Raw genomic sequence first — 57,671 nt, 5'->3', positions numbered from 1 at the left:
CTTCTTTCGTTCATAACACTCCCTCCTTTTCGTTCAAACTCTACTAATAAAATATGATTTTGATTTTAAGAAAGGAAGGGCTTTTACCAAGGAAACCTTTGAGACTATTAAAAAAGAATTGAAAAGTCTGATAAGTATTTGGTTAGTTACTCAAAAAATAGGAGCATTGACATTTGGATTTTTGTATGACTATGGTGTAAAATTTTTAAGCAGCAATGGCTACTAATAATAGGGTTGCAAGGAGAAGTGTATATGAAAAGTATTTTACGAAATTTTATCAATGGAATTTTAACGATTGTTCCAATTATTTTAGTTGTGTATGTCGTTTTTAAAGTATTTTTGTTTTTAGACGGGATTTTGGGGAAGTTCCTGAAGCCTTATTTAAGAGAGGATTATATTCCCGGAATTGGATTATTGCTTACGTTAGTTGTCATTACCATCTTAGGATGGTTATCAACGAGAGTATTTGCTGGAACTATTTTTCGTTTGATTGACAGATTATTAGAGAGAATCCCGTTAATCAAAACTCTCTACTCCGTTATTAAAGATACTTTTAATTCATTTCTGGGTGAAAAGAAATCTTTTTCAAAAGTTGCACTTGTAACAATTCCTGGAACAGATGTAAAAGCAATAGGGTTTATCACGACCGAAGATGTAGAAAGCTTTTATGATCCATTGAAAGACTACGTAGCTGTTTATATTCAGCAAACCTTTCAAATCGCAGGCTTCACATTCCTTATTCCCAAGGATGAAGTGGAAATTATCGACGTCAAGCCTGAGGATGCAATGAAATTTGTTGTTTCGGGTGGCATGACATCGAAGTAAAAACCTCCCCCACCTATAAATTTAAAAATTTTATGGACCAAAACAGATTTTAAACATATATTATCACGTAAATAATTGGGGTCTTATTAAGTTATGAGGTGATATGAATGTATGTTGTTCATTACTATGAAAATAAAAATCTGTTATTAACACAACTAGTGCAAAATGTGCCTTCTGTTGATGAAGCAATCAAAATAAAAGGACGAAAAGGCAAGGTCACCAACGTTACCGATATTGATGAAAGAAATATCCAGGTCCAGGTAGTATTAGATCGCATTGTAAAAAAGAACGCAGTTAGCGATCTTAAAAAGAAAAAACGATAGGAAACAGAACGCACAAAAGATGCGTTCTGATTCTTTAAATGTATATACAAATATAATAAAGGCCTGTTTCTAATCTTTAGAAACAGACTTAATACTATTTCCACCATTCATCGAACATGCTCGCAGGCATATGTCTCTTATGTTTGGAAATTTGATATCGTTTTTCTATTTTTTCGGCTTCTTGTTCTGGTACTTCTTTTCCTTCCAAATAATCATCAAGAAGTTCATAGCTGATACCAAGTTCAGTTTCATCAGCCTGCAATGGTTTTACATCTAATAAATCTGCTGTGGGAACCTTTAAATAAAGACGTTCCTCTGCACCTAATTCCTTTAAAAGGGCACGGCCCTGTCGTTTGGTTAACCCTGTTAACGGCAGTATGTCGGCTCCCCCGTCCCCATATTTCGTGAAGAAACCGGTGACTGCTTCAGCAGCATGATCTGTTCCTACCACTAATAAATTATGCATACCGCCAATTGCGTATTGAGCGATCATTCTTTCTCTTGCTTTTACATTTCCTTTATTAAAATCACTGATCTCTTCTGAAGTCGATTTCTTATAGTCTGCTACAAATGCATCAACTGTTGCGCCAATATCAAGGATGATCGCACGGTCAGGCTTAATAAATGACAATGCTGCTTGAGCATCATCTTCATCTTTTTGAAAACGATATGGTAAACGGACAGCTACAAATGTTGCATAATGCCCTTCGTTTCGAAGTTCCTGGGCGGCCATTTGACAAAGCTTTCCGGCTAATGTGGAATCTTGACCACCGCTAATTCCTAATACAAATCCATTTGTTTTACTTTTTAGTACATATTCCTTTAAAAAATTCACCCTAAGATTAATTTCTTCTTTTGGATCAATAGAAGGTTTTACATGTAATTCTTTCATAATCTGTTGTTGCATAATCATAAAAGTTCCCTCCAATAAAGATGGTTGTTTTCGCAACAAACTTTTATTATTTCTTTTCAATCATTTCTTCAATACTGACCTTTACTTCTTCAATCCGTTGCATTTTATTATTCCAACATTCCTGGCTTAGGTCGACCGGGTATTCCTCTGGCATTGTAGTTCGCTTATACTCGTCCCAAAGGAGTTCAAGGTTTGCATTTAAATACGACCGGATTTCCTGAAGTGTTGGAATTTCATATACGAGCTGCCCATTCTCAAAAATGGTATATTGCAATTCTCTTGCTTCGAAATTCGTAACGAATTTACTTATGAATGTATGAACTGGATGGAACATTTTAAGCCGTTTTTCGTTTTGTGGATCTTCGTGTTCAAGGGTAATATAGTCCCCTTCTGACTTTTGACTATTCTTGTTGATTATTCTATACACTCGCTTTAAACCAGGTGTCGAAACCTTTTCCGGATTACCGCTTATTTTTATAGTGTCTACCATATCCCCATTCCTATCTTCAATTGACACAAGTTTGTAGACAGCTCCTAGAGCCGGTTGGTCATAGGCAGTAATTAGTTTAGTTCCGATACCCCATGAATCAATTTTTGCCCCTTGGGATTTTAAGTTAATAATCGTATGTTCATCAAGATCATTCGAAGCAACAATTTTGGCATCTTTAAATCCTGCTTCATCAAGCATTTTTCGAGCTTCTTTAGATAGATAAGACAAGTCGCCACTATCCAAGCGGATTCCTATAAAATTAATATTGTCTCCTTCTTCCTTAGCAACTTTAATTGCATTGGGAACACCGGATTTTAATGTATCATATGTATCCACGAGAAAAACGCAATCTTTATGTGTACTTGCATAATGTTTAAACGCCTGATACTCATCTCGATAAGCTTGTACTAACGAATGAGCGTGTGTGCCGGAAATTGGAATATCAAATAATTTACCAGCACGAACATTTGAAGTGGAGTCGAATCCAGCAATATAAGCAGCTCGCGTTCCCCATATCGCAGCGTCCATTTCCTGTGCGCGTCTTGTACCGAATTCCATTGCGGTTTGATCACCAACGACCTGCTTAATGCGAGAAGCCTTAGTCGCAATCAAGGTTTGATAATTAATAATATTTAAAATAGGAGTTTCCAATAATACAACTTCACAAATAGGACCTTCAATACGAAGAAGCGGTTCATTTGCAAAAACTACTTCTCCTTCCTTCATTGATCTCAAGGTTCCCGTAAATCGCAGATCCTTAAGATAGTCTAGAAAGTCGCCCTTATATCCTTCTTCTCTTAAATATTCGATATCCGTTTCACTAAATGAGAAGTTTTCCAGAAAATGAATAATTCTCTCAAGGCCTGCAAAAACGGCATACCCATTGCCAAAAGGAAGCTTGCGAAAGTTTACCTCGAAAACAGCTCTTCGGTTATGTAAGTTTTCCCTCCAATAAATTTCGGCCATATTAATTTGATATAAATCTGTATGTAATGCAATGCTGTCATCGTTAAAATGTTTGTTCATCAAAATAACCTCCAAGTATATAACCTAACGAACTTCTGCTCCAATTGAATCTTTAAAATGTCCGAGTGCCCACTCGTGACCAGCTTGATTAAAGCTTGCGACTGCTGAACTATGGATGACAATTTTAAATCCACGGTTATAGGCATCGACAGCCGTATGGAGGACACAAATATCTGTACAAACACCGACTATATGGACTTCAGTGATGCCGCGTTCACGTAATTTAATTTCGAGATCCGTGCCTGCAAACGCTGAATATCTTGTTTTATCCATCCAATACACGTTCGGATTTGTTTGTTGCTCATTAAACACTCTTTGTAAATCCCCATAGAGCAATCTTCCTGATGTATCTTCAATATTATGTGGTGGGAATAGTTTCGTTTCAGGGTGTAGTTCATCGCCTTCTTTATGAAGATCAATTGCAAATACAACAAAATCCCTATTTGAGATAAAATCCTCTGTTATGCGAACAATATCTGCCTCAATTTCTTGTCCTGGTTTCCCACAAGTGAGAGCTCCGTCACTTGCAACAAAATCATTTGTATAATCTACATTTAATAATGCTTTTTTCAAAGTATTTCCTCCTCTTTAATATAAACATTCCGTTGGCTTCATATCAAAAAGATAAACTTTGTTAAGTTTGTTATCCATTTGTGTAAAATGTAAGGCTATAGTTCATTTTATATGAATTTTGTGAGATTTTGAATAGAATTGCACTTTTTTGTAATATGTTTTGCAATATTTTATAAATATAAGTGGTATAAAGTAAAGAACCCCACGTATATAAGGTGGGGTTCTAAAATATTTTTAATCTTCGTCTATTTCTTCATCAAAAATTTCGTCAAAGGCAGCTGATACTTTTTCAAATTCTTCATCACTTTCAATTGCTGAAAAATCTCCGTCTTCATCAATCTTTAAAAAGAAAATATCGATATCATCATCCGTTTCCTCTTCTAAATCCTCAAGAAAACCAACAGCCGCATATTCTGTTCCTTCTATTGTAACGACACCAAGTACCTCAACATCTTGATCTTCACCTGTTTCATCACTGATTGAGAAAACTTCTCCCACTTTTACTTTTTCCATACTCTTTTCCTCCCCAAATGAGTTATGTACAATTATATCTTTCCAGTGTACCGTTTAAAACATACGTTGTACACATGATATTTTCAATGATTGTAAAGAATAAAGCTGTGGGGAGTTGTTTCTCACTAAAAATCAATGTGGAGGGATATACATTGAATATTCTATTTCGCCTATTCCCAGAGTTATATTTGAATTTCGTAAAACTTACGATTTCCATGAGAAGATTAATTTCTAGAATTCGCTATTTGTTACGAATCCCAGCTTTTGCGTAGAAGGATATTCAATTTGTATTGTCACAACCTCATTGATAGTTGAAAAAGGTAAGCACATCGCAGCTTGCCTTTTTCCCATGTTATTAGGACGAAATATCCTATTTGTATAGCCATGATTTATGTTATGATGAGGAAAAAAGTGGGAGTAATTATATGAATCCTTACCTATTTTGTGTACTTGTTGTGACTACAACCGCTTTAATGGGATCTTCTTTTGCGGTTGGAAAGATCGGGCTAAGTTATGTATCGCCACTTCTTCTTGTGGGAATTCGCTTTACGCTTGCAGGTATTCTTATGGCTTTATTTATTTGGAACAAACCACTCCCAAAACAAATGACTGATTGGGTACGAATTTTTGCAATCGGACTTTTTCAAACAGCAGGTGTGATGGGCTGTATCTTCTTAAGTCTACGAACGATAACAGCCGGTGAATCGTCTATCCTCACATTTAGCAACCCTTTACTCGTGGTCATTTTAAGTACAGTCTTTCTTGGATTGCGCTATCATTTCTTTCATTGGATTGGAGTCATTGTTGGATTCACAGGAGTCTTTATCACTCTAGGCTTTCATCTTCATTTAGAAGTCGGGATCATCTTAGGACTTGGATCATCTGTATCATGGTCGATTGGAACATTGCTAATCAAAAAATGGGGACCACGCTTTAACATTTGGGTGTTAACTGCTTATCAAATGCTTTTTGGTGGGATTCTACTTCTTATAATGAGTTTTACCTTTGAGACCCCTGCTATTACAATTAATCCTACTTCCATATTTATCATATTATGGCTGGCAATCATGGCTTCTATCGTTCAATTTGCAATCTGGTTTTACTTAATTAATACAGGTGACCCTGGAAATACCTCTGCCTTTTTATTTCTTGCCCCATTCTTCGGAGTTCTTTCAGGCTGGGTTCTCTTAAATGAGGTGGTTGAATGGTTTGTTTATGGAGGTGCCCTTCTCATTTTTTTAGGGATTTTCCTAGTAAATTGGACATTTGCAAAAGGCAAAAAAATCGAACAAAAACTTGGAGCATAAATGAAGACCCCATTTTTTAGTTGAAAAACGGGGTCTATCCTTCTTAATTAATAAATTTTTCTCTTTCCTGCCAAAATTCCTTCCGCAGTAGAACCTTTTGAATTTTACCAGAAGCAGTTTTCGGTAGTTCATTTTTAAAGATAACTTTTGTCGGAGCTTTAAAATGTGCAAGCCTGCTCCGTGCGAATGCAACTATTTCATCCTCAGAAACCTCATGTCCCTCGCGCTTTACTACGATTGCTTGTGGTGTCTCACCCCATTTTTCGTGGGGAATGGAAATTACTGCAACCTCTAAAACAGCAGGATGCTCGTATAATGCACTTTCAACCTCGATTGAAGAGATGTTTTCCCCACCGCTAATAATAATATCCTTTTTACGGTCAGCAATTTCAATATTCCCATTTGCATCTACAATGGCCATATCACCTGTATGATAGTAGCCATTTTGAATCACTTCGTCCGTGCCCTCTTTATTATTCAAGTATCCTTCCATCACCGTGTTGCTGCGTACAACGACTTCCCCAATTTCCTTTCCGTCTGGGGTCACATCTTCACCGTATTGATTGACAACACGTACCTCTGCACCAATAAATTCATAGCCTGCCTTTGCTTTTAAACGATACTTTTCTTCTTTCGAAGCATGATCCTGTGTATCCCGTATAATGGAAGTCGTAATAAGTGGAGCTGCCTCTGTCATACCGTATACCTGAATAAATTCCCACTTAAGCTCCTCTTCAACACGTTTTACAAATGCTGGTGGAGGGGCAGAACCAGCGATAACAATACGAATATCTTGTTCTTGCTTTGTAAAACCGTTTGATTCCGCATATTGCAATAATGTATTTAATACTGTTGGGGCCATATGCATAACGGTCACTTTATACAAGTTAATTTTTCTGAAAATCTCATCAGGCTTTACCTTTCGTAAGCATACCTGTGTGGCTCCATTTGCTGTGTAATAAAATGGTGAGCCCCAGCCATTGACATGAAACATAGGTAAAATATGAAGTAGTGTATCACGGTCTGATACGCGAAGATGATGCATGGTCGTTAAAGCATGGAGGTAATTACTTCGATGTGAGAGCATGACACCCTTTGGTTTTCCTGTTGTACCACTTGTATATAAAAGCGTGGCAATGTCTTTTTCATCCATCTCAGGTCGTTCGATTGATGTTTTTTCAAAACGCGCGAGCCATTCCTCATAGGAAATGGTCCATTCTGTGTCGTCCTTTTGACCATGAACAATAATTTTCTCAACCGTTCTTAGTTTTTCACGAATTGGTTCAATATGTCCAACAAGTTCATAGTCAACAAACAAAACCTTTGTTTCACTGTGGTTTAATATGTATTCATAATCTGATGGGATTAACCTTGTGTTCAAAGGAACAATAATGGCACCGATTTGAAATACTCCATAAAATCCTTCAAACATTTCAGAGGAATTTGGAGCTAAATATGCAACACGATCCCCTTTTTTCACACCAAGATGGCTTAATCCACGTGAAAGTTGATTCACTCTTTCGTTTATTTCTGCATAAGTAAAGCTTTTGTCATCATCAATTAATGCGGTTTTTCCTCCATATAGTTTGACTGCTCGATCTAAAAATTGAGATAAAAGCAAAGGTACATACAATCTCATTTCCCCCTTTAGTCAGTATAAAACGAAACGTGTAAACACTTACATTATACGGAATACTCTTTGTGTTTTCAAACTATTTCAAATATAAAAACCTTTACCAACAGATGGTAAAGGTTTACTGCAGTAACTTTGTATTATACAGTAGGGTTTTACTACGAAGATAACGTGCTAAAATCCAATTTTTGACCAATCAAATAATCTGCCGGGGTCTGTTTTTCTGCCTGGTGCATATTCATCATGTCCAATTACATGGCGTCTGTCTCGTAAAATGGATGGATTCCTTTTCAAAATATTATCAACTAACAGCTTTAATGATTGATATTGAGCATCCGTGTAGCCAGCAAGTGTAGGGTCAATTCGATTATAAATGCCTTCATCTATAATCGAAGACATCTCTTCCTTGGTACCGATGGCAAGCAGCTCAATACCAATCGAATAATGATTCATTTTATTTTCATAATCAGGAAAATCAGGTAGACTTCCTTTTCCAGCATGATAGGCCACCCTATCCTCTGGAACAAGACTATAAATTTCTCCCGCGCGATCAATCATATAATGAACAGATAGGCCGTATTCCTCAAAAATTGAATAGACATCATCTACATTATATGGTTCTTCAGGTTTGAGTGCGGCATTACTAATAAAGTGAATCATAAGATGTGTAATTTCTTTTGAGCGTTTTTCGGAATTGTCAAGAGGTAATGATTTATTGGTAGTTGCAATAATTTCTTCTGGAGCCACTTCTACCTCCGTATTCTCATTTTTTACTTCTTTGGCTTGGGCTGCACATCCAAACAATAGGCTTGTTAGGATGCAACCTATACAAAATCTCTTCCATTCCATGTTGTCTAATCTCCTGTTTCAACCTTATCCTAGTTTTTGCAGGTAATATCACCTATATGTATTGAGTTGCTTTTCTCAAACAAGCATTATTCAAGATTAATTATACATTGTATTACTTAGGATGTCAGTCTAAAGTAGGAGATTATAACTCGAATTCCCATTCATCACGTAAAATCAAGTATAGGACTAATAGCTCATTTTCTAATTGTTCATATGTTTTACCAGCTACATCGGTTCCTGCTTTTGGTAATAATATATCTGCAATTTGTTTCGTACGACTATCTTTAACGTCATCTTTTAATTGTAAAAAACGATTGCAATAGGCTTGTAAGAGCTTCCACTCCCTGTTTCCAAATGACTTTAATGCCCATTGATCGATTGTCAATAAATCCTTACTTAGACCGCGTCTGCGAATTTCCTTATCTAGTTGGCTTTCTTTTTTAGTCTTTTTTGCTCGCCTTTCATGTATAACAATTGTACCTGCCACTAAGTCACCAATTCGCTTATGTTTAGAATGAAAGAAGATCATGATAATTCCTAAAAAATAGGATGCTGGTAAGGAATCAATAATCCGCAGAAAATTGCGGATAAAGCTGGATAACAATGTAATACTATGCCCATTTTCTTGAATGACACGGATGCCTACAACTTTTTTACCAATTGTTCTGCCCCCAGCGAAAAATTCAAGTAGAAAAAAGTAACCCCAGTTTAGTATAAACAATAAAATAATCGCTATTGCCACCGGAGTAGAAAAGAATGTTTCCCCCAGTAGCCAAAAATCAGAGACTCCGTGCAAAATAAGCAATAAGGTCAATAAAATTAGAATGCTGGAAATTGATAATATGAGTGTATCAAGTAAGAAAGCAGCGGCCCGACTTCCTACCCCTGCTATTTGAAATTGGATGGAAACAAACTCTGGTGTTTTAATGTTGGTTTGTTCTTGGTTCAATAATGATCCCCCTTTTCTCGTTGTTTTTTCCATAAGCAGTTTCTATTTTTCTCTAAAATTACTATAATAAGGTTATTGTTATTTCAAGAGGTGAATGCACATGAACATGAAGCAATTTGTCAAACAGCACCGAGATGAATGGAAGCGGCTTGAGCAGATCATTTCCAATTTACATAAAGGAAGAAAGTCCCGAAGCAGCAACGAAATTAACGAGTTTTATAGACATTACCAAAAATGCACTCAACATCTTTCCTATAGTCAAACTTATTTTCCAAATGAGGAGATTACCCCATATTTAAATGGTCTTGTCTCAAAAGCACATAATCTTCTTTACAAAGACCAAGTTTCGAGTTTTCAACAAATCCGTTATTTCTTTAGTACGAAATTTGTTGGCCTATTACTTGAACAATGGAAATTTGTCGTTGTGGCAATGATTTTGTTTACCCTTGGAGGGGTCGGTAGCTTTGTTTCAGTTCTACAGGATCCCCTTCATATGTTTTCAATTTTACCAGCTGAAATTGCACAAGGTGTCGACCCAGACTATTTAGGTAGTCAAGATGGTGAAGTTGATTCATCCTTGATGTCCGCGAGCATTATGACAAACAATATTCAAGTTGCGATTCTCGCTTTTGCAAGTGGAGTAACTTTTGGACTTGTAACGGTCTATATACTAATCTACAACGGTATGATCATAGGTGCCCTTGCAGGTTTGTTTTGGCATTATGGGAAAACTTACGATTTTTGGGCATACATTGTGCCTCATGGAATGATAGAACTTACTGCGATATTTATAGCAGGAGGAGCTGGCTTGTTAATGGGATACAAGTTGCTCGTTCCTGGTCATTACACAAGAGGTTATCAGTTAAAGGTTCAAGCAAGACGTTCTGTACAGCTTCTGTTAGGGACGCTTCCGTTATTTGTCATTGCCGGCATCATCGAAGGTTTTATTACACCTGCGACGATTTCACTCGAAGCAAAATATGCTGTTGCATTCATTACGGTAATCGGATTAATCCTCTACATCGTGTCTGGCAAACTATTTTTACTAAGGAAAACTACAGCAAATTCCGGTTCATAATCTCAATATAATAGGAAACAGCTGTTGCAGCTAAGGTATCCTCTTTGGCCTCAACCATCATGAGGCCTTGGTTTTCCCATTTTCGTTTTTCCCTCTTTTTCAAAAGCATCTGTTGCTGTGCCATACTTTTTAGCATTGCTATTTGAACATTTATCGGGTTATCATTTATCCTCTTGTTAAGCGTTGCATCCTCCACTCCAATCATTAAAAAATAATGCCGTTGACGTAATTTCCGCAAATAAACCAAGGCACTTTCTTCCCGAACAAAGCTATGGATATCGCTAAATAATAATAGAAGGCTTCGCTTCTTTTGAACCGTTTCTAGATAAGACAAAACAGCACCGTAATTGGATTCAACTGCATCCACCTTTAAATGATAAATACCTTTTAAAATTGTTTGAAGGTGTGCAATTCCTTTTCCGGCTGGGACAAATACCTTCACATCCGTTGAAAATGCTAGTATCGATACATGATCGCCGTTTTGAAGAGCTGCTGCGGCAACAGTAATAGCCGATTCGATTGCTCTTTCAATACGATTCCCCTTCTCCAACTCCGCCCCCATCATTCTTCCGCAATCAAGTAATATCGTAATATACTTTCCATGCTCTGGTTCATATTCATTTGTCATAACTTCCTGAAGCTTTGCGGTCTGCCTCCAGTTGATTGTGCGAGAATCATCTCCAACAACATAGCTCCTTATTTTTGAAAACTCTCCTGTTCCAGTTTGTTGCTTACGGATTTTTACTCCTTCATATAATAAAAATTTCTGTGCATTTTCTAGGTACTGCCTAGTTTCTGAGAGATCAGGAATTACTTTCACTTGATTTATTATCGGAAAAGTAAGTTGTTTTTCCCATAAACCTAGTAAGCTCTTGTATCGAAAATATAGTTTGTTAATTTGATAATCACCGCGCTCCAATGCAACTGTTTCATATGTGATTTTTGTAGTTGTTACACTAGAAATTGTCCCTGTGATAGGAAAAACATTAGTAAAGGAACTAGGAATACCATCTACGAATCGATACGAAAGACCATATGTAGAATTATTCGTTATTTCAATCTCGATTTGAGTTGATATTCCTCTTTCTATTTCAGACTCTAATTTGCGAGTTGCAGACAAATGCTTTTTTCTTGGTGAAAAGAATAAATCAACTAAACTTCCAAAAATAACAAATATATTTAGACCAATGATGATTCCCCACGAAAGGTCGAAGAAAGACATCACCAAAAATCCAATTGAAAGTAATAATAAAACTAAAATCAATCGCGTTGTAGGCAGGACACCTCTATCTAGGAACAGGAACCGATCCCACAAGCTCTTCAATGATTTCGTCAATGGTGATTCCCTCCAATTCTGCATGTGGAGATAACTGAATTCGATGCCTTAAGGCAGGCTTTGAGACCATTTTGACATCATCTGGAGTGACATAATCTCGGTCAGTTAGATATGCCCAAGCCTGTGCCGCTTTTGCAATTGAGATAGCTGCCCTTGTACTTGCTCCATATCGGATGGTTTCAGATTCCCTTGTTTTCCGGACAATTTGCATGATGTAATCAAGTACACCGTCACCCAAAATAACTCTTTCAATTTCCTTTCGTATCGATAAAAAGGCACTTAAGTCAAGTACATGTGATGAATTTTGACTATTGAAACTCTGTTCAACCACTTGTTTTACCACATTTTTTTCTTCATTAAAAGCTGGGAAATCAATTTGAAGTTTAAACAAAAATCGGTCCTGTTGCGCCTCTGGTAACCGATAGGTCCCCTCAAACTCAATTGGGTTTTGTGTTGCAACAACAAAGAATACATCAGGTAATTTGTATGTCTCACCTTGAATTGTAACTTGTTTTTCTTCCATTGCTTCTAACAATGCAGCTTGGGTTTTGGCAGGTGTACGGTTAATTTCATCGGCTAAAAGGATATTCGTAAAAACAGGTCCTTTTAATGTCTCAAAATGACCTTCCTTCATGTTGTAAATCATACTTCCGGTGATATCACTTGGTAAAAGGTCTGGAGTAAACTGGATACGGCTAAAATCACCACCGAGTAAGGCAGCGAGAGTTCGCACCATTTGTGTTTTTCCTGTTCCTGGAACGCCTTCAATCAAGACATGCCCACCAGCTAGAATTGCCGAAAGTAAAAGTCGTAAATTCCTATTCTGACCTAGTATTTGTTGTTCGTATTTCTCAAGTAAGGATGCAAGTTGCGGTTTCATCCTTTCTCCACCTCTTTTCGTAATTCATCCAAGTTCTTTGACCATACCAAATAATCATGTTTTGGAAGTTTTTCATTTTTTAAAACCTTTGTTAACTCTTGCAAGTATCGCTTAATTTCCTGTTCCTTCTTTCCAGACCATCGTTGATCTAATTTTTTGGTTAACTCCGTCCAATCTCGATGAATTGGAATTCCCCATTTCTCGTGTAAAAGCTGCTTCACGTAATCAGCCTGAATATTTAATGATTCATGGTAGTAACTTCCTCTTAAATACCATGCGCTTAATGCTTGTATACCTTCGTCACTAAATCTGACTGTTTCCTCCCTAGGTATAACAATTGGACCAAACCGTTTTCCTTTGTACCAAAGCAAAAGTAAAACAATTAATCCACTTTGTAACAGCAATACTAAAAACCAGGCTGGGTATAAGGATGTGACTGTAGAGGCGTTTTTCGGTCCATGAATATATTCATCAAAATAATAAATCGATGCATTTTTATCCTCGATTAACGATAATATAAGTGTGACATGGTCATAATTTGATAGATTGCCATTCAACATCCATTCCGGAGAAATGGTCGTTATCAGTTCACCATCTCCAACCTTTCGACTTGTCACAATTACACCTGCTTCATCCTCAAATAGCACCTTTTCTTTTTCACCTGGAAGGATTCTGTTTGTAGCTTGAAAAAACGCATCAAATTCTTTCCCGTCTTTATTTTTAATGGTAACTGCATCTTCATGAAGAGGGTCTACATTTACAGGTAGAGTTTTAATGTCGAACATTCCCCGTGGATTTTCTTTGAATAAAATGATCTTGTTCCCTGCTTTCATAAAATCAAGATATCCGTCCACTTGTTCCTGTTCGGGTGTAAAATATGGCTCCACCATAATTAGTATTTGATTCGTATCTTTTGTCGTTAAAAGGTTTGGTGAATGGGACCACCTTTTAACTGTATGCTCATCATTTAAATATGTATAAATCGCCTTTACACCTGTTGGAGAAGGAGAATCAGACACATAATGTGGATACGCCTTTGCGTTATATGATTCAATAAAATGCGTTAGAAAGAAGAGAAGCGCGATAAGCCCAAATAAGGTGATCCATACTTTACGGTTTTGCATAATGCTTCCCCTTTCCTCCTTCTGCGTGTTCTAGCCAAACAAAAGCTGTTTCCCGAAATCGATTATATCCGTCTATATCAATCTCATATTCCCCATATGCAACCTCATCAAACACTAAGGCCAAATCATAAAATTCATCAGCCCAAGCCTGTTTTACTTTGCGGAGTTCATCGTAATACTCCCAGTTTGTTTTCCACAATTTAGCTTCTAACCATTCTTTTTCATGGAAAAGCAAAAGAAGTGCTAAAAATAGATGTCTAGTTGCAGGAGAATAATTTTGTTTTTCTTCGTACAGTAATGCCTCTTGTAGGTGCCTTTGATATGTCCAGCTTAATTCCTCGGCTGAATGAAGAGGCTTATGTTTACCTAAGTTTGTACTTCTCCTTTTATTTCGTAGGAGTAAAAAGACAGCAATACCTAAGAGCAGAAGGGCTGCAAGAATGATAAGGACTAGCACTACTTCTGCTGCACTGCTTCCTGACTCAATGGACGGAAATATATTTTCTAAAAATTCGGCTAACCACTTTTTTACCCGATTCCACCATTCCTGAAACACATTCCTTGATTCATCATAATAAATTCGATATTCTTTTCCATTTAGAATTTCTTCAATCCGTTCCTTTGCATCATTCATTTGTCCCAATGTTTATCACCACTTATCTTGGTTCATTGAACCCCTCAATCATTTCATCTAAATCCTCTGCATCATGTCGAACCTTCGCATCCAGGTACATAACACTGTATCCTACAGCGAACACCAAGGTTGTAAAAATGGTTGTTAAGTTAACAATTAAAGTCAGTAGAACGCTATTCCCTAAAAAGATGCCAAATGTCCCTTCAACTGCAAAACTAATTGCACTAATAATTAAAAAGAAAATAATATATAACCCAAATAAAACCCAGCCGCGTTTCTTAGATAGATGCCAACTTCTTGAAAGACCAGGAGATTCATAGTCTAATACAACCGAACCAAAATAAAAACTCCAACGCGTAAGTAAATAACCGATCCCAACAAAGAGCCCTAATCCTAATACGATGGCGAAGAGGATGCCAAGAATAGGAATTGCAACCGCACCAAAAATACCAATAGGGACCACTATTAAGCTGAAAATAAAGAAAAACCCAAATACAATGAGACCGAACAAAATATTACTCCCTAGCATTGCCCAAAATCGCGTAAAGGCTTTTTTAATAACGGAACTGATTGTAAATTCTTCGTCCTTACGGATATGATTTAAGGCTAGTAAAATTGCAGCTTCTGCAACAGGAAATAAAATTAAGGCTAGAAAACCGGTAAACATTGTTCCTAAAGCTGCTCCTAACCCTATATTTTCGGCTACAACTGTTTCATCAAAACTATTCGCGATTTGTGATATCCAGTCATCTCCTGGTCCAACTTCTCTAAAAAAACTTGTTCCCGATGCTAATAATATTAGCGCTTCGAGTATGTATACTGGTCCCATAAAAATAAGTAAAATCGTAAAAAGGTCTCGAAATCGATTTTTACTCAAACTAAATGTGAGGTCAAGGATTTCCCCAAACCCCTTAGGTCGTGAAAATTTTGTGTTCAATCTGCCATCCCCCTGTTTAAATTTGAAAAAGTTGTTTGCTAATACCGCCTATTTTAACATTATTCTGGAAGTTTTTCTGTATTATTTTAGAAATAATTTCTAGTTTGTGGAGGGTAAAAAGATATCAGCCCGATTCCTTTTGTTGGAATCAGGCTGATTCGATTATCAATTGATTAAATTGATTTAATTGCACCTTTAACGGGATACAGATTTAAATCCAGTTCGAGTGGTATTTCCATTGCAAGCTTTGCTAGTTCCCCGCCTAAAAATGGGCCAACAGTTAAACCTGAAGCTCCAAGACCGTTTGCGACAATAAGGTTTTGATAGCCAGGAACACCCCCGATAACTGGGAGAAAGTCTGGAGTGAACGGTCGAAAACCTACTCTCGTTTCCAGAACCGTTCCTTCTGATAAGCCAGGAGCAATATTTAGAGCCTTATCGAAAATTTCATGAAGGCCACCTGCAGTTACTCTATAATCTATTCCTTTATCATTTTCGTGTGTAGCACCAACAACAATTCTTCCATCATCAAAGGCTACTATGTATTGGTCATTTGGTGGCATTACAACCGGCCAGCTGCCTGTATTTGTATCGCTGAGGCCTAGGTGTACAATTTGGGCTTTCTGTGAAGAAACTTGAAAATCGATACCAATTGGCTTAAGCAATTCATTTGCCCAAACTCCAGCTGTTACAATGATTTTATCCGCTCCTAACACATTATCACCTATTTTTACACCAATTACATTGCCATCTTCTTTTACTAAAGTTGCAGATCCTTTTTGTACAAATGCACCATGCTGCTTAGCAGCACGAATCAAAGCATTACGGAGTTCCCGCCCATTTACTCGTGCTGCTCCACTAATTTTCACAGAAGAAAATTCTTTCGAAAGAGGAGGAAATAAATCAGTTGTTTCATCAATGGATAGACGTGTAATTTCTCCGATTTCTGGTGCATCTTCCCGTCGAGTATGGGCCCGTTCTTCCATTTTATCTAGCTTATTTTGGTCAAAATGAAGACTAATTGCTCCAACTTTTTTATATCCAGTATTCGTTTCACCCATTGCTTCAAGCTCGCTTATTAAAGTTGAATAATATTTTGCACCTGCTTTCGCTAAATTGTACCACGCTTTATTGCGACGCTGGGAAATCCATGGACAGACAATTCCGGCTGCAGCGTCAGTAGCTTGACCTGAATCCTGTCGGTCGACAATTGTTACCTGCATACCTGCTTTTGCAAGATGATAGGCTGTCGACGCACCAAGAATCCCAGCCCCAATTACAAGATAAGTTGTCATGGTTTCAAAGTCCCTTCTATAGTTAGATATGTAGCTAATTTTACTAAAAAAGGTGTTGTAAAACATCTTTTTGTCGAAATTTGTATATTTTTCTGTTTTTTTATACATGATATACATAACGCTGTTAAATATAGGAAATACATAAAAACAGCGTATTAAATGAACGAAAGGAGGAATAATATATGGCCAGTAAAAATAAAAACAATCAGCCGCAAACAGGAGCAAATAGTATGGACACGGAATTTGGCGCGGAGCAAGGCATGAGTAAAAAGGCAAGGAAAAAAGCTGCCCGAGAGAAGCGGAAAAACAAATAACGAACGAATTTTCGTACCGGTACATATTTGACCTGTTCCTGCATTTGTAATTATGGAACGGGTTTTTTTAATTTAAATACATGGTTATTGGACAACTTCGACTGCCCGTATACTATTTTGAAGGGGGCGATTTGATTGAAACAGCTGGACATTCAAATGATATTATTTGTTGGGGCAACCTTAGTTCATGAATATTGGCTCCATTGGGGACTTCCTAGAGTTTATTACTGGGATGTTACACATACACATTTAAAGAAAATTGACGATGATTCTGATGAAAAAATCGCATAGAAAAAGGGATAACTCCCTATTTCCATGCATCCGCTAACGTTTCCCTAAAAAGTTGGTCAAGCAATTGTGTTGGATTTGGCCTGTCATACTCTAGTTTTGATACATATTGCTCTAAATACTGAATTTCTTCTTCAATAAATGTATCGATCGCTAGTATTCGTTTCGTTACTCTTTGCCCAGCAGTCTTCATTTTTATCATTTGTTCTATATCTTGTTTTCGTTCGTTATTTTGTAGTAGATCTTTGATTAAATCATTCACATTAAGACTATTCATTCTATGGTATTTTTTTATAGACATAGCCATTAATAATGGACGAATTACGTTTAAATAAGTTTTTAGTTTTTGATGTTTTTCCTGAACAGTTTTGAAGTTTCCCTTTGCCATTTTTACATAGTGGTAGATACATGGAATTTCTGAAAAGATTATAGGTTCCATTTTTTTTAATTTATCGATAAAGGAATTGTCTTTTTTATAAATGCTGCTAGAATGCAACCATTCCAATAGAGTGGGATTCGATTTACGAAAAAGTCGAAGTGCTTTTGTAAGCTCCCATCCGCTCATGTCGATTAAAGGATTTACATCTTTTTTTACATGATCGTGTTTTGGAACCTCTAGCACGTCCCGCTTTTGATCAATTGAAAGGTACCAATCTGTTTTATGGAGATAAATAAACCGTATATCATAATCGCTATCTTCGGATGATAGTCCCCACGTTCGGCTTCCAGCTTCACATGCATAAAGAATTTTGACGTCGTATTCTGTTTCGATTTGTTTAAGAATTTCTAAAATATGTTCCTTCATTGTGATACCTCTTCTCTAACATGAGAAAAGGAGATGTAGGTTGTCATCTCCTTTTTCCAATAGTATTCTCTACTTACGTATACATAAAACGCATCATCGCATAAGCCGCAAGCCTACTTGTAAGATCGCGAACATCTTTAGATGGATCAATTTCAACGATATCCATTGCTTTCACCTTAGGATGTTTTGCAGCTTCTGAAATGCTTGTAAGAAGCTCTCTTGATGTCAAACCACCAGGTCCAATTGCTGGACAGCCTGGGGCAAAGGCTTGATCCACAACGTCCATATCTACCGAAAGATAGATGAAATCAACCTTTTGAGCTAATCGTTCAACTTCTTTTTGAATGATAGATACAATGCCAATGCGGTCCACAGCATCCATGGTGTACACCATGACTCCCTTTTTATCTACATACTCGTGGTATTCCTTAGCATTCGTAAAATCCCTAATCCCAATTTGAGTAAGGTCTTCTCCATTTAAATAACCACCCTCAAGTAGACTTCTAAAAGGAGTTCCATTTGTTCTTCCACCATCCTCAAAATTCCGTACATCATGATGGGCATCCCATTGAATCACTCCGACCCTACCATAATACTCCTGAAATGCACGAATTGAAGGATAGCTCACTCCATGGTCACCACCAAGCATTATATATCGATCACATGCATTGGTTTGAAGCATCTCTTGTACACTGAGATATAAACGTTCAGTAGTTTCTGCAAGATTTGTCGGATGGGTGTTAACATCCCCAAAATCGAAAATGGCTATATTCTTGTAATCTTGATGCTTTTCCCCTGAATAAGTAGAATACGCGTTTAGTGCATTTCGGATCGTTTTCGGTGCATCCGCTGCGAGAGAAGCTGAGATGGATGACTTTGATGCTGGAAGACCGATAATACCGATATGCGCCTTGGCTCCATTTTGATATGGAGTTATAGATTCCGTCACTTTCGTTACAAATTGATCTTTAAAAATAGCTGGTTGACCTGGTGTTAAATAACGAAATTCAGACATTGTCATTTCTCCCCCATACTTTTTTTCCTTTTATATACACACGATTTGTATGGTTAACGCCAAAATGATAGGGGATGTACATGTAATTTGGGATATCCCATAGGACAAAACTTGCATCATGACCGATTGTAAGTGTTCCTGTTTTCCCACCCTTACCGATTGCATATGCGGCATTTACGGTAACTGCATTCCAAATTTCTTCTGGTGTCATCTTTAATTTTAGTGCAGCAAGTGACATAATCATCTGTAAGTTTTCAGTTACACAGCTACCAGGGTTAAAATCGGTTGCCAGAGCTACAGCTACTCCTTCATCAATCATTTTTCTTGCACGAGCATAGGTATCCTTGCCAAGATAGAATGTTGTACCCGGGAGTAAGACAGCGACGGTGTTGCTTTTGGAAAGCATGGTTATTGATTTATCTGAAGCTGCAACTAAGTGGTCTGCACTTGTTGCTCCCAGTTTAACAGCTAACTCGGTTCCTCCTAATGAATCAATTTCATCTGCGTGAATTTTTAGGCCATATCCCTTTTCCTTTGCTCTTTGTAAAAAGGACTCTGATTGTTCTGGAGTAAAAACACCCGTTTCGCAAAAAATATCAGCGAACTCTGCAAGATTTTCAGCCTTTACGGTGTCAAGGAGCTGAACCATCTCTTCCAGGAATTCATCAGCTTTCCCTTTATAGGAAGGAGGAATGGCGTGTGCTCCTAAGAATGTCGATATGATGGAAATTGGGTAATTTTCTTTTAGTTTTTTCACAACTTTTAGTTGTTTTAATTCGGTTTCAGGATCTAAACCATAACCGCTTTTTGCTTCCATCGTTGTCACGCCGTATGACATAATGCGTTCCAGATGGAAAGCTGCCTTTTCATATAGTTCATCCACAGTTGCCTTTTTTGTTGCCTCAACGGTTGATAAAATTCCCCCTCCTTTTGCTAGGATTTCAAGATAAGGCACACCTGCTTGCTTTAAGGCTAGTTCTCTTTCGCGCGAGCCACCGAATACTAAATGGGTATGCGGGTCGACTAAACCTGGCGATATTACTTTTTGCTGTGCATCTAGGCTTTCTTTTGTTTGCAGGAGCTTTGCCTCAACATTCGTTCCAATCCATGCTACTTTTTCATCTTTTATGGCAAATGCAGCATTTTCTTGTATGGTAAGCTGCTTCATTTCTTCCCCTTTTAGCGGTTTTGCAGTTTCTCTTGGTAAGATTAATTGCCCTATATTGTGAACGAGTAAATCGTATTGCATGATTGTGCCCCTTTCTAAGTAGATTGATAGAAATCTATTAACGTATTCAGCCAACTAGATCAATTGTCCTGTTTTATCCGATCATTGAAATTGTCCGTCATTTCAGTTATATGTTTTCCAACTTCGAAGATATGTTCCCTAAATCCAATTAATTGTGCCCTAACTTTCATTTTTGTTCCCTAACCCAAAAGGACTTTATAACATTGGGATATCAATCCCTTTTTCCTTCGCGACCTCAATTGCTTTTTCATAGCCAGCATCTGCATGGCGGACAATTCCCATTCCAGGGTCAGTAGTAAGGACTCGACGAAGACGTTCTTCAGCTAAATCAGTTCCATCGGCAACTACAACCATTCCTGCGTGCAAGGAATAACCCATACCTACACCGCCACCATGATGGACAGAAATCCATGAACCGCCTGCAGCAACATTTAGTAAAGCATTTAAAATTGCCCAGTCACCGACTGCATCACTGCCGTCCTTCATACTTTCTGTTTCTCGATTAGGTGAAGCAACAGAGCCGCAGTCTAAGTGATCCCGACCAATTACAATCGGTGCTTTCAATTCACCTTTACGTACCAATTCGTTAATAGCGATCCCCATTTTTTCTCGTTCACCATAACCTAACCAACAAATCCGAGCGGGCAGCCCCTGAAACTCTACTTTTTCCGCGGCCATCTCGATCCATCGAAGTAATGCCTCATTTTCTGGGAACAGTTCTTTGATAAGTGCATCAGTTCGATAAATGTCTTCTGGGTCGCCAGATAGAGCAGCCCAGCGAAATGGCCCTTTTCCTTCACAGAACAATGGACGAATGTATGCCGGAACAAAGCCTGGAAATTCAAAAGCGTTTTCTACCCCTTTGTCTTTTGCGACTTGGCGAAGATTGTTTCCATAATCAAAAGTCACTGTTCCACGACGATTAAATTCAAGCATGGCCACAACATGTTTTGCCATTGAAGCAGCAGACAATTCAACATATTTTTTCGGATCATTTGTTCGTAGTTGATTTGCTTCTTTGATAGAATACCCTTCAGGAATATACCCATTTAATGGGTCATGTGCTGAAGTTTGATCTGTCATCACATCGATTTGGATGTTGCGATTTAACAATTCATGGTGCACTTCTGCAGCATTTCCAATCAGCCCAATCGATAGTACTACATCATTGTGTTTAGCTTCCAATGCCCATTTTATCGCTTCATCAATTGAATCTGTCATTCTATCACAATATTTTGTATCAATGCGTTTTTGAATGCGGGATTTATCAACATCCACTGCCAGACAAACACCGCCATTCATGGTAACTGCGAGTGGCTGTGCACCACCCATACCTCCTAATCCAGCAGTAAGCGTAATTGTTCCTTTTAAGGAGCCACCGAAATGCTGTCGTGCAACTTCAGCAAACGTTTCATAGGTTCCTTGTAAAATCCCTTGTGAACCAATGTAGATCCAGCTTCCTGCTGTCATTTGGCCATACATCATTAAGCCCTTTTTATCGAGTTCATGGAAATGTTCCCAGTTTGCCCATTTAGGGACGAGAACAGAATTCGATAGAAGCACACGCGGCGCTGTTTTATGAGTTTTAAACACTGCGACAGGCTTTCCAGACTGAATTAACATCGTTTCGTCATTTTCTAAACGACGGAGGGTAGATACAATCGCATCAAAGGCTTCCCAATTTCTTGCAGCTTTCCCTATCCCTCCATACACAACCAACTCTTCTGGTTTCTCTGCAACATCTGGATCTAAATTGTTATACAGCATTCGCAGTGCTGCTTCTTGCTCCCAACCTTTACACTCAAGCTCTAATCCTTTTTTGGCATGAACGATACGATTTTGGATTGACATGATATACTCCCCTTTTCTGAGTTAATTTCCAATTGGTTCAAGATTGGCTGTCCATACTAGGTTATTTTTTTTAAGCCATTCCGTTACCTTTTCAATATCTTCAGCGAATACGCGGTCTTCTGTTATGGACGGAACAATTTTTCTTGCTTCTTCATAAAACATATGAGTAGCAGGTGCCATTTTTTGAATCCCTCGATATTCTACGGCATGTAGTGCACAAATACATTCAATCGCTAAAACGCGCCTCACATTTTGAATGATTTGATAGGCATGGCGTGCTCCGATTGTACCCATACTCACATGGTCTTCTTGGTTTGCAGAAGAAGGTATGGAATCGACACTTGCAGGATGCGCAAGCGTTTTATTCTCTGATACAAGCGATGCTGCGACATATTGCATAATCATTGCACCCGATTGTAAGCCTGGTTGAGCACTTAAAAACGGTGGCAAATCATTTAATTGGGGGTTTACAAGCCTTTCAATGCGACGCTCAGATATGCTTGCAAGCTCAGCAACCGCTATTTTCATAAAATCCATCGCAATGGCGATTGGCTGTCCGTGAAAGTTCCCGCCTGAAATAACCACATTTCCATCTTCAAAAATTAGTGGATTATCGGTTGCTGCATTCATCTCAATTTCTAGTTTTTCTTTTACATAGTCTAATGCCTGCCAGGAAGCTCCGTGTACTTGTGGAATACAACGTAAGGAATACGCATCCTGCACCCGCTTTTCTCCTTGTCTTGTCATCAAATGGCTTCCTGTTAGAAGGTTGCGTATTCTTTTAGCTACATCAATTTGCTGTTGATATCCTCGCGCCTCTTGAATAGCTGGATCGAAGGCATCAATGATTCCCTCAAGACCTTCAAGTGTGAGGCTCGCAATCATTTCACTTTGTAAGGCAAGTTGAGAGGATTCTAACCAATTGATCACACCCATTGCTGTCATTGCTTGGGTACCATTGATTAAAGCAAGCCCTTCCTTTGCCTGTAAGATAACCGGCTGAATTCCTTCTTTTGTAAAAACCTCATTTGTCTTGTGAATTTTCCCCTTATAATGCACTTTCCCTTCTCCTAGGAGAACAAGTGCTAAATGTGAAAGTGGCGCTAAGTCACCTGATGCCCCAAGTGAACCCTGCTGTGGTATTACAGGGTGTATTTTCATATTTAATAAAGCTACTAGTCTTTCGGCAATAACTGGACGGATCCCAGAAAATCCTTTCAAGAGTGCATTTAACCGAAGTAAGACCATTGCTCGGGATACAACCTCCGGAAAAGGTTCACCAACACCACAGGCATGGGAGCGAATTAAATTTAGCTGTAAATCATTGACATCATCATCAGCAATGATGACATCACTGAATTTGCCAAAGCCGGTATTAATTCCGTAAATCGTCCTTTTATCTGCCACAATTTTTTCCACAGCTTTACGGCTTTGCTTTACTTTTTGAAGGGATTCCTTATTAATCGATACTAGTTCGTAGTTATAACAAATTTGGTTGACTTGTTCTAACGTTAACGATTGACCTGTTAACTCAACCATACATCATCCTCCTAAATATTTAAGTGTTTCGAAGATATTCTAGAAATGAGACATAAAAAACAAAAAGAGACGATAATGGCATAGAAATACCATCATCGCCTCCTATTGACTAAAGGACTATAGGCAATGCACTAAAATATATAGTTAAATATGATTAATCCCCAGACCTACTGTTTCATGTTCTAAGCCTTTAATTGGTGCACCAATGGTTCCGTAAAAAGCAACGGCAAGCCATTCGCCCTCTTCTTCATTGGTATAGGGTGTTCCACGTACAATGGTAAAACGAAGGCCAACAGTCCGACTAATTTCACCGATTGCAGTTTGCCCCCTTGTCACCCCTTCAATTCCTTCAATAATCGCGTGGTACAACGCATGGGTTTCACGGTATTGGGATTCATGTATAAGGCCATGGCGCTTAGCAGCTGTCTCTACAGCAGCAATCACCTTTTGCATATTCATTGAACCAACTTTACCTTGACAGTATTTAATATCCTGTAAAGAGGGAGAAAAGCTTTGCATTTCGTCATCCGTTAACATTGAAAGCAATACAGCGATTTTTCCAATTGCTATTTTTTGATTCATACAATGAACCTCTAGTTTCTGAATTTTCCTATTATCTAACAACTTATAATAATTGTAAGCTTGAGCCAGTTCAATTGTCAATCGATTTGGTAAATTTTAGTATATTAATATAGTAGTAGTCTACCATGATAAAGTGAAAATCTTAGGAAAACCTCATTCTAAATTATGTTTACTCGTATTTTTGAAAAACAATGCTTCCTTTAATCACATCTTTGTCATGCTGGTTTACAACGGCTACATCAAAGATTAGCTCATTTTTTTCAATACTTTTTAATGATGCTTTAAGTGTTAAAACATCTTCTAAAAATACCATATTCCGAAATCGTATCGAATAGGTTTTGACAAAGCCTTCTTCATAAAAAGGGGTGAAGAGCTTTGCAAGGTTACCCATTGTCCACATTCCATGAGCGATTACTCCAGGTAATCCAGCTTTATCTGCCTCATCATCAATCGTATGGATTGGATTATAATCACCGGATGCACCAGAATATTTAATTAAGTCCATTCTAGAAACGGGTGGGAGCTGGATACTTTCAAGTGAAGAGCCAATTTCGATATTCACTAATGAACTCATCACATCATCCCCTTTCTAACTGATTCTGTTATGATGACGACTAACTTAGACGAAAAAATCTGCTCACCATTCGCGTCTTCTCCGTTTTCACGAATGGTTAGAAAACCCATAGATCCTGTTGAGCCCTTTTTCTCTACATAGTTTTCTACTTTTGAATAACAATAAATTTCTTCACCAACAAAAAGAGGTCTTTCATATTTATAAACCTGTTCACCATGGATCAATCCTTTTTCAGGTAAAACAAAACCATCAATACGACCAAATTCGAACACTCTAGGAAATGTAGGTGGTGCAATATTCGTTTTATATCTAGAAGTGTTTCCAAACTCTTCATCTATGAAAATAGGATGAGGATCACCGATTGCCTCTGCAAATTGTTTAACGGCGCCCCTTTCAACGACATTTTTTACTCTTGCTGATTGTTTACCGATAAATTCTTTATACACATACAACACCCCTTTTTAATTTGAATTAGTTATTTGAAGTAGTGGAAAGTCTCCGACCAATAACGTTTGCAGAAATCGGCTTTTTCCCGATTTCTCTTGCCCAAATGGATAATTGCCCCATATGATGAATTTCATGGGCAATGATATGCCGCATGATTTCTCCCCAAGTATCTGTTGTAACTTTTCCATCTGGTAAGGTATCGTAAAATAATCGATTTTCCAGGTTTGCATCCCAGTTGTTTACAAAGTTTTCTACTTCATGATGAAATTTGGCATCTAATTCTCGAATCCTGTTCAAGCTATGATAATCATTAAAACTCTCTTGAAAATCCGGCTTTCCTTGTATAATACGTATCCAGCTCCATTCGACATCAACAATATGAAAGAGAGTACGCAATATACTACCCATTCCACCCGTTCGCTGTTGCAGAAGTACCTCTTCACTTAATTCTTCACACCATTGATACCATTCTTCTCTAACCATCCAGTTATATCTAAAAAACATCTGCATGTAAGCACCCTCCACATTTCAAAAGTATTTATAATTATTACCAATTCTACAGATAGAGGTTAAATTCCTCCAACATCTTTCACATCAGTTTGTCAAAAAAAACCACACGGAACATTCCGTGTGGTTTACATTTGCAATCACTCAAATCCAGTCATATTTGTATCAGGATTTGAGCCAATTCGATCATTTTTGTTGAATGCGCTAATTCTTTCCATATCTTCCTGTGAGAGCTCAAAATCAAAGACATCTGCATTTTCTTGGATCCGGTGTTCTTTAATTGACTTAGGTATCGTAACAACGCCGTTTTGAAGATCCCAGCGCAAAATAACCTGTGCAACAGATTTCTTATGTTTTTGGCTAATTTCTAAAAGAGTTGGATCATTTAACAATTCTCCGCGCTTAAGTGGAGACCATGCTTCTAATTGAATTCCTTCTTTTTTACAGAATTCATGTAACTCTGTTTGTGTCAGATGTGGATGGTATTCCACTTGGTTTACCATCGGCTTGATTTCTGAATTTTTCATGAGGTTTTCTAGATGATGAACATGGAAATTACTTACACCAATTGCACGGACACGGCCGTCCTTGTATAGCTTTTCAAGCGCATGCCATGTTTCAATATATTTATCTTTTCCAGGCCAGTGAATAAGGTATAAATCAAGGTAGTCTAGTCCTAGTTTTTGTAGGCTTGTTTCAAAGGCTTGTAATGTAGTTTCATAGCCCTGGTCACTGTTCCAAACCTTGGATGTAACAAATAATTCTTCTCTATTGATTCCGGATTCGCGTATAGCCTGTCCGACACCTTCTTCATTTTTATAGACTGCTGCAGTGTCAATACTTTTATAGCCATGTTTGATAGCCCACTTGACAGCGTCAATCACTTCTTGCCCCTCTTGTACTTTAAAAACACCTAGGCCAAACCACGGCATCTTTACTCCATTATGTAATGTTGTAGTATCTTGAAGACTTTTTACCATATATATCCTCCTCTAAATTGAAAGATTTACCATTAATAGTTTCTCACACGTTTGTCCGATTTTCAAATAAGAAGATAACTAAAATCAAAAAAAGAGAGGCTCTTTTTCCTCTCCCATTCCAGTTTCTTATTTTGATTTTGATTCAGCATCTTCATCATCAAGAATGCCTTTTGTTGCCTTTTTAAATTCTCGCAGTGTTGTACCTGCAGCCTTTCCAAGCTCAGGAAGCTTTTTAGGTCCAAATACAAGTAAGGCAAAAAAGATAATTAATAGTAATTCTCCGAAACCAAGGTTTCCCATGATCATTCCACCCTAAAACGAAATGTATTGCACCCTTATTTTATTCCTCTAGTATCTATTTTTCAATGAAAAATTTCATCATTGTTCTTACTTAAACCAACCTTTTTCTTTTGATTGTGTGATCGCTTCAATGCGATTTTTCACTTCAAGCTTATCTAAGATGGTAGAAATATAATTTCTGACAGTACCTGCTTTAATTCGTAATTCATCTGCAATTTCCTTTGTATTCAGTCCGTCTGCAACTAGTTCAAGCACTTCAAGCTCACGCTCTGTTAATGGATTTTCATCTGCGTATAAATCATCCATTAACTCAGGTGCATAGACGCGTTTTCCATTCATTACACTACGAATTGAGTCAGCTAATTCGTCGCTTGGACTATCTTTTAATAGGTAGCCCTTCACCCCAGCTTTCAAAGCTCGCTGAAAATATCCAGTACGGGCAAAAGTTGTTAATATAATCACTTTACAGTCTGTTTCCTTTAACTCCTCAGCAGCCTCAAGTCCTGTTTTTAATGGCATTTCAATATCCATCATACAGATATCTGGATTCAGCTCCTTCACTAGTGATATCGCTTCTTGCCCATTATTTGCCATCCCAATTACTTCCATGTCGTCCTCTAAGTTTAGGAGTGAACCTAATGCCCCAAGGACCATCCTTTGGTCTTCCGCAATCACGATTCGAATCATAACAGACCCTCCACTTCTACCTTCTTACGTACATTTGGTATTTTAATAATTAATGTAGTGCCATCTTTCGTTATTATTTCTAAACTCCCGTTTACAAAATCTAAACGCTCTCTCATACCTTGTAATCCATGACCATCTATTACATCCTTATCTGGAATGGTACCAATCCCGTTATCCTTAATCGCTAAACAAATTTCTTCTTCAGATTGAATGATCTCAATTGTACAACGGGTTGCTTTACTATGCTTCACTACATTATTGACCGCTTCTTTTATAAGCATGCTAATGATATTTTCGTAGAATAATGAAACATTCCTTAATGATACATCTCTGAACTCAAATTCAATATCAGCAGCACGTAGTAATTCTTTTACACGTACAATCTCTTCCTTAATTCGTATTCCACGCATTTGCGATACCATTTTTCGAACCTCATTCAAAGCTGTCCGTGCTGTTTGCTGCACATCCTTTAATTCATTACGTGCTTTTTCTGGATCTTTATGTATGAGTTTCCTTGCTAAATCACTTTTTAAGCCTATTAATGAAAGTTTTTGACCTAATGTATCATGAAGGTCCCTTGCAATTCTCTGGCGTTCTTCTTGTTTTACTAATTCTGCAATTCGTTTATTTGCATCTTCAAGTTGTTCTTCGAGCTTCTCTTGTTTCTTTTTATTATATATATTAAATGGCAAGAGGATTACGCTAATCCAAATAATAATGTTAAATGGCAATTGAGTTAAAAAAATTTCGTCCTGTATTACGAGATTATAGTTAATCGAAAATGTTGTGGCGACTAGATGAATGATATATAACGTTAAAAAAGCAACCCGGTTTTTGATATTCCCATTGTAGTATGCAATGTAGAATGCAAAATAGATAAAGGCAAACAGAATAGACATGGTTAACGAAATACCGATTAAGATGGAAGTCCATAAATAAATCGCCCATCTTTTCGAGATAAAAGCAAAACGTAATGAAATGAAAAATATGACCGTTAAGATGAGACCAGCAATAATTTCAGCTGTTGACGACGATTGGAAGATAAAATAGAATGGCAGGATACTAATTACAGCCCAAATATAAGGTGAGACTCCCGACCATTTTTGGAATATTGTTTTCTTCATAGGACATACCCTCATTTAATTTGTGTTTTTAGTATCATAACATAATACAGGAAAACCCAGCTTATTTTTCTAAGCTGGGAATCTTTTTTACATCTTTTTGGTTTGCAACCATTTCTTTTATTTTACCATAGCCAACAAACACTTTTTCTTCTTCATCCCAAAGTCGGAATTTTAATGATTTTAAACTTGTTTTTAACGTAATGGTTGGTACATGCTGAAGTGGCGTTGTTTGATTGTGCACTTCTTCAAGTTTGTAATTTGGAACACGAGGGCTTAAGTGATGAACATGATGATACCCGATATTCCCCGTTAACCACTGTAGCGGTTTTGGAAGCTTATAAAAAGAACTACCTTCTACCGCAGCCTTTACATATTCCCACTTTTCATCTTCCTCGAAATAGGAATCTTCAAATGTATGCTGAACATAAAACAACCAAACACCTGCAATCCCAGAAACCATAAAAATTGTTCCTTGTACAAGTAAAAATGACTGCCAGCCGATTGCCAAACATAAAATAGTGGCGAGGCCAACGATCCCTAAATTAGTAATATATGTGTTGAGACGTTCATTCTTTCGCGCTTTTTTTCTGTTAAAACGATTTTCAATTAAAAATACAAAAATTGGTCCTAAAATAAACATTACAAAAGGGTTTCGATATATTCTGTAACAAAGGCGTTGCCAAGCAGATGCTTCCATGTATTCTTCAACCGTCATAACCCAAATATCACCTGTCCCGCGCTTATCTAGGTTTGAGCTCGTTGCATGGTGGACTGAATGGTCATGCCCCCATTTACTATAAGGAAATAACGTTAAAATTCCACAAAGGGTACCAATGATTTTATTTGCCTTTCGATTTTTAAAGAATGAGTGGTGACAGCAGTCATGGAAAATGATAAAAATCCGTACAAGAAATCCTGCTGCAATCACGCTGATTACAAATGTCAAGATATAGGAAATGTTTAATGAATAATAGGCCAAAACCCATAACCCAAGATACGGAATTAATGTGTTGAACAACTGAAACAGACTAGCCTTAAAATTTGATTTTTCATATGGAGCCACTTGTTTTCTTAAGCTTTTTTGATCTAATTTGTTCATATAATCGATTCCTTTCTTCATTCTCAGTTCATATTTTTAGTCATAATTTCAAAATTAATAAGTTATTTTGCTAACTTATCGCAAGCATATTTCTATATTTCTAATGGTATAGAAGAAAAAAGTCTAACGCTAGACACAGGTGTCATGTAGATTACATGATAAATGTCATATTTCAAACTTTCTAATCACCAGCTTTGTCTACATTTCTAATGGTATAGGAGAATAAAGCTTTACGCTAGACACATGTGTCACGTTAATTACATGATAAATGTCATATGTTGTATTGAAAATTTTAAATACACAAAAAATTAACATTATGAGTGGGCTAAAATTATTTTTTTATGCTATAATAAAAAAACAGAATATTACAACTAACGTGCATGTAAAATCAAATTAGAAGGAGGAATCCTATGTACAAATTAAAGGACAAAGAGAGGATTTTTATTTACACCGGTCCAGATGGCTCTGGTAGGAAAACTTTAGGTAAAATGGTTGCCACAGCATTTGATATGCCAACCGTTCCCTCATTCACAACTCGAAGCCCCCGCCCTTTTGAAAACAACGGAGAAGATTACCACTTCGTAAGTAAAGAAACCTTTCACCAAATGATGCAGCAAAATGAATTTCTGGAAAGTGTTGAAATTGATGGACATTTTTATGGAATACGTGAAATTGACATAGTAAATATCTTCAAGAAGCATAAGGTGGTTTACTTAACGCTTAACCCAGAAGGGGCTGACCTTTTGAAGCAAATGTATGGAGAGCATGCAATTCGAATCTTTGTGTATGCTGATCGCGATACCGTACATGAACGTCAGAAGAAACGCGGAGATGGTCCTGAGGACATTGAAAGGCATATGAATCATTACGATGAAACAATGGCCTATAAAGAATCATGTGAGCATGTTTTTGAAAATTATGACCTGCCACAGGTTTCGTATCAGATAAGTGAACTGATTGAAACTTATTTAGATCGACAGTTAATAGCAGATGATTATTAAAAAATAAGCCCTCGAAAGCTACTGGCTTCTTGAGGGCTTATTTCTTATTATAGGCTATTGAAAGCTTCCGTTAGGACTGGAACAACTTGTTTCTTACGTGAAACAACACCTTTTAATTCTGCTGTTTTGTTTTCAAGACTAACATTAAATGCTTTTTCTACTGCAGCGGTTTTCGCACCTACTGCGAGTCCTACCGAGTCATTGTTCAATATGTCTGTTATGACAAGTAAGAATAAATCAAGTCCGTTATCATTGATTTGTTGATTCATCACTTCTTCAAGCTCACTTTGTCTTGCAAGTACATCCTGTGGGTCTACAACGTTAACTTGAGCAATTTGAACTTTTTTGCCATTCATTGAGAATTCTTTGGAATCTAATGAAACTAATTGTTCGGCAGACTTATCACTTACATTAGCACCGGCTTTTAACATTTCAAGTCCATAGCTATCAGCGTCAACTCCAGCAATTTCTGCTAATTCACGAGCTGCTTGAACATCTTCCTCCGTGCAAGTTGGTGATTTGAATAATAGGGAGTCAGAAATTATCGCTGAAAGCATTAAGCCTGCAGCCTCTTTAGTAATTTCAACATTATTTTCTTTATAAAGCTTGTTAAGTATCGTTGCTGTGCAACCAACTGGCTCTACTCGGAAATACAATGGATCACTTGTTTCGAAATTAGCAACACGATGGTGATCGATTACTTCTTTAATTTTTACATTTTCAAGTCCATCTGCACTTTGTTGGCGTTCATTGTGGTCCACTAAAATAACCTCTTGGACTTCATTGGCTACATTTTCGACCAAACGCGGTGCTTCAGTGTTAAAGTAATTCAATGCATATTGTGTTTCACTGTTTACTTCTCCTAAACGCACGGGCTCAGCATCTAAACCAAGTTTCTTCTTAAGTTCTGCATATGCGATTGCAGAGCAAATTGTATCAGTATCTGGGTTTTTATGACCAAAAATAAGTACTTTTTCCATTTTTTCATTACTCCTTATTGCTTAGTATGTATGATGTACTCTTTCATTTTACACAAAGATTGATTTTTCATAAACAATTTTAGACATATTTATTCATTTTCTTCATGTAAATGTACCTTACAAAACTCATTCACAGCATCTTCTTCTTCTTCTTCAAGCTCAAAATCAAGTACTTTTTCAGTACTTCTTTCATAAATATAATATTGGGCAATTCGCTCGCCCGTACTATCAACCGCATAAATCACTTTTAACTCAATTCCATGTTCAGAATATAATTCATCATCTTCTGGAACTTCAATATCCAAAAAGAATTCATAACGGTCGCCCTCTAAAATTCCAGTCGGATCCTTTAATTTTTCAACCGAATATCCGGTAATATTCATTCTTAAATTGCCACCCTTCTATTAAATACAATCCGTACCTATTATACACATTCTTGCCCGATCCGTGAAAAAATTTCCGAACATGGAAGTAAATTTTGGATACAATCAAAAAAGGTATTCCAAAGTTTTAAAACACCCATATTATTTCTTAAAAAATACCATGGAAACATTCTTCTACGCTCATTTTCTTGAGGACCTTCTTCATGATCATGATTGCGTCTGCGGTCTTCAACACCACCTACATCATCAAAGTCACGTCTGTGATGTCTTCTTTTGTCATTTGTTTCAATGATAATTACCTCATCAGCATTGATAATTACTCTGTCTGCATTGATTACTTGACGTCTTCTATTTTCACTTCTATTTTCACTCAAGCTTATACATTAAAATATGGGAAAGTGAACGACTTGATTGGACACATATGACAAGACGTTTATCCATTTTAACATTGTTTATTGGGATTTAGCTCATAGGACACACCGATTCTAAATAGAATAATAATAATCCCAATAGCAAAGGAGTTGTCGTCGAATGGTAATAATGAATAAAATTGCATTATTTTTTGTAGTACTTTACTCCGGTATTATCTTTATGAATACGTATTTAGGGGAAACAGAACGAGTACAATCGAATGTCGTTATTTTCGTATTAAATGGGTTTGCCTATATCGTGTCTTCGATGGAAGTGGAAAGGGAAAAACAGCAGTTTGTCGAAAATCAATCAACAGCATAAAAAAGCGACCGCTTCGTGATAAAGCGGCCGTTTTTTCATTTAACCTTCATTAACGAACTGTAAAACCCCACTGATTGAAGTTTCACCTATTACGAAAGTAGTGCACGGTCATTTGTCATTTTTGCGCCTCTGATTCGTTGGAATTCATTTAGCAATTGATCAACAGTCAAATTCATTTTTTCCTGTTCATCAACTTCTAAAATTATTTGTCCTTTATCCATCATGATCAGACGATTACCTAAGTCAAGAGCTTGCTGCATGTTGTGAGTGACCATAAGTGTTGTAAGATTATATTTTGATACGATTTCCTTTGTTAAATTCGTAATCAGTTCTGCACGTGATGGATCGAGTGCTGCTGTATGTTCATCGAGTAACAGGATCGACGGCTCTGTGAAGGTTGCCATTAAAAGAGACAATGCTTGACGTTCTCCGCCTGATAACAAACCTACTTTTGCAGAGAGACGATTCTCTAAACCTAAGTTAAGCGATTCTAGAACTTCTTTGAAGTAGTCCTTGCGTTTCTTCGTAACCCCTTTACGCAAACTTCGGTTCTTATTTCGTGAATATGCCATTGCAAGGTTCTCTTCAATTGTCATATTTGGTGCAGTTCCTGCCATTGGATCCTGGAATACACGTCCAATAAGCTTAGCGCGTTTATGCTCTGGTAAGAATGTTACATCTTTATTGGCGATTTCAACAGAACCAGCATCAGGAATTAGCACACCAGATATCACATTCATTAATGTGGATTTTCCGGCACCATTACTCCCAATGACAGTTACAAAATCTCCTTCTTTCAACTGCAGATTTGTCCAATCAAGAGCTATTTTTTGATCAGGTGTACCTTCATTAAAGATTTTATGAATTTGATTTAAGTGTAGCACTTGCCTCACCCTTTCTTTCTGAAGGTGCCTTGTTCATTTGTAAAAGCTGTTGTTGTCGTTTTGCCCGTCTGTTTTTCTCTTTTGTTCCTTCAAGAATTTTAGGAAGGACTAGCGCTATAATCACGATAATCGCTGTAATTAATTTCATATCACCTGGCTGTAAGAATTCCACACGTAATGCAAGTGACACAACAATACGATAAATGATTGCTCCTCCAATAACTGCCAGTGTTGCCCTTGCGATTGTTTTGGCACCAAATAGAGCTTCACCAATAATAACGGAAGCTAAGCCAATTACGATCATCCCAATACCCATACCTACATCTGCAAAGCCACCTTGCTGTGCAATGAGTGAACCTGAAAATGCTACTAGAGCATTGGAAAGACCTAACCCAAGAATGGTCATGAGGTTTGTGTTAGCAGAAAAGCTGGAAATCATTTTTTTGTTATCACCAGTTGCCCTTACTGCAAGACCAATTTCCGTACGAAGGAAAAGGTCGATTAAGATTTTAATGACAAATGTAACAACAATCATGAAAAGCAGGATGCCCCATGTTTTTGGATGGCTATTACCTAACCCGATTGCTGTAAAAATTGAGTTGAAAAATGAGTCTACTCCGGACGAAGCAGATACACCAGAAACATTAGTGAATGTTGTATCAATGTTTAACAGTGAAACATTTGATTTCCCCATAATTCGTAGGTTGATTGAATAAAGGGCGATCATCATCAAAATACCAGATAGTAATGCATTAATTTTTCCAACCGTGTGCAGTAATCCTGTGATACTACCTGCAATAAACCCGGCAACAAGTGCTAGAAGCGTTGCAATAAAAGGATTTACTCCATTTGTGATCAAAATGGCGGAAACAGCAGCTCCTGTAACGAAGCTGCCGTCGACCGTCAAGTCTGGAAAATCAAGTATACGGAAGGACAGGTATACACCAATTGCCATGATTGCATAGATGATTCCTGATTCAAATGCCCCAAATAATGCCGTAAACATGTTGAATCATCCTTTCTTAAAGTAAGTGTTGTTAAAAAAATGTTATTTTTTGAGCAACACTATTAATTTCCTTCGTAGATGTCAGCAATCTCTTTCCATTCAGGTTTAATTTCAATTCCTTGTTCTTCCGCTGCTTTTTTGTTAATGAAAAGCTGGAGGCTGTTTGGAAGTTCAACTGGAATTTCAGAAGCCTTCTTCTCACCTTTTAGAATCTTAGCAGCCATTAGTCCTGATTGGTATCCAATATCGTAGTATTCAAATCCGCTAGCTGCAAATCCTCCAGCTTTCATGGAGTCAAGTTCACCAACGAATAATGGAATATCCTTTTCATTTGCTACCGCAATAATAGAATCTAGAGCTTGAACTGCAGTGTTATCAGTTGGAATATAGATGGCATCTACACGACCAACTAAACTTTCTGCTGCTTGTTTTACTTCAGCAGTTGTAGAAACCGACACTTCAACTAGTTCCGCTCCATCTTGTTCTGCAAATTCTTTTACTTGCTCGACTTGCACAACAGAGTTTTGTTCACCAGAGTTATAGACTACACCAATTTTCTTTGCTCCCATTTCCCCCGTGATAAAGTTGATGGTTGTTTTTGTAGCATCAGGGTGGTTATCAGTTGTACCCGTAATATTGTCTCCTGGCTTGTCAAATGCTTCTACTAACCCAGCACCAACTGGATCTGTTACAGAAGTAAAAATAATTGGAATGTCACTTGTAGCATTAAGTGCAGCCATTGCACTAGGTGTTGCGTTCGCAAAAATTAAATCTACATTGTTACCAACAAGGTTTTGGGCAATTGTTGCCGTATTGCTTTGCTCACCTTGTGCATTTTGTGAATCAATTTTTAAATTTTCGCCTTCTTTGAATCCTTCATCTTCTAAAGCCTTAATGAAACCTTCAGTCGCAGCATCTAATGAAGTATGTGGTGCATATTGCGTAATACCAACTACAAACTGCTCTTTTTCATTGCCGTTACCAGCATCACCTGATGTGTTATCTGATGTGCTGCATCCTGCTAATGCCAGGAAACCAGCTAATAACACTCCTACAATTTTACTTGAACCTTTCATGCATAATCCCCCTTAATATCCTTTACTTTTTTGTCCATTCTAGTATTTTATTATTTTACTAGAATAATAATTTTCATACATATCCGTTTCACCGCAGTAAAGCAAAAAAGCGTTAATGTATGTCATTGGTTAATCGTAATATTATCATTCTACTTGCTTTGCGTCAATTATTTTCTGAACATTTTACACTTTCAGGTTATATTTTTTTAGGAAAGCAAAAGATGAATTTTTGTTTTCCTGTAATAATACGTTTTAATTTTTTTACTTAATCAAATAATAGACAATATGTAGTGGCAACGGAGGTATTCGATTGAAGCAAACTGAACAATGGTCTTCGAAAATAAGCTTTATTTTAGCAGCAGCAGGATCTGCTATCGGATTAGGGGCTATTTGGAAATTCCCTTATGTCGCTGGAACTAGTGGTGGCGGCATTTTTTTCATAATATTTCTTTTTTTCACACTGTTAATCGGTCTACCACTTTTATTAGCTGAATTTGTAATCGGCAGGTCTACACAAAAAAGCCCAATTCAAGCATTCAAAGAATTAGCTCCAAACACGAAATGGCACCTTGTGGGCCGTCTTGGCTTTTTTACAAATGCAATTTTGCTCTCTTTTTATAGTGTGGTTGGTGGTTGGATTATTATTTATTTGGTTAGCGGTAGTATTGGGAATTTGAATGGTTTGACTGAAACAGAGTATGGAAGTTATTTTGGAGAAACAATTTCAAATCCATTCCTGGTTGTCTTTGCCCAACTTGTATTTATGTTAGTTACGATACTTGTAGTGGCTAAAGGAGTTCAAGCCGGAATAGAAAAAGCAAATAAATGGATGATGCCTGCCCTTTTCATCCTTTTTATTGTCATTATCATTCGTTCGATTACACTTGAAAACTCTCTTGAGGGAATCTTGTTTATTCTAAAACCTTCCCTTTCATCTCTGACATCTGACACGATTCTTTTTGCTTTGGGACAATCCTTTTTCGCATTAAGTATTGGTGCTTGTACAATGTTAACCTATAGCTCCTATCTTTCGAAAAAGGAAAATTTAATACAGTCCGCATATACGATTGTGTTATTAAATATCCTTGTTACACTTTTGGCTGGATTGGCCATTTTTCCAGCTGTATTTGCATTTGGTTTAGAGCCGGATGCAGGACCTGTTCTCTTATTTAATGTATTACCGAGTGTATTTAGCAATATGCCATTTGGTATGGTGTTTTTAGTTGCCTTCCTTCTATTGTTTTTATTTGCCACCCTCACCTCAGCATTTTCGATGCTAGAATTAATAGTAGCGATTTTAACGAAAGGAAATTACCATAATCGAAAATTAACCACCTGGATGGCAGGTGTTTTTATTTTTATTGTGGGTGTGCCATCAGCTCTCTCATTTGGAGTATTGAATGATGTTCAACTGTTTGGAAAATCAATCTTTGATTTTGCAGATTATCTTGTAAGTAATATTCTATTACCGGTTGGAGCTTTCTCTGTATCTCTTTTTGTTTCGTTTAAATTTCCACGGACTACCCTTTATAAGGAGATGCAAATGGGCAGTAGTGTTCCTATTTCTTTATTAAAAGCTTGGTTTTTTATGATTCGATATGTAGTACCAGTTGTCATCATCATTGTGTTCTTAGATAGTATGGGAATCATTTAATAAGGGTGTTCCAGTTTTTTTGGAACACCCTTTCTTTATCGTGCTTTTGATTTTTATTTAAACAAAATCCGTAACCATCCTATCATCGTCAATCTTATTCTTCTACTTTTTCAAATAAAACAGCATTCTTAATCACCTTTATTCTCATTATCCGTTTTTCATCCATTTCGATTACTTTAAAGGTATGATTTTCGTAGTCAATTTCCGGATGAACATCTCCTGTTGGAATATATCCTAATTGACCGATCACAAAACCACTCAAGGTGTCATATTCATCTGTTGGAAAGTCAATTTTTAGAAGATCCTCCACTTCATATAAATTGATTGTTCCAGCCATAGAGTATGTATTTTCATCAAGTTGGATGTATTCCTCATCCTCTATCGTGTATTCATCGTATTCGTCAAAAATATTTCCGACGATTTCCTCGATTAAATCCTCAATAGTAACAATCCCATCGGTCCCACCATATTCATCAATCACAATGGCCATATGAATATTGTTCTTTTGCATTTCCTTAAATAATTCATTCGTATGCTTTGATTCTAAAACAAAATAAGGATCTCTTAGTAAATCTTTTAAATTAAACGATAAATCATTACAGTCGTCGACAAATTTTATTAGTTCTTTTGAATGTAAAATACCCACAATCTGATCAATGCTTTCATCATATACTGGAAAGCGAGTATATTTTTCAACTGTTACAAGATGAATGATTTCTTTTAATGTGTAATCAAGTGGAATCGCAATAATATTCGTCCGATGTGTCATAATGTCTGAAACCGTTTTGTTATCAAATTCAAAAATATTATTGATCATGAATTTCTCTGATTCTTGAATGGTGCCTCTTTCTTTCCCTACATCAACCATCATTCGAATTTCTTCTTCTGTCACATTCTCATCTTCCGCATTAGGATCGACCCCAAATAAACGAACAAGTCCATTCGTTGATAGGGTTAATAGTTTAACGAATGGTGCTGTGACCTTTGATAAGATGGTTAAAGGCCTAGCTGCAATTAATGAAATCTGTTCTGCCTTTTGTAACGCCAGTCTTTTCGGTACCAGTTCCCCAATGACTAAAGTGAAGTAAGATAAAATAAGGGTAATCACTATCACTGAAAGGGAATCAATAATACTAGGTGCAACCGGAAGACCGATATCGACTAGCCAGTTTGTTAAATATGTAGCAAAGCTTCCTGCTGCAAAGGCACTCGCTAGAAACCCTGCTAACGTAATACCAATTTGAATTGTGGCTAAAAATCTACTGGGATTTGACAGAAGTCTATGTAATAAAATTGCTTTTTTATCTCCACTGTCTGCCATCATCTTTACTTTATTATCATTTAAAGAAACCATGGCCATTTCCGAAGCAGCAAAAAATGAATTAAGTAGAATCAAAACGACTAAAATTAAAATCTCAACTACCATAATAAATACCTCCAATGATCAAAAGAAACGAACATTATTTTATTAAATTTCCCTTCTCTTATCCCCATTATGCTTATTTTACTATGAGATACAAATTCAAGCGAAAATCATGCTTAAAAAAATATTCTTTTTTTATATTGACATTAACAAAATTACCCATTATAATTTATCTTAAAGTAATATATCTCGAATTCAAGATAAATAATACTGAAATAATATTATTAGGAGGAATTTATAATGGCAAACACTAAATGGGCAGTAGATACATCCCACAGTAGTATTGATTTTTCTGTAAAACACATGATGATTGCAAAGGTAAAAGGTTCTTTTGAAAACTTTGAAGCTATAATTGAAGCAGATCCAGCCGACTTAACAACAGCTAATATTGAATTCAAAATAGACCTTACAAGTATTAATACAAAGAATGAAGATCGAGATAACCACCTTCGTTCAGCTGACTTCTTTGATGTTGAAAACCATCCATCAATGACGTTCAAATCAACTTCAATCGTAAAAACAGATGATGGAGAATACGATGTTACAGGTGATTTAACCATTCGTGGTACAACACGAACTGAAACTTTCCAAGTTGTGTTTGAGGGTGCAGGAAAAGATCCATGGGGAAATGAAAAAGTTGGTTTTAGTGCAAATGGTCAGCTTAACCGCAGTGACTATGGTTTAGTCTGGAATGCAGCACTTGAAACTGGTGGGGTTCTAGTTGGAGACCAAGTGAAAATTTCAATCGAAATTGAAGCAGGTAAAGCTGAATAAATCAATGTGAAAAAGCAGGCCATGGGAGCCTGCTTTTAATATTCATATAATAATGTGACAATTTTATCTTCGATTGGCTTTCCGTGGGCGTCGTTCATTAGATTATTTAATAGGATTGAAAAAATCAGGTCTTCCCCACTTCTTGTTTTCATGTAGCCTGATAATGAACTCACCGTTGTGATTGTTCCTGTTTTCGCTTTTACCTTCCCTTCCATCCCGGGACTTTTCAATCGATATCGTAAAGAACCACCAACAAGACGTTCACTATTTCCTGCAACCGGTAATGAGTGTAAAAACGTTGGAAACCACTCTTGCTTTTGGGCGGAGTAGAGAAGCTTTGAGATATCATTTGCAGAAACCAAATTCACATGCGAAATACCTGAACCATCTCTAATTACCATACTACTTGGGTCTACACCTATTTTACGAAGTTCTTCCTTCACAACATTTATCCCTTTTTCCCAGCTACCCTCTCCATAACGATGACGTCCCATCTCTTTTACTAATGTTTCGCCATGGCCATTGTTGCTTAGCTTCATAAACGGAATAAGGAGTTCATTCAGTGGTATTGAATGGTCTGACGCAAGGAGTACCGCAGTACTAGGTGTTTTAGCAATCCCTTCCGTTCCTATCACATGGATTTCTTGCTTTGCTAATGACTTCTTAAATAGATCCAATACGTATCCAGTTGGTTCCCACACGGTCATCCATTCTTGAACAGGTTTCGCATTAATTGGAATAGTCCCTTCAATACTAATCACATTCTCCCCATGTGCACGAATGATATTGATGCTTATCTTTTCATCTTTTCGAACGGTTTTTGTGTGATTGATAATTTTTACGTAATTGCTGGATGGTTGTAAGGTAATTGTAGCTTTAGCTCCGACTTTCTTTCCGGGTGACACTTCTACAATTAATGTTCCTGAATCATAATCCTTATTCGGAGATGCAGTTAGTCCCGATACAGCCGCTCCATAATAATAGGTTTCATCAGTCCAGGTTAAATCCGTTGAGTATCGCTCATCATCATACCAAGTATCATCAGCAATCACATTTCCAAATATCACATCGACTCCAGATTTTTTAATTTTTTTCGCTAGTAAATCCAAATCTTCCTGAAGCAAAGTGGGATCTCCCTTACCTTTCAGATAGAGATTTCCGGTTAATTTGTTTCCATCGAGTTTTCCATCTGTAAGGATTTCGGTTGAAAATTGATAATTTCCACCAAGGGCTGATAAAGCCGTTGCGGCCGTTATAAGCTTTAAATTGGATGCGGGTCTAAGCCTGACATCGCCAGCGTGTTCAAACAAAACTTGTCCAGTATTTGCGGATCTAACACTTATCCCGGCAATTGCTCCTTTTAAGTTCGGTTCATTCATGACAAGTTGATTCAGTTGCCCAAGCACTTGATTTTGGCTCACATTTGCAATTGCCTTTTCTTGTTGTGGGTGCATGGATGGCATAATTGTGATGACAAGCAGCAGGATCGCAAATAAAAAATATTTTCGCGAGCTAATCATTGATCTCCCCTTTTTCTAGTATTTTTGTACAAGTTTGGAACTTTTCCATATTTTACACAAAATTGACCGTAATATGAAGAGCCATAAAAAAAACATCCCTAAATAGAGATGTTTTCAACTTATAAAAATACAAAATAAATGACAGCGGCTAGAACAATGCGGTAAATCGCGAAAGGCAATAACTTAATCTTATCAATTAAACGTAAGAAGAATCGAATTGAAATAAGAGCGAATATGAAAGCACTAATGAACCCTGCAATGAATACAGGAAGTGCATCCATTTGAAAATACTCAATGTTTTTAAGAAGGGAGATTCCGCTTGCACCCGCCATAATTGGTACGGCCATGATAAAAGTAAAATCGGCTGCTGCTCTATGGCTTAATCCTACCAGAACACCACCTGAAATGGTGGCACCTGATCGTGAAAAGCCTGGCCATAAGGATAAACATTGAATGAGTCCTACGGTTAAGGCTTGTTTATACGTAATTTGATCGACGGTTTGCGTATTAGGATGGTTTTTACTGTAACGGTCTGCAATAATCATTAAAATCGCACCAATAACTAGTCCTATTAATACTGTTTCTGTTGTAAATAAATAATCATCAATTGTATCCTCAAATAAAACACCTAGTACGCCAGCTGGAATTAAGCCAACAATAATATGTGTTAATCGTAAATGCTTTGCTCCAACTGGAACGATTTTATTTTTGCGATTGAGACCTAATAAATCAATAAACCGGTCTTTAAATACAACAACAACAGCTAAAATAGAGCCAAGTTGGATGACAACCTTAAATGTATTGGCGGGGTACTTCCCAAGAAACTCCTGTGTTTTTAGCCACATATCATCAACGATAATCATGTGTCCTGTTGAAGAAACAGGTGCAAATTCTGTGAGTCCTTCAACCATTCCTAAAATTATGGCTTTAATAATTTCAATAATCTCCATCAGATATAATGTACTCCTTTTTTATTATCTCGTTTTAGATCTTCTCTTGGTGAAAAAGATAACAAGAAATCCAATTCCCGCTAACGCGATTAATGCATACGTAATATTTGAGTATATGTCCATGTAATGAACTATGACATCCCAAGATTCTCCGAACATAGCTCCTAACATCACAAGAATCACATTCCAGATTAATGTTCCAAGTGTCGTAAATAAAATGAACATCCAAAAGTTCATATTCGACATCCCGGCTGGAATTGAGATCAAACTTCTAATTAATGGAACCATACGGCAGAAAAATACAGTCCAATATCCGTACTTATCAAACCAGGCGTCTGCTTTATGAATATCCTCTTTTGTTACCCGTAAAAAGCGACCATAACGATCAACAATTTTCTCCAAGCGCTCCACATCAAGTAAACGACCAATTCCGTAAAGGATAATCGCCCCTACAACCGAACCGATTGTTGCGGCAATTATAACCCCTGTCACGGTTAATTTTGTTATTGTAGTCATAAATCCACCAGCAGTTAAAATGACCTCAGATGGAATCGGTGGGAAGATATTTTCTAGTGCAATTAAGAGAAAAATTCCAAAATACCCAAATTGATCCATAAAATCCGTAATCCAGTTTTGCATGTTAACCTCCAAATAAGATGCTATTATCACAAAACGATAAGCATTCTTATTGTAATCTATGTTTGTCCTACTTTAAAGTATTCCTTAAAATTTTATCTACTCTTCAATTAACAAAACGACTGGGCAATGATCGCTGCCCATGACGTGGGAATGGATTTGAGAATCCTTTAAACCGTCCGTAAACTGTTCGGAAACGATAAAGTAATCAATACGCCACCCAATATTCTTTTCACGGACATTTCGCATATAACTCCACCATGTATATTGATCGGTCATATCTGGATAAAAATGTCTGAAGGAATCCACAAAACCAGAGTTTAGTAAATCAGTCATTTTACTGCGTTCTTGATCAGTGAATCCAGAATTTCCTCGATTCGACTTTGCATTCTTTAAATCGATGGCGGAATGAGCAACATTTAAATCGCCACAAAGGACAATTGGCTTTTTTTCATTTAAATGAATGAGATAGTTGCGCATACGATCCTCCCAGTCGAGGCGGAAATCAAGCCGTGCAAGATCTCGTTGTGAATTCGGTGTGTAAACATTGATTAAATAAAAATCAGAAAATTCTAAAGTAAGAATTCGTCCTTCAGCTTCTTCATTCTCATCACCAACACCATAAGAAACCGAGAGTGGCTTCTCTTTTGTAAATACAGCAGTCCCTGAATACCCTTTTTTAAGTGCATAATTCCAATATTGATGATAGCCATCAAGCTCTAATTCAATTTGGCCTTCTTGAAGTTTTGTTTCCTGTACACAAAAAATATCGGCATCCATTTCGTGAAAATAATCTAAAAATCCTTTTTTGACACAAGCCCTTAATCCATTTACATTCCAAGATACTAGTTTCATAAATTTAAAGCTTCCTCTCTATGTTACTCCTCATATATCATTTTTCTTGTCATTCCACCGTCTACGACAAGATTAATTCCATTAACAAAATTATTCTTCGGATCGGTCAAGTAAAGACATGCACTCGCAATATCCGCTGGATTTCCGACTCGTTTTGAAAAATGTTGGTCGTGGTCCATTTTTCGAAGTTCCTCATAGTCACCCGTTTCAATCCATCCTGGAGAAATTGCATTAACCGTAATTCGATATTCCGATAATGAAGCAGCAAGTGCATGAGTAATTGCAACGATTCCGCCCTTTGTTGCTGCATAGCCTTCAGAGTGAGGTTCAGACATGATCGCTCTCGTAGAAGCAATATTAACAATTGAGCCACCAGATTCTTTCATATATTTTGCGGCTTCTCTCGAACAAAGGAAAACACTTCGCAAATTTGTATTGATTACATCATCCCATTCTTCAACTGTTACATCGAATGGTGACTTGAATAGATTTTTCCCGGCATTGTTTATTAAAATATCAATTTTACCATATGTTTGAAAAGTTTGGTTTACCAATTTGAGGATATCCTGTTCGCTTCTTACATCTGTTTTGATAAAAATAGCTTCAGAGCCCTGTTCGTTAATTTCTCTTGAAAGTTTACTACCAGCCTCAGCATCCAAATCTGCTAAAACAACCTTAGACCCAATATCTGCATACGCTTTTACAATCCCTTTACCGATCCCGTTTGCTGCTCCCGTTACGATAACAACACGATTCATTTTCTTCACCAACCTATACTATAAGTTTAAATTCTTCCTTTCCCATTATAATCGAGGAATTCAATCTGGCAAAATAAAACAGAGATTCATTGGGTTTAAGAATGATAAAATGACTTATGGGAGTGAGTACGAACATGAAGAAAAAAGTTATTGTTTTTTTATTATTATTTTGCAGTCTTCCTATTTTACTAAGCTTGGACCCAAAATCGTATAACCCTTCCTATTATGCCAAATATGTATCGCCGGAAGGGACTTCATTCCTAAGTTACTCGCAAAATTGGGATGAATTACAATTAGAAGAATTATATAAAGAGTTAACTAAAAATAAACATGGTGAGGAATTTAACCTTTTGCAGGAAGTTCGAGTCATGGACGGTCCCTCGCCTTCAAATAGTATGATTACTGGCATATACCATCCTTTGATTAGCAGCATTACCCTTTACAATGGTAATGAACATTCTGATGCACGCGAATACCGAGATACATTATCACATGAGTACGGTCATCATTTTGCCTATTATTATTTTCCTTCTCACCATTTTCCGTTTTCAAAATGGGCAAAACTAAGAGGGCTCAATTATATGCCTGTACTTTGGAATTCATTCTTGCATTACTCTGTTTCGGCACATGAATGGTACCCGCAAGAAATATTTGCTGATGATTATGTTCTGTTATACGGAGCAGCAGATGAAGCCGATTTCGACGATGTTTATACGAATGAGGCATTCTATATGCGGACAGAGCATGAAAATCAAAAACTAGAAAATATCCTCGGCAATGATAATCTACAACAATTTATAGAACAAAAAACAGGAATAAAGATTGATGAGGATCGCAAGCTGAAAACACCAGAATTATCTACAGTTTCAGATAACAGTTTGACTTTTACGGTAGAGAAAAAGAAAGATGTTGCCTACCGATTAAATCTAGCAGACTATGAATTATATGAAATCACAAAAGACCAAAGTGGTACTATCACTTTTTCGGATTTAGATATGCCTGAAAATGCGGTTGTGTCGTTGGATGTACTAGATTTAAGCACATCTATAGGCTTTCGATTAAAAGATATTCGACTACAAGAAGAGGATTAAGATAGAAAATTACCCGCGTTTCATTATATAATAGTAATAGAAGTTCTTGGAAAGGCGGTAATGACGATTCCAACACCAAGTATGGAAGATTATTTAGAAAAGATTTACTTATCCATTCAGCAAAAAGGCTACGCCCGAAGCGTAGATATTGCTTCTTCATTAAATGTCCTCCCTTCTTCCGTCACAAAGATGATGCAAAAATTGGACGAGGAAGGATTTGGTATATATGAAAAATACAGAGGCTTTGTACTCACCGATAAAGGAACAACAATCGCAAAAAAACTAGTCGAAAAACATGAAATGCTAGAAGACTTTTTAAAAATGATTGGCGTACAGGATAAAAATATTTATGAAGAAGTGGAGAAACTCGAGCATTATATTAGTAAGGAAACCTCTCTTTGTTTGTCAACTTTGATTGACTTTTTTGAAGAGAACCCTTCCGCTAAAAAGCAATACTTACAATTCCGCAGCGAAAAGATGTAAAAAAAGCTCAGATGTCTGAGCTTTTTTATTTTAATTCAAAAGTAATCACTTCATCTACATAAGTAGTGCTCTGATATCCGCGAATTTGTAACGAACTAGGAATAAATTCTTCATCCGATGCATCATTATGAATCTCAATTAATATCTCCGTTTGGTAATGGCGCGGAAGCTCGTCTACATCCTGAATGGCGTAATAATTGAACTCATAAGGATCATACCTCTTTCCATGTCGATCGACCAATACTCCCTCCATACTACTAATCCCCATTGACACTGCTGAGGTATTGTTTTGACCAAGTATCTCAAAGTCGATTGATTCAAATATTCGATCTTCAGTCATTTCAGCTGATACTTCAATTTTTGTAGGTAATCCGGGCTCAACCTTGTTGATTGAAATTTCACTACCAAGATATTCAAAAGCTTGCGGAAACGGTTGATTCATATTAAACTCAACGTTGAATAAATCATTCATATAATAAGACAATGAATGTAGATGGACACGAGCCTCTTTTGTATCATCAAAATAAAGAGAATCAAATAAAGACTGAAAGGAGAAATATTCATTCGTATTATTCTGCACTGGAAAATTCCATCCATAACCAATCGGTTTTGCAGTCTTTTCTTTTGTTTCAATTCCTTTAAAAAATAATTCATTAATATTTTTTTCAACTGCATTTGGTTTATAACTATATTGTAGGGCTGTTACAGTTGGAGCCATAATCAATTTATTTATCTCAATAGGTAAACCATCCACTGTTAATTTTTCATCGACAGGATACTCGATCGAAGCTTGCTTTTTAATTGGTATTTCGAAACTCCAATTCCCAGGGGTAAAACTGACATCGCTGTTGTAATCCATCCAAACTGGATCTTCGGAATCATTTCCGATCTTTTGGAGTCTTGAAATATTTAATTTTATTGTTTTAGCCTCTGACGATACTGGTAATAGCCCGAGCTTTCCTTTAAATACAGTTCCATCACTTTCTAATGGCTGAATGGGTAAGTGATTAATCGGATAGGCCTGCTGGTCAAAGGTTCCAAATTCATCCTCAAAATATACACCATCCCAAAAATTTATACCATATTGATCTTTTCCTTCAAGGTTCTCGACCTCATAATAAATCAGGGTTTGAAAATCATCTGCTATGGCACTTTTTATCGTTATTTTTAGTCCATTTGATTCTTGGACAAGATTGAGAGGCTCTCCTATGCCACTTTTATAAAAGTTAAGTAATTGCTCGTCCTCCTTGTCTTGCCAATCTAGCCATGAATAATACATGTAAGCAAATGCGTTTGTGAAATAACCAATTAGGATGAGTAAAAAGAGTAATGAAGCTACTCCAACACCAATGGTAGTACGTTTCTTTTTTTTATTTCTTTTTGCCTCTTCTTCTGTCTTTAATTTTGTGATGACAGGCTCCAAAAAATCTCCCGGGACTACAATTGCATTAGCTTCATCGATAATAGAGGATATTGTCTGCTGGAAACTAGCTAAGCTTTGCTGACAGCTTTTACATGAATGTAAATGGATTTCAAGTGCAATTTTCTCTGGTCGGTTTAATTCTCGACTTAAATAATCAATATATAATTCCTGATAGTGAGCTTGCTCAGCACTGTTTAATTTCTGAATTCCTTGATATAGTCGTTCTTTCACTATTTGAGCTGAAATCTCAAGAATCTCTGCTACCTCATTCTGTGAAAATCCCAATATATAGGTTAAAATCAGAACATCATCTAAATCTTCTTGCACTCTTCTTTTTTTACATTCCTCGATAAAAAATAAAAAAAACCATTTTTCAAAATTAGGATTCTTTCTTTGTTTTACAGGTAGAGCCCCTATTTTTAGCATTACTTGGTAAAAAACATCTTGAATGTCCTCGGTATTTTTCATATATGTCCATGCAAGTTTATACAGACTCTCTTTTCGTTGTTCAAACCAATTAATAATGGCGCCCATGTCTTTTTCTTGTACCATTTGTATTAAAACGGGATCTGTTTCCGCTTTGATCACAATTTATGTCTCTCCCTTTGGTAAAAATATTCCTTTTCTTCAATATTCAACAAATATCGCATGAATCCTTCTAGAAGCAATAAAAAAGACTAAATCTGTACGATTTAGCCGCAACTTTTTTATTTCTTTTTCGGGTCCCTTCGTTCACTCTCATATTCTTCTGCAAACTCTGATTGATAACTGGGTTCAAATTTTTGTGTTCCTTGATTCCGTTTTTCGTCACCGATTACCTTTTCTTTCATGTAGGCATGGAAAAGGGCCTCACATGCAGTTATGACTGCAGCAGCAGTAAGAGATGCTGTGATTAATGAGGACGTGTTTTCCAACAACAAATAGCTCAATAGCCAAATCGAGAAAAATGACAATCCGAAGTCTGCCAAGGTAGCAAATAAATTGCCCATCCTTGGTAACGTAAATACATCACCAATGAGGTATGCAATCCCCGTAACAAGAAGGCTCATAACAAGTATTTTGCTAATAGATGCCCCTCTGAAAATTCCAAACAGAGACAACAGGACAATTGATATGATAATAAATTTAATTCCGAGAGCTTTAAAATGTCTCATTTTTTGACATCACCTTTTATTCTTATTTAGCCTTATCTTTTGAGGATACCGAAAAGATTATAAAAGGTAATTTTTGGTCAAAAGGTTTCTAGATCACTTGATTTTCAAGTTGACGATTATGTAAATTGTAATAATAGCCCTTTTGTTCTAATAACGATGCATGATTTCCATTTTCCACAATTACTCCCTCATTCAAGACAATAATATGGTCTGCTTTTTCAATGGTATTCAATCGGTGTGCAATAATAAAGCTCGTCTTTCCCTTCATTAATCGCTGAAGTGCTTCTTGAATTTTCATTTCTGTGACTGTATCAATACTGCTTGTTGCTTCATCAAGAATTAGTATAGATGGATTTGCTAAGATTGCTCTGGCAATCGAAAGTAGCTGCTTTTGGCCTTGGCTTATTCCGCTGCCATCCTGGTTCAAAATGGTCTGGTATTGATTTGGCAGCTTCATAATAAAGGAATGAGCATTTGCTAATTTTGCTGCCTCAATTATTTCTTCATCAGATGCGTCTAGTCTTCCGTAACGAATATTCTCCATGATAGATGCTTGAAATAAATATGTATCCTGCAGGACAAAGCCCATATTTTGGCGTAGGCTTTCTCTAGGTATCGATGACGTATTTACCCCATCAATTAAAATTAAACCAGAATTTGGCTCGTAAAATCGAGACAATAAATTAACAATTGTTGTTTTTCCTGCACCTGTTGGACCAACAAAAGCCACAGATTGCCCGGGTTTTACTTCAAATGAAACATCTCTAATTGTATGCCCTTCTTTTTCATAGGAAAAAGAGACATGATTGAATTTGACATTACCTTGGATATGGTTCATTTTTTTCGCATTCGTTTCATCCTTAGCCTCAATATCCTCGTCTAAAATATCAAACACACGTTCAGCACCTGCAATGGCTGAAAGTAATGTGTTGAATTGGTTGGCCAAATCATTGAGAGGTCGGGTAAATTGTCTTGAATACTCGGCAAAAATGACGATTGTTCCAATCGTGATATGTCCATTCAAAGCAAGTATACCGCCAATCCCGGCAATTACCGCGAAGCTTAAGTTATTTAACACGTTCATCAACTTCGGAATAAAGCCAGAATATGCCTGGGCATAATAGCCCGCTTTCTTCAATTTTTTGCTTTTTTCTAAGAAGTCACTCATCACGGTTTCCTCTTGTGAAAATGTTTTTACAATTCGTTGACCCGATATCGTCTCCTCAATATATCCGTTTAGTTCACCTAAATAACGCTGTTGTTCCTTAAATAGCTTCCCAGTCCGTTTCGTGATCCACTTTATCCCGATAAACATGATTGGAATAATAATCATTGTGATTAAGGTTAAGAGTGGGCTCAACCAAAGCATAATTGCCACTGTCCCTATCAGCGTTAGTAAACTTGAAAAGATTTGAATGACAGATGTATTCAAAGTTGAGCTTACATTTTCGATATCATTTGTAATCCGACTCATGAGCTCACCATGTTGACGTTTGTCAAAAAAATGAATCGGTAATCGATGCAATTGTTCGAAAAGCTCTGTCCTCATCGAAAATACTGTATTTTGAGCGATACCTACCATCCAATAAGCTTGATACCATAATGAGAGGGAATGAAGAATATAAACGACTCCTAGCCCTAGTAAAAGAACGAGAATCCCTTTATGATCCTTCGTGACGATGTATTCATCGATCCCTTTTCCTAATAGGAACGGACCAAGCAGACCAAGTCCAGAGCTTACTACAACCATTGCAAGTACGGCCATCAATAATTTATGATTGACCGCAAGATAGGACCAAATTCTTTTTATGGTACCGATTCTGTCCATTGCTAGTTGCGGTTTATCCCCATGATTTTGATTGGCACGATTCATTCGCGTTGACATGAGCTTGTCCCCCCTCTCTAAACTGAGTTTTATAGACCTTTTGATAAAATGGCGAGGATTGTATGAGCTCCGCGTGACTTCCGGTAGCAAGTAATTTACCATCTTCCATCAATATGATTTTATCTGTTGCCATGGCTGTGTAAATTTTTGATGTTATGATCATGGTTGTACAGGTGTACTTTTTTAATTCAGTTAGAAGTTGTGCTTCTGTTTTTAGATCTAAAGCACTGGTACTGTCGTCTAGTAATAAGATTTTAGGTTTGCGAACAAGTGCTCTTGCGATTGATATACGCTGCTTTTGCCCACCAGATAGATTTACTCCTTTTTGTCCAATGACGGTATCATATTGTAACGGGAGCTTTTCTATCGTTGCATGAATTTGAGCACGTTGTGCAGCTTCGATAATTTCTTCCATTGTAGCATCCTGCTTGCCCCAGCGGATATTATCTATAATCGTTCCGGTAAACAATAATGCCTCCTGGGGAACATAGCCGATTTGTTTTCGCAATTCATCAAGTTTTCGGTCTTTTACATCGATGTCGTCTACCTGAACACTCCCGTGAACAACATCATATAAACGTGGAATCAAATGAAATAAGGATGTTTTACCGGAGCCTGTCGCTCCCAATATTGCCACCGTTTCTCCTGGTTGAATCGTAAACGTAATATCCTGTAAAATCATTTCCTTTGTTTCTGGATATTTGAAATCAACATGTGATAAGGTGATTTTACCTTTTGCCTGTTGAGCGATTTTTACATTCGTATTTGATTCTACTAAATCTACCATTGTATCTAAAACTTCAACTAGACGGTCTGATGAAGCTTTTGCTCTTGAAAAATGCATGATGATCCAAGAGAAAACACCGAGCGCACCAGTAATTCTGGTAGTATAGTTTATGACAGCTACAACCTCCCCAACTTGGACATTTCCTAAACTAACATCAATGCTACCAAACCAAAGAATCGCAATAATACTCCCATTCATTAATAATAAAAGCAACGGCATCGTCAATTCAATTAGGCGAAGTGATGTGATTGTCCGCTCCTTTAGCTCTTCATTAGCTTGGTAGAATCGGTTCGTTTCATGTCTCCATCTTACAAATGCTTTTATTAATCTCATCCCCGAAAGATTTTCTCGCATGACACCGTTGACAATATCTAATTTATTTTGGACAGATTGGAACAGTCTCCTTGCTTTTGTCATGACGATAATTAGAAACAAAATTAAAAATGGAGTCGTAACAATGAGCATCATTGCCAACTTTGCATTCACAAGGAAAGCCATGACCATCCCGAAAATGATCAGCATCGGTGCACGCATTGCGATACGCAAGCTCATAAACACCGTATTCTGTAACTGGGTTACGTCATTCGTCATTCTCGTTATCAACGAAGCTGTATCGAATTTTTGAAGATTGGCGAATGAAAATGACTGAATTTTTCCGAACAATTCTTTTCTTACGTCAAAAGCAAAGCTTTGACTTGTATGTGAAGCAAAAAAGGAATTCGTAATTCCGGAAATAAAGGCCAGAAGCGAGATTCCAACCATAATGCCGCCCCATTTCAGGACTACAGAAAGATCTTTTTGTAATATACCATCGTCAATCACTTTTGCTATTAAAAGCGGTTGCAAGAGTTCCACTGCAAGTTCAATAAATGTTAAACCAAGAGCGACTGAAATGGCTAATCGATAAGGTTTTAAATACGCAAGCATTCTTAACATAAAAGCCTCCAAGTTATGTACGAAACTATTTCAATATCCGAATTATTTTTATCATACAATAAAATAACCTAATATTATAGAATAAAACATCAAAAGCAAGTGCTTTTGATGTTTTATTGTTTTTGTAGATTATGAGAGTACAGTTTTTGACTAGCCAAAAAGCTAATGATTGTCGCAGCTATAACTGCAATTAGCATATACAAATTCAGATGATGCATACCTTTAGCAACATCGACTTGACTGGTAATCAGCATTCCCATAATACTTGCACCAAATGTGGTACCAATATTCCTTGCAAAGAAATGAAGACTTGTCGACATTCCTTTTTGATGAGCTTCTGCCAATTCCTGCGAGCCGATGGTTCCAATCGTCACAACCATCCCGAATGCAAAACCTTGTATCGTTAAAATCGTAAATATATATATAAAGCTTGTGTCTTTATTCATGAAGAATGCCATAATTGCAGAAAGCACAAGTAATGCATTTCCAAAGAAAATCGTATTGCGATAGCCATATTTTAAGATAAGCTTTCCTGATGGAACAGACGCAAACATCCAGGCAGCACTCATCCCGAATAGAACGAGTCCACTTACTATAATTGATATTCCCTGGACCTTTTGCATAAATAAAGGAACATAACTTTGAAACGCGAAAATGCTTAAGAAAATTAAAACGCCATTAATATTCATCCAGGATATATTTTTGTTTTTCAAAATTTCAATTGGGATAAATCGTTTATCCGATTTATTCTCAGTGTAGATAAATGCGCCTAGGAAGATGACACCTAATACATTATAGAGTACAAGATTTTCAGTTGTAATGGTGTTCATTAAGAATGCAAGCATGCTTCCTGTAAAAAGAAATGCGCTGAGATAGTTCAGTGGATTTTTATCTCGCGTAATGTTTTCTTTATATGGAATTAAACATATGAGAACAATTATTCCGATTGGAATATTGATAAAGAAAATCCAACGCCATGACAATGTTTCTACGAAAAAGCCACCAATAAATGGTGCAATCACTGCCGATACTCCCCACATGGCTGAAAAGAATCCCTGAATTTTACCGCGCTTTTCAATTGAATACAGGTCACCGGCAATAATCATCGTTAATGGTGAAACCCCACCGGCACCCAGTCCTTGAATACCGCGATATATAATTAATTCTTCCATTGAATCAGCTAATCCGCAAAGTAAGGATCCAATTGTAAAGAGAATAATTGAGATGCTAAAGATCTTTTTTCTACCATAGATATCTGCAAGTTTCCCGAATATTGGTAAGGAAACTGTAGAAAATAACACATATATGGCAAACATCCATCCATAAAACTTATACCCGCCAAGTGTTTCTGCAATCGTGGGCGCTGTCGTCTGGAGTATTGTCGTATCCATAGCACTAATAAGCATTGCAAGCACAATACTCACTAAAACAAATGGTTTTGATTTCATTTTGACTTCCCCTTTATAGCCTAGAATCACTCTATTATACTACAGAAAATGGAAAAGAAAAGATGCCTGTTTATTCAAACACATACACAGCTATATAATAAAAACGAGGTAATTTCATGATTCGCATTACAGCAATTACACACAATAATGAACGAATTACGGATATTCCTATTTTAGAAATAAATAATACGGAATATAAATGGTGTTGGATTGATTTTAATTGTCCAACTGAAACGGAAATTGAAGAATTATCGAGAACACTCCATTTCCACCCACTTTCTATTGAAGACTGCACCCATGTGTTGCAACGCCCGAAATTAGATTTTTATGAGAAAAACACGTTCTTTGTTTCACACAGTCTTCAGCAGGAAACGTTGGAAAAAGAAGAAATCAATATGTTTCTCGGCGAAGGATATATTGTAACCTTTCATTTAATGGAATCCAGTGAAATTAATGATGTGTGGAACCGGTTAATGGTAACTGAATCGTTTAAGAACTGGGACCCCTCCCTCGTGTTATATCACATCATCGATAAGCTGGTAGATAATTATTTTCCGATTGTCTACCAGTTGGAAGATACATTAAATGAAATTGAAGACAATTCAAATGAAAAATCGATGGAAGAGCTCCTTGATGAGCTTTTTGAAACGCGACATAATTTACTAACTTTACGACATACAGTGGTGCCAATGCGCGATTTGATGTATCGGATCATTAATTCCCATCGCCTTGATTTGTTACAGCATCGAATCGAATATTTTCAGGACATATATGATCACCTATTACGACTGACTGAAAAAATTGATGCTAGTCGCGAATTAACAGCTGATATTCGTGATAGTTATTTATCCTTGAACTCGCACCAAACCAATAAAGTGATGCGCATTTTAACCGTTATCACGACCATCTTCATGCCGCTTACGTTTATTGCCGGAATTTATGGAATGAATTTCGCACATATGCCTGAACTTACATATAGATATGGGTATTTTGTGATTCAAGCATTTATGATTGTAATCGGAATTGGCATGTTTGTGTGGTTTAAACAAAAAGGATGGTTTCGGTGAAATAAGGGATTATCAGATAAATGAAAAGAGCCGTACACAATTTGTGCCGGCTCCTTTTTGATCATTATTTATTATTTTTTTTACCATTATTTGATTTTTCTTCGTCGTAAGAAATGCCAAATCCATATTCGTATTTAACTCCAGCTTTCGTCTTATACGTGAAATGCTTATATTCTTCAGGTGCAAAGCTTGGAACATCACCGACTTCACGTTCTACGGCTTGCGCACTAGCTGGAATAGCGAATGGAAGTTTACCAACAGGATTGAATTCTCCAGTGATAACATCAAATACCGCTTCTTGTTCTGTACCAAATGTACCGATAAATGCAGCAGCTTTTGGTTCAAGCTTATTGATCAGCCATTGGTTCGTAAAGTTTACAGCTGTAATTGTCGGAACTGTTTTTTGGATATCAACAATTCGGTCTACATCAGATACTCCAGTTTCTGGACCAACTGTAATACGTGGATTATTATCCCAGTTTGATTGAGTTGGTTTCACATAAACATAAGCATGTGTAGCTTCCTCAACACTATCAACTAGTTCGATGTTAGGGAATTTTTCATTAAGTGTTTTCTTTAAGTCTTCAGTAAATCCAGCAGATTGTATTGCAGAATTTTCCTCTACATATTTTGCAGCTTCCTCGTCTTTTAGGCTTCTAGGTGCTGTAACACCAACAAATCCTTCAACATAGAGCTTAACTGTCTCTAACTTTTCTTCTGTTAACGGTAATAGTTTTTCACCTTTTACTTTATCATTTCGCATGAGAACAACTGACTTTTGGTGTGCTTCATAAGCTAATGCTCTATGTTCTTCATCATTTGCAAGAGCAATTGCATCATCAGGATTTACGTATGGGTCCTCAAAAAGACCTAAGGTCATCATTTCAGATAAAGTATAAGTAAGAGATTCGTCAATCTTTGATTCATCTAGTAGACCACTGTTAACCGCCTCAATGACTAATTCTGGTGTTGCACCACCTGAAATAATGTTAGTTCCTGCATTTATCGCTTTTGCAACTTTTTCTACTGCAGATTTATCCATATACCCCCATGCGCTACCGGCAACAGCTCCTGAATCAGAGTTAACATATCCTTTGAAACCTAGACCTTCACGTAAATAACGGATAATCCCCTCGTTTAATGTCATTCCAACTTCTTCAAATTGCTCATTTTCACTATAAGGTGGTAATCCTTGATCAGCACTATCATTACTTGGATATGCGTAGTAAGGCATTACAGAAGATACCCCAGCTTCAATCGCGCTTTTGAAAGGAGGAATGTGATATTTCTCCATACTTCCCTCTGTTGGATATATATTAAAGCTACCGTTTTCAAAGTGAGGATCTTGACCATCGTCACGTGCTCCACCGCCAGGGAAGTGTTTAACTGTGATAGCTACACCGTCTGTACCAAGTTCTTCAGTTTGGAATCCTTTCACAAGTTCATAATTCATGTCGCCAACAAGTTTTGGATCTTCACCAAATGTCTCCTCAATTCTTGCCCAAAGTGGATCTGTTGCAACGTCGGCCATATATCCATAAACCTTACGAATACCAGCAGCTCTCCATTCTTGACGGGCAATATCAGCAAATTCACCAACAGCTTCTACATCTCTAGCAGCTGCTAAACCTAATGTTCCAGGCCAGAAAGTATGTTGATCCTGAACATTCGTTATATTTGTATAATCCGTAGATTGAGAGTTTCTTGGATTGGAAGTAATCACAACCGGAATCCCTAATTCTAGCCCTTCTGCTAATTGTTGCATTTGGTTATTATAATTGGCAATATCCCCTAAGTTTTGCGATAGTCGGTAAATAACATGACGCAATTTTTTATCAGTCACAATTTTACTATTTTCGGGAGTTACAAATTTCCCATCTGCTGGATCAGCTTCTGGAGTGTGTGTATTGATATACATTAATCCAGCTTTTTGCTCAAGGCTCATTTTGCTAATCAAATCTGCTACACGTTCTGAAACTGGCTTTCTCCAGTCTTCATAAATATCTAAGCTTCTACTGCCATTTGCATCTCTAAAATACTTGTCGCCAATTTCAAGAATTCTATCTTGAGTTGCAACTTCAATTTCTGGTTGTCCTTCTGCTTTTGCAACTTTATAAGTTGTGATTGCACCTCGACCGGTATACGGAGTAGCTTCCCCCTCTTCACCTGTGTAGCCCTGTTCATCTGCAAATCCTATCGTCGGAACTACGATCGATAGTGCAAGTGTACTTGCTAAGAGTTTTTTTCTTAGCTTTGAAGCCTTCCTGATTTGTTTCGATACTGATGCCATTTTTCTTCCTCCCCTAGTTAAATGATAAGTCTTCCTATAGAAATAGTAAGATTTATAGAATAAATACCACCCCTGAATTTTTGAGGGTCGTATACATTCTCAATTTCATGTACTGCTAAGTTGAATGGGAAATAAGAGGAAGTCGATTTATGATGCGTTTCTAGTTAGTTAGCGTTTTCAGAATGCGCTTCCATTTTTCCAAAAAATATAATTAATTTGACTACTAAACAAATTAATTACTAATATATTACCATTCGAAAAGGTCCACCGTCATGAGGATTAGTTACCATTTTATAATAGGTCTATTGGTTGGTATTAATTACTAAAGTTATAGGAAAATCAGAAATTTATTGAGAAATTAGTTGCAGGTACTTTTCAATTTTAAAAAAACTTTCTGAAAATACTATTACCCCCCCTTCTATTTCGTAT

The 57,671-nt window shown here is 37.0% G+C and carries 59 protein-coding genes (1 of these 59 only partly in view); 13 read left to right on the top strand and 46 right to left on the bottom strand.

The annotated features are described in order from the left end of the window. A protein-coding gene (locus tag V7138_RS17170) for a Parvovirus coat protein VP1-like protein (RefSeq protein ID WP_335399546.1) crosses the window boundary here: on the bottom strand, window positions 1-14 show its start. Its footprint begins 253 nt before the window's first position; 14 of the gene's 267 nt are visible here — the first part of the coding sequence; the start codon lies at window positions 12-14; the stop codon falls past the left edge of the window. A 238-nt stretch (window positions 15-252) separates the two neighbouring features. On the opposite strand from V7138_RS17170, the gene V7138_RS17165 reads away from it, so the two are divergent. Further along, entirely contained in the window at window positions 253-825 is a 573-nt protein-coding gene (locus V7138_RS17165; RefSeq protein WP_335399544.1) for a DUF502 domain-containing protein, read from the top strand. A 107-nt stretch (window positions 826-932) separates the two neighbouring features. Then, a complete protein-coding gene (locus V7138_RS17160; RefSeq protein WP_335399541.1) occupies window positions 933-1,148 on the top strand; it encodes a hypothetical protein in 216 nt (71 codons plus the stop codon). A 94-nt stretch (window positions 1,149-1,242) separates the two neighbouring features. Here V7138_RS17160 and nadE read toward each other — a convergent pair whose 3' ends face one another. From nadE to V7138_RS17140, 4 genes are all read right to left on the bottom strand, one after another. After that, on the bottom strand, window positions 1,243-2,061 hold the full coding sequence (gene nadE, locus V7138_RS17155) for an ammonia-dependent NAD(+) synthetase (protein ID WP_335399539.1): 819 nt from the start codon (window positions 2,059-2,061) through the stop codon (window positions 1,243-1,245). A 46-nt stretch (window positions 2,062-2,107) separates the two neighbouring features. Next, a complete protein-coding gene (locus tag V7138_RS17150) occupies window positions 2,108-3,577 on the bottom strand; it encodes a nicotinate phosphoribosyltransferase (protein ID WP_335399537.1) in 1,470 nt (489 codons plus the stop codon). Window positions 3,578-3,601: 24 nt separating this feature from the next. After that, window positions 3,602-4,150, bottom strand: a complete 549-nt coding sequence (locus V7138_RS17145; RefSeq protein WP_335399536.1) for a cysteine hydrolase family protein — start codon at window positions 4,148-4,150, stop codon at window positions 3,602-3,604. Window positions 4,151-4,384: 234 nt separating this feature from the next. Next, the gene (locus tag V7138_RS17140) at window positions 4,385-4,663 is read right to left on the bottom strand and encodes a DUF1292 domain-containing protein (RefSeq protein ID WP_335399534.1); all 279 of its coding nucleotides are present in this window, start codon (window positions 4,661-4,663) and stop codon (window positions 4,385-4,387) included. A 425-nt stretch (window positions 4,664-5,088) separates the two neighbouring features. Between V7138_RS17140 and V7138_RS17135 the strand changes: the two genes are divergently transcribed. Then, window positions 5,089-5,970, top strand: coding sequence for a DMT family transporter (locus V7138_RS17135; RefSeq protein WP_335399532.1), 882 nt, complete (start codon window positions 5,089-5,091; stop codon window positions 5,968-5,970). Window positions 5,971-6,013: 43 nt separating this feature from the next. Here the strand turns inward: V7138_RS17135 and V7138_RS17130 are convergent, their stop codons facing one another. The 3 genes from V7138_RS17130 to V7138_RS17120 all read right to left on the bottom strand — a co-directional run bounded on the left by V7138_RS17130 (window position 6,014) and on the right by V7138_RS17120 (window position 9,401). Then, window positions 6,014-7,603 (bottom strand): long-chain-fatty-acid--CoA ligase, encoded by a 1,590-nt coding sequence (locus V7138_RS17130; RefSeq protein ID WP_335399530.1) that lies wholly within the window; start codon window positions 7,601-7,603, stop codon window positions 6,014-6,016. 174 nt (window positions 7,604-7,777) lie between these two features. After that, window positions 7,778-8,452, bottom strand: a complete 675-nt coding sequence (locus tag V7138_RS17125) for an N-acetylmuramoyl-L-alanine amidase (RefSeq protein WP_335399528.1) — start codon at window positions 8,450-8,452, stop codon at window positions 7,778-7,780. 142 nt (window positions 8,453-8,594) lie between these two features. Further along, window positions 8,595-9,401 (bottom strand): RDD family protein, encoded by an 807-nt coding sequence (locus V7138_RS17120; RefSeq protein ID WP_335399525.1) that lies wholly within the window; start codon window positions 9,399-9,401, stop codon window positions 8,595-8,597. 100 nt (window positions 9,402-9,501) lie between these two features. Between V7138_RS17120 and V7138_RS17115 the strand changes: the two genes are divergently transcribed. After that, the gene (locus V7138_RS17115) at window positions 9,502-10,479 is read left to right on the top strand and encodes a stage II sporulation protein M (protein ID WP_335399523.1); all 978 of its coding nucleotides are present in this window, start codon (window positions 9,502-9,504) and stop codon (window positions 10,477-10,479) included. Here V7138_RS17115 and V7138_RS17110 read toward each other — a convergent pair. The 6 genes from V7138_RS17110 to V7138_RS17085 form a co-directional block, all read right to left on the bottom strand. Continuing rightward, a complete protein-coding gene (locus V7138_RS17110; protein ID WP_335399521.1) occupies window positions 10,457-11,815 on the bottom strand; it encodes a DUF58 domain-containing protein in 1,359 nt (452 codons plus the stop codon). The genes V7138_RS17115 and V7138_RS17110 overlap by 23 nt on opposite strands. Continuing rightward, on the bottom strand, window positions 11,766-12,695 hold the full coding sequence (locus V7138_RS17105; protein WP_335399519.1) for an AAA family ATPase: 930 nt from the start codon (window positions 12,693-12,695) through the stop codon (window positions 11,766-11,768). The genes V7138_RS17110 and V7138_RS17105 overlap by 50 nt, the downstream gene beginning before the upstream one ends. After that, the gene (locus V7138_RS17100; protein WP_335399516.1) at window positions 12,692-13,819 is read right to left on the bottom strand and encodes a DUF4350 domain-containing protein; all 1,128 of its coding nucleotides are present in this window, start codon (window positions 13,817-13,819) and stop codon (window positions 12,692-12,694) included. The genes V7138_RS17105 and V7138_RS17100 overlap by 4 nt, the downstream gene beginning before the upstream one ends. Continuing rightward, window positions 13,806-14,453 (bottom strand): DUF4129 domain-containing protein, encoded by a 648-nt coding sequence (locus V7138_RS17095; RefSeq protein WP_335399658.1) that lies wholly within the window; start codon window positions 14,451-14,453, stop codon window positions 13,806-13,808. The genes V7138_RS17100 and V7138_RS17095 overlap by 14 nt, the downstream gene beginning before the upstream one ends. A 22-nt stretch (window positions 14,454-14,475) precedes the next feature. Beyond that, window positions 14,476-15,390: a hypothetical protein gene (locus V7138_RS17090; RefSeq protein ID WP_335399514.1), complete on the bottom strand. Its 915-nt coding sequence runs from the start codon at window positions 15,388-15,390 to the stop codon at window positions 14,476-14,478. A 173-nt stretch (window positions 15,391-15,563) separates the two neighbouring features. Next, on the bottom strand, window positions 15,564-16,685 hold the full coding sequence (locus V7138_RS17085; RefSeq protein WP_335399511.1) for an NAD(P)/FAD-dependent oxidoreductase: 1,122 nt from the start codon (window positions 16,683-16,685) through the stop codon (window positions 15,564-15,566). Window positions 16,686-16,867: 182 nt separating this feature from the next. Between V7138_RS17085 and V7138_RS17080 the strand changes: the two genes are divergently transcribed. Together V7138_RS17080 and V7138_RS17075 are read left to right on the top strand one after the other, a co-directional pair. Next, complete coding sequence (locus V7138_RS17080) at window positions 16,868-16,999, top strand: hypothetical protein (protein ID WP_335399509.1); 132 nt, start codon at window positions 16,868-16,870, stop codon at window positions 16,997-16,999. Between the two features lie 135 nt (window positions 17,000-17,134). Then, on the top strand, window positions 17,135-17,290 hold the full coding sequence (locus tag V7138_RS17075; protein WP_335399506.1) for a hypothetical protein: 156 nt from the start codon (window positions 17,135-17,137) through the stop codon (window positions 17,288-17,290). A gap of 16 nt (window positions 17,291-17,306) precedes the next feature. Here the strand turns inward: V7138_RS17075 and V7138_RS17070 are convergent, their stop codons facing one another. The 14 genes from V7138_RS17070 to V7138_RS17005 form a co-directional block, all read right to left on the bottom strand. After that, window positions 17,307-18,092 (bottom strand): nucleotidyltransferase domain-containing protein, encoded by a 786-nt coding sequence (locus V7138_RS17070; protein WP_335399503.1) that lies wholly within the window; start codon window positions 18,090-18,092, stop codon window positions 17,307-17,309. A gap of 73 nt (window positions 18,093-18,165) precedes the next feature. Beyond that, entirely contained in the window at window positions 18,166-19,107 is a 942-nt protein-coding gene (gene hutG, locus V7138_RS17065; RefSeq protein ID WP_335399501.1) for a formimidoylglutamase, read from the bottom strand. Continuing rightward, on the bottom strand, window positions 19,100-20,356 hold the full coding sequence (gene hutI / locus V7138_RS17060; RefSeq protein WP_335399500.1) for an imidazolonepropionase: 1,257 nt from the start codon (window positions 20,354-20,356) through the stop codon (window positions 19,100-19,102). Before hutI ends, hutG begins: the two co-directional genes overlap by 8 nt. A 195-nt stretch (window positions 20,357-20,551) precedes the next feature. Beyond that, entirely contained in the window at window positions 20,552-22,207 is a 1,656-nt protein-coding gene (gene hutU, locus V7138_RS17055) for a urocanate hydratase (RefSeq protein ID WP_335399499.1), read from the bottom strand. Between the two features lie 21 nt (window positions 22,208-22,228). Next, complete coding sequence (gene hutH / locus V7138_RS17050) at window positions 22,229-23,746, bottom strand: histidine ammonia-lyase (protein WP_335399496.1); 1,518 nt, start codon at window positions 23,744-23,746, stop codon at window positions 22,229-22,231. A gap of 144 nt (window positions 23,747-23,890) precedes the next feature. After that, window positions 23,891-24,328: a hut operon transcriptional regulator HutP gene (gene hutP / locus V7138_RS17045; RefSeq protein WP_335399494.1), complete on the bottom strand. Its 438-nt coding sequence runs from the start codon at window positions 24,326-24,328 to the stop codon at window positions 23,891-23,893. Window positions 24,329-24,497: 169 nt separating this feature from the next. Further along, window positions 24,498-24,902 carry a MaoC/PaaZ C-terminal domain-containing protein gene (locus V7138_RS17040; RefSeq protein ID WP_335399491.1) on the bottom strand — a complete coding sequence of 135 codons (405 nt, stop codon included), beginning with the start codon at window positions 24,900-24,902 and terminating at the stop codon, window positions 24,498-24,500. Next, window positions 24,902-25,348: a MaoC family dehydratase N-terminal domain-containing protein gene (locus V7138_RS17035; protein ID WP_335399490.1), complete on the bottom strand. Its 447-nt coding sequence runs from the start codon at window positions 25,346-25,348 to the stop codon at window positions 24,902-24,904. The genes V7138_RS17040 and V7138_RS17035 overlap by 1 nt, the downstream gene beginning before the upstream one ends. A gap of 25 nt (window positions 25,349-25,373) precedes the next feature. Next, window positions 25,374-25,859 (bottom strand): DinB family protein, encoded by a 486-nt coding sequence (locus V7138_RS17030; RefSeq protein ID WP_335399489.1) that lies wholly within the window; start codon window positions 25,857-25,859, stop codon window positions 25,374-25,376. Between the two features lie 137 nt (window positions 25,860-25,996). Beyond that, window positions 25,997-26,836, bottom strand: coding sequence for an aldo/keto reductase (locus V7138_RS17025; RefSeq protein WP_335399487.1), 840 nt, complete (start codon window positions 26,834-26,836; stop codon window positions 25,997-25,999). A 126-nt stretch (window positions 26,837-26,962) separates the two neighbouring features. Continuing rightward, window positions 26,963-27,136: a twin-arginine translocase TatA/TatE family subunit gene (gene tatA, locus V7138_RS17020; RefSeq protein WP_335399485.1), complete on the bottom strand. Its 174-nt coding sequence runs from the start codon at window positions 27,134-27,136 to the stop codon at window positions 26,963-26,965. An 87-nt stretch (window positions 27,137-27,223) separates the two neighbouring features. Next, complete coding sequence (locus V7138_RS17015) at window positions 27,224-27,823, bottom strand: response regulator transcription factor (protein ID WP_335399482.1); 600 nt, start codon at window positions 27,821-27,823, stop codon at window positions 27,224-27,226. Further along, window positions 27,820-28,947: a sensor histidine kinase gene (locus V7138_RS17010; protein WP_335399480.1), complete on the bottom strand. Its 1,128-nt coding sequence runs from the start codon at window positions 28,945-28,947 to the stop codon at window positions 27,820-27,822. Before V7138_RS17010 ends, V7138_RS17015 begins: the two co-directional genes overlap by 4 nt. Before the next feature lie 61 nt (window positions 28,948-29,008). Further along, window positions 29,009-30,046 carry a fatty acid desaturase gene (locus V7138_RS17005; protein ID WP_335399479.1) on the bottom strand — a complete coding sequence of 346 codons (1,038 nt, stop codon included), beginning with the start codon at window positions 30,044-30,046 and terminating at the stop codon, window positions 29,009-29,011. 410 nt (window positions 30,047-30,456) lie between these two features. Between V7138_RS17005 and V7138_RS17000 the strand changes: the two genes are divergently transcribed. Beyond that, complete coding sequence (locus V7138_RS17000) at window positions 30,457-31,047, top strand: guanylate kinase (RefSeq protein WP_335399476.1); 591 nt, start codon at window positions 30,457-30,459, stop codon at window positions 31,045-31,047. A gap of 47 nt (window positions 31,048-31,094) precedes the next feature. Here the strand turns inward: V7138_RS17000 and V7138_RS16995 are convergent, their stop codons facing one another. From V7138_RS16995 to V7138_RS16985, 3 genes are all read right to left on the bottom strand, one after another. Then, window positions 31,095-32,027: a manganese-dependent inorganic pyrophosphatase gene (locus tag V7138_RS16995; protein WP_335399474.1), complete on the bottom strand. Its 933-nt coding sequence runs from the start codon at window positions 32,025-32,027 to the stop codon at window positions 31,095-31,097. 89 nt (window positions 32,028-32,116) lie between these two features. After that, window positions 32,117-32,410, bottom strand: a complete 294-nt coding sequence (locus V7138_RS16990; RefSeq protein ID WP_335399471.1) for a DUF6509 family protein — start codon at window positions 32,408-32,410, stop codon at window positions 32,117-32,119. Between the two features lie 41 nt (window positions 32,411-32,451). Then, complete coding sequence (locus V7138_RS16985) at window positions 32,452-32,784, bottom strand: hypothetical protein (RefSeq protein ID WP_335399469.1); 333 nt, start codon at window positions 32,782-32,784, stop codon at window positions 32,452-32,454. A 157-nt stretch (window positions 32,785-32,941) separates the two neighbouring features. On the opposite strand from V7138_RS16985, the gene V7138_RS16980 reads away from it, so the two are divergent. Beyond that, window positions 32,942-33,142, top strand: coding sequence for a hypothetical protein (locus V7138_RS16980; protein ID WP_335399466.1), 201 nt, complete (start codon window positions 32,942-32,944; stop codon window positions 33,140-33,142). Between the two features lie 89 nt (window positions 33,143-33,231). Here the strand turns inward: V7138_RS16980 and V7138_RS16975 are convergent, their stop codons facing one another. The 3 genes from V7138_RS16975 to V7138_RS16965 all read right to left on the bottom strand — a co-directional run bounded on the left by V7138_RS16975 (window position 33,232) and on the right by V7138_RS16965 (window position 36,108). Further along, window positions 33,232-34,026 (bottom strand): ABC transporter ATP-binding protein, encoded by a 795-nt coding sequence (locus V7138_RS16975; protein WP_335399464.1) that lies wholly within the window; start codon window positions 34,024-34,026, stop codon window positions 33,232-33,234. Then, window positions 34,001-35,032, bottom strand: a complete 1,032-nt coding sequence (locus V7138_RS16970; protein WP_335399462.1) for an ABC transporter permease — start codon at window positions 35,030-35,032, stop codon at window positions 34,001-34,003. The genes V7138_RS16975 and V7138_RS16970 overlap by 26 nt, the downstream gene beginning before the upstream one ends. A gap of 62 nt (window positions 35,033-35,094) precedes the next feature. Continuing rightward, a complete protein-coding gene (locus V7138_RS16965; RefSeq protein ID WP_335399460.1) occupies window positions 35,095-36,108 on the bottom strand; it encodes an ABC transporter substrate-binding protein in 1,014 nt (337 codons plus the stop codon). Window positions 36,109-36,418: 310 nt separating this feature from the next. Here V7138_RS16965 and V7138_RS16960 point away from each other — a divergent pair, with 310 nt between their 5' ends. Next, entirely contained in the window at window positions 36,419-37,762 is a 1,344-nt protein-coding gene (locus V7138_RS16960) for a sodium-dependent transporter (protein ID WP_335399458.1), read from the top strand. Window positions 37,763-37,856: 94 nt separating this feature from the next. Here the strand turns inward: V7138_RS16960 and V7138_RS16955 are convergent, their stop codons facing one another. After that, a complete protein-coding gene (locus tag V7138_RS16955) occupies window positions 37,857-39,188 on the bottom strand; it encodes a hemolysin family protein (RefSeq protein ID WP_335399456.1) in 1,332 nt (443 codons plus the stop codon). A 237-nt stretch (window positions 39,189-39,425) separates the two neighbouring features. Here V7138_RS16955 and V7138_RS16950 point away from each other — a divergent pair, with 237 nt between their 5' ends. Next, window positions 39,426-39,959: a YceI family protein gene (locus tag V7138_RS16950; protein WP_335399453.1), complete on the top strand. Its 534-nt coding sequence runs from the start codon at window positions 39,426-39,428 to the stop codon at window positions 39,957-39,959. 35 nt (window positions 39,960-39,994) lie between these two features. Here V7138_RS16950 and dacB read toward each other — a convergent pair whose 3' ends face one another. The 5 genes from dacB to V7138_RS16925 form a co-directional block, all read right to left on the bottom strand. Next, window positions 39,995-41,479, bottom strand: coding sequence for a D-alanyl-D-alanine carboxypeptidase/D-alanyl-D-alanine endopeptidase (dacB, locus tag V7138_RS16945; RefSeq protein ID WP_335399451.1), 1,485 nt, complete (start codon window positions 41,477-41,479; stop codon window positions 39,995-39,997). 119 nt (window positions 41,480-41,598) lie between these two features. Then, entirely contained in the window at window positions 41,599-42,429 is an 831-nt protein-coding gene (locus V7138_RS16940; RefSeq protein WP_335399449.1) for an undecaprenyl-diphosphate phosphatase, read from the bottom strand. Between the two features lie 24 nt (window positions 42,430-42,453). Then, window positions 42,454-43,068 (bottom strand): DedA family protein, encoded by a 615-nt coding sequence (locus V7138_RS16935; RefSeq protein WP_335399446.1) that lies wholly within the window; start codon window positions 43,066-43,068, stop codon window positions 42,454-42,456. Window positions 43,069-43,164: 96 nt separating this feature from the next. Beyond that, window positions 43,165-43,920 (bottom strand): exodeoxyribonuclease III, encoded by a 756-nt coding sequence (locus V7138_RS16930; RefSeq protein WP_335399444.1) that lies wholly within the window; start codon window positions 43,918-43,920, stop codon window positions 43,165-43,167. 23 nt (window positions 43,921-43,943) lie between these two features. Beyond that, complete coding sequence (locus V7138_RS16925; RefSeq protein ID WP_335399442.1) at window positions 43,944-44,678, bottom strand: glucose 1-dehydrogenase; 735 nt, start codon at window positions 44,676-44,678, stop codon at window positions 43,944-43,946. A gap of 134 nt (window positions 44,679-44,812) precedes the next feature. Here V7138_RS16925 and V7138_RS16920 point away from each other — a divergent pair, with 134 nt between their 5' ends. Both V7138_RS16920 and mntR read left to right on the top strand, forming a co-directional pair. Beyond that, window positions 44,813-45,769, top strand: a complete 957-nt coding sequence (locus tag V7138_RS16920) for a hypothetical protein (protein ID WP_335399441.1) — start codon at window positions 44,813-44,815, stop codon at window positions 45,767-45,769. Between the two features lie 60 nt (window positions 45,770-45,829). Then, complete coding sequence (gene mntR, locus V7138_RS16915; RefSeq protein WP_418794522.1) at window positions 45,830-46,252, top strand: transcriptional regulator MntR; 423 nt, start codon at window positions 45,830-45,832, stop codon at window positions 46,250-46,252. 25 nt (window positions 46,253-46,277) lie between these two features. On the opposite strand, the gene V7138_RS16910 is transcribed toward mntR, so the two are convergent. The 5 genes from V7138_RS16910 to V7138_RS16890 form a co-directional block, all read right to left on the bottom strand. Next, on the bottom strand, window positions 46,278-48,263 hold the full coding sequence (locus V7138_RS16910) for a DUF4179 domain-containing protein (protein ID WP_335399439.1): 1,986 nt from the start codon (window positions 48,261-48,263) through the stop codon (window positions 46,278-46,280). Between the two features lie 119 nt (window positions 48,264-48,382). Beyond that, a complete protein-coding gene (locus V7138_RS16905) occupies window positions 48,383-48,829 on the bottom strand; it encodes a YndM family protein (RefSeq protein ID WP_335399437.1) in 447 nt (148 codons plus the stop codon). Between the two features lie 88 nt (window positions 48,830-48,917). After that, window positions 48,918-50,714 (bottom strand): ABC transporter ATP-binding protein, encoded by a 1,797-nt coding sequence (locus tag V7138_RS16900; RefSeq protein WP_438824369.1) that lies wholly within the window; start codon window positions 50,712-50,714, stop codon window positions 48,918-48,920. Continuing rightward, the gene (locus tag V7138_RS16895; protein ID WP_335399435.1) at window positions 50,671-52,437 is read right to left on the bottom strand and encodes an ABC transporter ATP-binding protein; all 1,767 of its coding nucleotides are present in this window, start codon (window positions 52,435-52,437) and stop codon (window positions 50,671-50,673) included. The genes V7138_RS16900 and V7138_RS16895 overlap by 44 nt, the downstream gene beginning before the upstream one ends. Window positions 52,438-52,550: 113 nt before the next feature. Further along, window positions 52,551-53,885, bottom strand: coding sequence for an MDR family MFS transporter (locus V7138_RS16890; protein ID WP_335399433.1), 1,335 nt, complete (start codon window positions 53,883-53,885; stop codon window positions 52,551-52,553). 116 nt (window positions 53,886-54,001) lie between these two features. On the opposite strand from V7138_RS16890, the gene corA reads away from it, so the two are divergent. After that, complete coding sequence (gene corA / locus V7138_RS16885) at window positions 54,002-54,952, top strand: magnesium/cobalt transporter CorA (protein WP_335399432.1); 951 nt, start codon at window positions 54,002-54,004, stop codon at window positions 54,950-54,952. A gap of 64 nt (window positions 54,953-55,016) precedes the next feature. Here corA and V7138_RS16880 read toward each other — a convergent pair whose 3' ends face one another. Continuing rightward, window positions 55,017-57,242 (bottom strand): glycoside hydrolase family 3 protein, encoded by a 2,226-nt coding sequence (locus V7138_RS16880; protein ID WP_335399429.1) that lies wholly within the window; start codon window positions 57,240-57,242, stop codon window positions 55,017-55,019. Window positions 57,243-57,671 lie beyond the last annotated feature (429 nt).

This window comes from Bacillus sp. JJ1533 (genome assembly GCF_036965045.1).
Lineage (GTDB): Bacteria > Bacillota > Bacilli > Bacillales > Bacillaceae_L > Ferdinandcohnia.
This window is presented reverse-complemented; position numbering and strand designations above follow the sequence as displayed.

Coding starts and splice junctions, on each gene's coding strand:
- V7138_RS17165 (WP_335399544.1), top strand. CDS start 253: ATGAAAAGTATTTTACGAAATTTTATCAATGGAATTTTAACGATTGTT.
- V7138_RS17160 (WP_335399541.1), top strand. CDS start 933: ATGTATGTTGTTCATTACTATGAAAATAAAAATCTGTTATTAACACAA.
- nadE (WP_335399539.1), bottom strand. CDS start 2,061: ATGATTATGCAACAACAGATTATGAAAGAATTACATGTAAAACCTTCT.
- V7138_RS17150 (WP_335399537.1), bottom strand. CDS start 3,577: ATGAACAAACATTTTAACGATGACAGCATTGCATTACATACAGATTTA.
- V7138_RS17140 (WP_335399534.1), bottom strand. CDS start 4,663: ATGGAAAAAGTAAAAGTGGGAGAAGTTTTCTCAATCAGTGATGAAACA.
- V7138_RS17135 (WP_335399532.1), top strand. CDS start 5,089: ATGAATCCTTACCTATTTTGTGTACTTGTTGTGACTACAACCGCTTTA.
- V7138_RS17125 (WP_335399528.1), bottom strand. CDS start 8,452: ATGGAATGGAAGAGATTTTGTATAGGTTGCATCCTAACAAGCCTATTG.
- V7138_RS17115 (WP_335399523.1), top strand. CDS start 9,502: ATGAACATGAAGCAATTTGTCAAACAGCACCGAGATGAATGGAAGCGG.
- V7138_RS17105 (WP_335399519.1), bottom strand. CDS start 12,695: ATGAAACCGCAACTTGCATCCTTACTTGAGAAATACGAACAACAAATA.
- V7138_RS17100 (WP_335399516.1), bottom strand. CDS start 13,819: ATGCAAAACCGTAAAGTATGGATCACCTTATTTGGGCTTATCGCGCTT.
- V7138_RS17095 (WP_335399658.1), bottom strand. CDS start 14,453: ATGAATGATGCAAAGGAACGGATTGAAGAAATTCTAAATGGAAAAGAA.
- V7138_RS17085 (WP_335399511.1), bottom strand. CDS start 16,685: ATGACAACTTATCTTGTAATTGGGGCTGGGATTCTTGGTGCGTCGACA.
- V7138_RS17080 (WP_335399509.1), top strand. CDS start 16,868: ATGGCCAGTAAAAATAAAAACAATCAGCCGCAAACAGGAGCAAATAGT.
- V7138_RS17070 (WP_335399503.1), bottom strand. CDS start 18,092: ATGAAGGAACATATTTTAGAAATTCTTAAACAAATCGAAACAGAATAC.
- hutG (WP_335399501.1), bottom strand. CDS start 19,107: ATGTCTGAATTTCGTTATTTAACACCAGGTCAACCAGCTATTTTTAAA.
- hutI (WP_335399500.1), bottom strand. CDS start 20,356: ATGCAATACGATTTACTCGTTCACAATATAGGGCAATTAATCTTACCA.
- hutU (WP_335399499.1), bottom strand. CDS start 22,207: ATGTCAATCCAAAATCGTATCGTTCATGCCAAAAAAGGATTAGAGCTT.
- hutH (WP_335399496.1), bottom strand. CDS start 23,746: ATGGTTGAGTTAACAGGTCAATCGTTAACGTTAGAACAAGTCAACCAA.
- hutP (WP_335399494.1), bottom strand. CDS start 24,328: ATGAATCAAAAAATAGCAATTGGAAAAATCGCTGTATTGCTTTCAATG.
- V7138_RS17040 (WP_335399491.1), bottom strand. CDS start 24,902: ATGAGTTCATTAGTGAATATCGAAATTGGCTCTTCACTTGAAAGTATC.
- V7138_RS17030 (WP_335399489.1), bottom strand. CDS start 25,859: ATGCAGATGTTTTTTAGATATAACTGGATGGTTAGAGAAGAATGGTAT.
- V7138_RS17025 (WP_335399487.1), bottom strand. CDS start 26,836: ATGGTAAAAAGTCTTCAAGATACTACAACATTACATAATGGAGTAAAG.
- tatA (WP_335399485.1), bottom strand. CDS start 27,136: ATGGGAAACCTTGGTTTCGGAGAATTACTATTAATTATCTTTTTTGCC.
- V7138_RS17015 (WP_335399482.1), bottom strand. CDS start 27,823: ATGATTCGAATCGTGATTGCGGAAGACCAAAGGATGGTCCTTGGGGCA.
- V7138_RS17010 (WP_335399480.1), bottom strand. CDS start 28,947: ATGAAGAAAACAATATTCCAAAAATGGTCGGGAGTCTCACCTTATATT.
- V7138_RS17005 (WP_335399479.1), bottom strand. CDS start 30,046: ATGAACAAATTAGATCAAAAAAGCTTAAGAAAACAAGTGGCTCCATAT.
- V7138_RS17000 (WP_335399476.1), top strand. CDS start 30,457: ATGTACAAATTAAAGGACAAAGAGAGGATTTTTATTTACACCGGTCCA.
- V7138_RS16995 (WP_335399474.1), bottom strand. CDS start 32,027: ATGGAAAAAGTACTTATTTTTGGTCATAAAAACCCAGATACTGATACA.
- V7138_RS16990 (WP_335399471.1), bottom strand. CDS start 32,410: ATGAATATTACCGGATATTCGGTTGAAAAATTAAAGGATCCGACTGGA.
- V7138_RS16980 (WP_335399466.1), top strand. CDS start 32,942: ATGGTAATAATGAATAAAATTGCATTATTTTTTGTAGTACTTTACTCC.
- V7138_RS16970 (WP_335399462.1), bottom strand. CDS start 35,032: ATGTTTACGGCATTATTTGGGGCATTTGAATCAGGAATCATCTATGCA.
- V7138_RS16965 (WP_335399460.1), bottom strand. CDS start 36,108: ATGAAAGGTTCAAGTAAAATTGTAGGAGTGTTATTAGCTGGTTTCCTG.
- V7138_RS16955 (WP_335399456.1), bottom strand. CDS start 39,188: ATGGTAGTTGAGATTTTAATTTTAGTCGTTTTGATTCTACTTAATTCA.
- V7138_RS16950 (WP_335399453.1), top strand. CDS start 39,426: ATGGCAAACACTAAATGGGCAGTAGATACATCCCACAGTAGTATTGAT.
- dacB (WP_335399451.1), bottom strand. CDS start 41,479: ATGATTAGCTCGCGAAAATATTTTTTATTTGCGATCCTGCTGCTTGTC.
- V7138_RS16940 (WP_335399449.1), bottom strand. CDS start 42,429: ATGGAGATTATTGAAATTATTAAAGCCATAATTTTAGGAATGGTTGAA.
- V7138_RS16935 (WP_335399446.1), bottom strand. CDS start 43,068: ATGCAAAACTGGATTACGGATTTTATGGATCAATTTGGGTATTTTGGA.
- V7138_RS16930 (WP_335399444.1), bottom strand. CDS start 43,920: ATGAAACTAGTATCTTGGAATGTAAATGGATTAAGGGCTTGTGTCAAA.
- V7138_RS16925 (WP_335399442.1), bottom strand. CDS start 44,678: ATGAATCGTGTTGTTATCGTAACGGGAGCAGCAAACGGGATCGGTAAA.
- V7138_RS16920 (WP_335399441.1), top strand. CDS start 44,813: ATGAAGAAAAAAGTTATTGTTTTTTTATTATTATTTTGCAGTCTTCCT.
- mntR (WP_418794522.1), top strand. CDS start 45,830: ATGACGATTCCAACACCAAGTATGGAAGATTATTTAGAAAAGATTTAC.
- V7138_RS16905 (WP_335399437.1), bottom strand. CDS start 48,829: ATGAGACATTTTAAAGCTCTCGGAATTAAATTTATTATCATATCAATT.
- V7138_RS16900 (WP_438824369.1), bottom strand. CDS start 50,714: ATGTCAACGCGAATGAATCGTGCCAATCAAAATCATGGGGATAAACCG.
- V7138_RS16895 (WP_335399435.1), bottom strand. CDS start 52,437: ATGTTAAGAATGCTTGCGTATTTAAAACCTTATCGATTAGCCATTTCA.
- V7138_RS16890 (WP_335399433.1), bottom strand. CDS start 53,885: ATGAAATCAAAACCATTTGTTTTAGTGAGTATTGTGCTTGCAATGCTT.
- corA (WP_335399432.1), top strand. CDS start 54,002: ATGATTCGCATTACAGCAATTACACACAATAATGAACGAATTACGGAT.
- V7138_RS16880 (WP_335399429.1), bottom strand. CDS start 57,242: ATGGCATCAGTATCGAAACAAATCAGGAAGGCTTCAAAGCTAAGAAAA.